Source organism: Nitrosomonas nitrosa (assembly GCF_003051105.1).
GTDB lineage: Bacteria > Pseudomonadota > Gammaproteobacteria > Burkholderiales > Nitrosomonadaceae > Nitrosomonas > Nitrosomonas nitrosa.
The window spans coordinates 115,343-173,013 of record NZ_QAOO01000004.1 but is presented as its reverse complement, the minus strand read 5'-3'; the positions used below and the strand labels follow the sequence as shown (position 1 = coordinate 173,013).

At 45.9% G+C, this 57,671-nt stretch carries 58 protein-coding genes and 2 tRNA genes (2 of these 60 running past the window's edge); 39 read left to right on the top strand and 21 right to left on the bottom strand.

Annotated features, from left to right (window positions below):
• The 19 genes from rpsQ to rplQ form a co-directional block, all read left to right on the top strand.
• A protein-coding gene (gene rpsQ / locus C8R30_RS03360) for a 30S ribosomal protein S17 (RefSeq protein ID WP_090669196.1) crosses the window boundary here: on the top strand, positions 1–236 show its 3' portion. Its footprint begins 19 nt before the window's first position; 236 of the gene's 255 nt are visible here — the last part of the coding sequence; its start codon lies off the left edge, out of view; its stop codon occupies positions 234–236.
• 43 nt (positions 237–279) lie between these two features.
• A complete protein-coding gene (rplN, locus tag C8R30_RS03355; RefSeq protein WP_090669199.1) occupies positions 280–648 on the top strand; it encodes a 50S ribosomal protein L14 in 369 nt (122 codons plus the stop codon).
• Positions 649–665: 17 nt separating this feature from the next.
• Positions 666–980, top strand: a complete 315-nt coding sequence (rplX, locus tag C8R30_RS03350) for a 50S ribosomal protein L24 (RefSeq protein ID WP_090669202.1) — start codon at positions 666–668, stop codon at positions 978–980.
• A gap of 22 nt (positions 981–1,002) precedes the next feature.
• Positions 1,003–1,542: a 50S ribosomal protein L5 gene (rplE, locus tag C8R30_RS03345; protein ID WP_090669205.1), complete on the top strand. Its 540-nt coding sequence runs from the start codon at positions 1,003–1,005 to the stop codon at positions 1,540–1,542.
• Between the two features lie 7 nt (positions 1,543–1,549).
• Positions 1,550–1,855 (top strand): 30S ribosomal protein S14, encoded by a 306-nt coding sequence (gene rpsN / locus C8R30_RS03340; RefSeq protein ID WP_090669208.1) that lies wholly within the window; start codon positions 1,550–1,552, stop codon positions 1,853–1,855.
• Positions 1,856–1,941: 86 nt separating this feature from the next.
• Positions 1,942–2,337 carry a 30S ribosomal protein S8 gene (rpsH, locus tag C8R30_RS03335; protein ID WP_090669211.1) on the top strand — a complete coding sequence of 132 codons (396 nt, stop codon included), beginning with the start codon at positions 1,942–1,944 and terminating at the stop codon, positions 2,335–2,337.
• A 10-nt stretch (positions 2,338–2,347) separates the two neighbouring features.
• Positions 2,348–2,884, top strand: a complete 537-nt coding sequence (rplF, locus tag C8R30_RS03330) for a 50S ribosomal protein L6 (RefSeq protein WP_090669214.1) — start codon at positions 2,348–2,350, stop codon at positions 2,882–2,884.
• Positions 2,885–2,903: 19 nt separating this feature from the next.
• Positions 2,904–3,260, top strand: a complete 357-nt coding sequence (gene rplR, locus C8R30_RS03325) for a 50S ribosomal protein L18 (protein ID WP_090669217.1) — start codon at positions 2,904–2,906, stop codon at positions 3,258–3,260.
• Between the two features lie 14 nt (positions 3,261–3,274).
• Positions 3,275–3,814, top strand: a complete 540-nt coding sequence (gene rpsE / locus C8R30_RS03320) for a 30S ribosomal protein S5 (RefSeq protein WP_090669220.1) — start codon at positions 3,275–3,277, stop codon at positions 3,812–3,814.
• Complete coding sequence (rpmD, locus tag C8R30_RS03315) at positions 3,811–3,996, top strand: 50S ribosomal protein L30 (RefSeq protein WP_090669224.1); 186 nt, start codon at positions 3,811–3,813, stop codon at positions 3,994–3,996. Before rpsE ends, rpmD begins: the two co-directional genes overlap by 4 nt.
• 3 nt (positions 3,997–3,999) lie before the next feature.
• On the top strand, positions 4,000–4,431 hold the full coding sequence (gene rplO / locus C8R30_RS03310) for a 50S ribosomal protein L15 (RefSeq protein ID WP_090669227.1): 432 nt from the start codon (positions 4,000–4,002) through the stop codon (positions 4,429–4,431).
• Between the two features lie 14 nt (positions 4,432–4,445).
• Positions 4,446–5,768 (top strand): preprotein translocase subunit SecY, encoded by a 1,323-nt coding sequence (gene secY, locus C8R30_RS03305; RefSeq protein ID WP_090669229.1) that lies wholly within the window; start codon positions 4,446–4,448, stop codon positions 5,766–5,768.
• A 15-nt stretch (positions 5,769–5,783) separates the two neighbouring features.
• Complete coding sequence (infA, locus tag C8R30_RS03300) at positions 5,784–6,002, top strand: translation initiation factor IF-1 (RefSeq protein ID WP_046851086.1); 219 nt, start codon at positions 5,784–5,786, stop codon at positions 6,000–6,002.
• 40 nt (positions 6,003–6,042) lie between these two features.
• Positions 6,043–6,156: a 50S ribosomal protein L36 gene (gene rpmJ / locus C8R30_RS03295; RefSeq protein WP_090669232.1), complete on the top strand. Its 114-nt coding sequence runs from the start codon at positions 6,043–6,045 to the stop codon at positions 6,154–6,156.
• 42 nt (positions 6,157–6,198) lie between these two features.
• Positions 6,199–6,558, top strand: coding sequence for a 30S ribosomal protein S13 (rpsM, locus tag C8R30_RS03290; protein WP_090669235.1), 360 nt, complete (start codon positions 6,199–6,201; stop codon positions 6,556–6,558).
• 31 nt (positions 6,559–6,589) lie between these two features.
• On the top strand, positions 6,590–6,979 hold the full coding sequence (rpsK, locus tag C8R30_RS03285; protein ID WP_090669238.1) for a 30S ribosomal protein S11: 390 nt from the start codon (positions 6,590–6,592) through the stop codon (positions 6,977–6,979).
• Positions 6,980–6,990: 11 nt separating this feature from the next.
• A complete protein-coding gene (gene rpsD, locus C8R30_RS03280) occupies positions 6,991–7,617 on the top strand; it encodes a 30S ribosomal protein S4 (protein ID WP_090669365.1) in 627 nt (208 codons plus the stop codon).
• Positions 7,618–7,649: 32 nt separating this feature from the next.
• Positions 7,650–8,651, top strand: coding sequence for a DNA-directed RNA polymerase subunit alpha (locus tag C8R30_RS03275; protein ID WP_090669241.1), 1,002 nt, complete (start codon positions 7,650–7,652; stop codon positions 8,649–8,651).
• Positions 8,641–9,042 (top strand): 50S ribosomal protein L17, encoded by a 402-nt coding sequence (rplQ, locus tag C8R30_RS03270; protein ID WP_107789539.1) that lies wholly within the window; start codon positions 8,641–8,643, stop codon positions 9,040–9,042. The genes C8R30_RS03275 and rplQ overlap by 11 nt, the downstream gene beginning before the upstream one ends.
• Positions 9,043–9,319: 277 nt before the next feature.
• Here rplQ and rlmB read toward each other — a convergent pair whose 3' ends face one another.
• Together rlmB and rnr are read right to left on the bottom strand one after the other, a co-directional pair.
• Positions 9,320–10,063 carry a 23S rRNA (guanosine(2251)-2'-O)-methyltransferase RlmB gene (gene rlmB, locus C8R30_RS03265; protein WP_107789538.1) on the bottom strand — a complete coding sequence of 248 codons (744 nt, stop codon included), beginning with the start codon at positions 10,061–10,063 and terminating at the stop codon, positions 9,320–9,322.
• A gap of 175 nt (positions 10,064–10,238) precedes the next feature.
• Positions 10,239–12,413 carry a ribonuclease R gene (rnr, locus tag C8R30_RS03260; RefSeq protein WP_107789537.1) on the bottom strand — a complete coding sequence of 725 codons (2,175 nt, stop codon included), beginning with the start codon at positions 12,411–12,413 and terminating at the stop codon, positions 10,239–10,241.
• Between the two features lie 67 nt (positions 12,414–12,480).
• Here rnr and C8R30_RS03255 point away from each other — a divergent pair.
• A tRNA-Leu gene (locus tag C8R30_RS03255) sits at positions 12,481–12,565 on the top strand.
• A gap of 270 nt (positions 12,566–12,835) precedes the next feature.
• On the opposite strand, the gene C8R30_RS03250 is transcribed toward C8R30_RS03255, so the two are convergent.
• Positions 12,836–12,912: transfer RNA gene (locus C8R30_RS03250), tRNA-Val, on the bottom strand.
• 180 nt (positions 12,913–13,092) lie between these two features.
• On the opposite strand from C8R30_RS03250, the gene C8R30_RS03245 reads away from it, so the two are divergent.
• Complete coding sequence (locus C8R30_RS03245; protein ID WP_107784339.1) at positions 13,093–14,061, top strand: hydrolase; 969 nt, start codon at positions 13,093–13,095, stop codon at positions 14,059–14,061.
• A gap of 36 nt (positions 14,062–14,097) precedes the next feature.
• Here the strand turns inward: C8R30_RS03245 and trhP are convergent, their stop codons facing one another.
• A complete protein-coding gene (gene trhP / locus C8R30_RS03240; RefSeq protein ID WP_420812387.1) occupies positions 14,098–15,405 on the bottom strand; it encodes a prephenate-dependent tRNA uridine(34) hydroxylase TrhP in 1,308 nt (435 codons plus the stop codon).
• 179 nt (positions 15,406–15,584) lie between these two features.
• Between trhP and dnaE the strand changes: the two genes are divergently transcribed.
• Both dnaE and C8R30_RS03230 read left to right on the top strand, forming a co-directional pair.
• Positions 15,585–19,106, top strand: coding sequence for a DNA polymerase III subunit alpha (dnaE, locus tag C8R30_RS03235; RefSeq protein ID WP_107789535.1), 3,522 nt, complete (start codon positions 15,585–15,587; stop codon positions 19,104–19,106).
• A 265-nt stretch (positions 19,107–19,371) separates the two neighbouring features.
• Positions 19,372–20,808: an MFS transporter gene (locus C8R30_RS03230; protein ID WP_219908814.1), complete on the top strand. Its 1,437-nt coding sequence runs from the start codon at positions 19,372–19,374 to the stop codon at positions 20,806–20,808.
• A gap of 83 nt (positions 20,809–20,891) precedes the next feature.
• Here C8R30_RS03230 and odhB read toward each other — a convergent pair whose 3' ends face one another.
• The 8 genes from odhB to C8R30_RS03190 all read right to left on the bottom strand — a co-directional run bounded on the left by odhB (position 20,892) and on the right by C8R30_RS03190 (position 32,157).
• A complete protein-coding gene (gene odhB, locus C8R30_RS03225) occupies positions 20,892–22,151 on the bottom strand; it encodes a 2-oxoglutarate dehydrogenase complex dihydrolipoyllysine-residue succinyltransferase (protein ID WP_090669266.1) in 1,260 nt (419 codons plus the stop codon).
• A gap of 13 nt (positions 22,152–22,164) precedes the next feature.
• Positions 22,165–25,020 (bottom strand): 2-oxoglutarate dehydrogenase E1 component, encoded by a 2,856-nt coding sequence (locus C8R30_RS03220; protein ID WP_090669271.1) that lies wholly within the window; start codon positions 25,018–25,020, stop codon positions 22,165–22,167.
• Between the two features lie 183 nt (positions 25,021–25,203).
• The gene (gltA, locus tag C8R30_RS03215) at positions 25,204–26,505 is read right to left on the bottom strand and encodes a citrate synthase (RefSeq protein ID WP_090669368.1); all 1,302 of its coding nucleotides are present in this window, start codon (positions 26,503–26,505) and stop codon (positions 25,204–25,206) included.
• A 59-nt stretch (positions 26,506–26,564) separates the two neighbouring features.
• Complete coding sequence (locus C8R30_RS03210; RefSeq protein ID WP_090669287.1) at positions 26,565–26,798, bottom strand: FAD assembly factor SdhE; 234 nt, start codon at positions 26,796–26,798, stop codon at positions 26,565–26,567.
• A complete protein-coding gene (locus C8R30_RS03205; protein ID WP_107789533.1) occupies positions 26,795–27,490 on the bottom strand; it encodes a succinate dehydrogenase iron-sulfur subunit in 696 nt (231 codons plus the stop codon). Before C8R30_RS03205 ends, C8R30_RS03210 begins: the two co-directional genes overlap by 4 nt.
• 271 nt (positions 27,491–27,761) lie before the next feature.
• On the bottom strand, positions 27,762–29,177 hold the full coding sequence (gene thrC / locus C8R30_RS03200) for a threonine synthase (RefSeq protein ID WP_090669289.1): 1,416 nt from the start codon (positions 29,175–29,177) through the stop codon (positions 27,762–27,764).
• Between the two features lie 327 nt (positions 29,178–29,504).
• On the bottom strand, positions 29,505–30,818 hold the full coding sequence (locus C8R30_RS03195; RefSeq protein ID WP_107789532.1) for a homoserine dehydrogenase: 1,314 nt from the start codon (positions 30,816–30,818) through the stop codon (positions 29,505–29,507).
• A gap of 106 nt (positions 30,819–30,924) precedes the next feature.
• Entirely contained in the window at positions 30,925–32,157 is a 1,233-nt protein-coding gene (locus C8R30_RS03190) for a pyridoxal phosphate-dependent aminotransferase (protein ID WP_090669294.1), read from the bottom strand.
• Between the two features lie 485 nt (positions 32,158–32,642).
• Between C8R30_RS03190 and C8R30_RS03185 the strand changes: the two genes are divergently transcribed.
• Complete coding sequence (locus tag C8R30_RS03185) at positions 32,643–33,011, top strand: Mth938-like domain-containing protein (protein WP_090669296.1); 369 nt, start codon at positions 32,643–32,645, stop codon at positions 33,009–33,011.
• 42 nt (positions 33,012–33,053) lie between these two features.
• Here the strand turns inward: C8R30_RS03185 and C8R30_RS03180 are convergent, their stop codons facing one another.
• Positions 33,054–34,688: an ABC transporter transmembrane domain-containing protein gene (locus C8R30_RS03180; RefSeq protein ID WP_107789531.1), complete on the bottom strand. Its 1,635-nt coding sequence runs from the start codon at positions 34,686–34,688 to the stop codon at positions 33,054–33,056.
• A gap of 174 nt (positions 34,689–34,862) precedes the next feature.
• Between C8R30_RS03180 and rfbA the strand changes: the two genes are divergently transcribed.
• The 4 genes from rfbA to C8R30_RS03155 all read left to right on the top strand — a co-directional run bounded on the left by rfbA (position 34,863) and on the right by C8R30_RS03155 (position 38,664).
• Positions 34,863–35,801, top strand: a complete 939-nt coding sequence (rfbA, locus tag C8R30_RS03170; RefSeq protein WP_090669371.1) for a glucose-1-phosphate thymidylyltransferase RfbA — start codon at positions 34,863–34,865, stop codon at positions 35,799–35,801.
• 18 nt (positions 35,802–35,819) lie between these two features.
• Positions 35,820–36,365 carry a dTDP-4-dehydrorhamnose 3,5-epimerase gene (rfbC, locus tag C8R30_RS03165; protein WP_090669300.1) on the top strand — a complete coding sequence of 182 codons (546 nt, stop codon included), beginning with the start codon at positions 35,820–35,822 and terminating at the stop codon, positions 36,363–36,365.
• Positions 36,366–36,411: 46 nt separating this feature from the next.
• Positions 36,412–37,785 (top strand): DNA repair protein RadA, encoded by a 1,374-nt coding sequence (gene radA, locus C8R30_RS03160; RefSeq protein WP_107789530.1) that lies wholly within the window; start codon positions 36,412–36,414, stop codon positions 37,783–37,785.
• An 81-nt stretch (positions 37,786–37,866) separates the two neighbouring features.
• On the top strand, positions 37,867–38,664 hold the full coding sequence (locus tag C8R30_RS03155) for a ceramidase domain-containing protein (protein WP_107789546.1): 798 nt from the start codon (positions 37,867–37,869) through the stop codon (positions 38,662–38,664).
• Positions 38,665–38,754: 90 nt separating this feature from the next.
• Here the strand turns inward: C8R30_RS03155 and C8R30_RS03150 are convergent, their stop codons facing one another.
• Positions 38,755–40,134 (bottom strand): DEAD/DEAH box helicase, encoded by a 1,380-nt coding sequence (locus C8R30_RS03150; protein ID WP_090669379.1) that lies wholly within the window; start codon positions 40,132–40,134, stop codon positions 38,755–38,757.
• A gap of 249 nt (positions 40,135–40,383) precedes the next feature.
• Positions 40,384–41,601, bottom strand: coding sequence for a tyrosine--tRNA ligase (tyrS, locus tag C8R30_RS03145; protein ID WP_107789529.1), 1,218 nt, complete (start codon positions 41,599–41,601; stop codon positions 40,384–40,386).
• 196 nt (positions 41,602–41,797) lie between these two features.
• Between tyrS and C8R30_RS03140 the strand changes: the two genes are divergently transcribed.
• On the top strand, positions 41,798–43,078 hold the full coding sequence (locus C8R30_RS03140; RefSeq protein WP_244888052.1) for a peptidoglycan DD-metalloendopeptidase family protein: 1,281 nt from the start codon (positions 41,798–41,800) through the stop codon (positions 43,076–43,078).
• Positions 43,079–43,116: 38 nt separating this feature from the next.
• Positions 43,117–44,229: an anhydro-N-acetylmuramic acid kinase gene (locus C8R30_RS03135; RefSeq protein WP_258191922.1), complete on the top strand. Its 1,113-nt coding sequence runs from the start codon at positions 43,117–43,119 to the stop codon at positions 44,227–44,229.
• A gap of 25 nt (positions 44,230–44,254) precedes the next feature.
• On the opposite strand, the gene erpA is transcribed toward C8R30_RS03135, so the two are convergent.
• The 4 genes from erpA to rplM form a co-directional block, all read right to left on the bottom strand.
• On the bottom strand, positions 44,255–44,620 hold the full coding sequence (erpA, locus tag C8R30_RS03130) for an iron-sulfur cluster insertion protein ErpA (protein ID WP_090669308.1): 366 nt from the start codon (positions 44,618–44,620) through the stop codon (positions 44,255–44,257).
• A 184-nt stretch (positions 44,621–44,804) separates the two neighbouring features.
• On the bottom strand, positions 44,805–45,833 hold the full coding sequence (gene argC, locus C8R30_RS03125) for an N-acetyl-gamma-glutamyl-phosphate reductase (RefSeq protein WP_090669311.1): 1,029 nt from the start codon (positions 45,831–45,833) through the stop codon (positions 44,805–44,807).
• A gap of 90 nt (positions 45,834–45,923) precedes the next feature.
• Positions 45,924–46,316, bottom strand: a complete 393-nt coding sequence (rpsI, locus tag C8R30_RS03120) for a 30S ribosomal protein S9 (protein WP_090669313.1) — start codon at positions 46,314–46,316, stop codon at positions 45,924–45,926.
• A 5-nt stretch (positions 46,317–46,321) separates the two neighbouring features.
• Positions 46,322–46,756: a 50S ribosomal protein L13 gene (gene rplM / locus C8R30_RS03115; protein WP_090669315.1), complete on the bottom strand. Its 435-nt coding sequence runs from the start codon at positions 46,754–46,756 to the stop codon at positions 46,322–46,324.
• Between the two features lie 251 nt (positions 46,757–47,007).
• On the opposite strand from rplM, the gene C8R30_RS03110 reads away from it, so the two are divergent.
• From C8R30_RS03110 to C8R30_RS03075, 8 genes are all read left to right on the top strand, one after another.
• Entirely contained in the window at positions 47,008–47,856 is an 849-nt protein-coding gene (locus tag C8R30_RS03110) for a GNAT family N-acetyltransferase (protein WP_107784505.1), read from the top strand.
• Positions 47,857–47,858: 2 nt separating this feature from the next.
• The gene (locus C8R30_RS03105) at positions 47,859–48,788 is read left to right on the top strand and encodes a UDP-2,3-diacylglucosamine diphosphatase (protein WP_107789528.1); all 930 of its coding nucleotides are present in this window, start codon (positions 47,859–47,861) and stop codon (positions 48,786–48,788) included.
• Positions 48,785–49,810, top strand: coding sequence for a glycosyltransferase family 4 protein (locus tag C8R30_RS03100; protein WP_090669325.1), 1,026 nt, complete (start codon positions 48,785–48,787; stop codon positions 49,808–49,810). The genes C8R30_RS03105 and C8R30_RS03100 overlap by 4 nt, the downstream gene beginning before the upstream one ends.
• A gap of 396 nt (positions 49,811–50,206) precedes the next feature.
• Complete coding sequence (locus C8R30_RS03095; protein WP_244888053.1) at positions 50,207–51,853, top strand: sensor domain-containing diguanylate cyclase; 1,647 nt, start codon at positions 50,207–50,209, stop codon at positions 51,851–51,853.
• A 277-nt stretch (positions 51,854–52,130) separates the two neighbouring features.
• A complete protein-coding gene (locus C8R30_RS03090) occupies positions 52,131–52,538 on the top strand; it encodes a RipA family octameric membrane protein (RefSeq protein WP_090669328.1) in 408 nt (135 codons plus the stop codon).
• Between the two features lie 6 nt (positions 52,539–52,544).
• Positions 52,545–53,201 carry a 3'-5' exonuclease gene (locus C8R30_RS03085; RefSeq protein WP_090669331.1) on the top strand — a complete coding sequence of 219 codons (657 nt, stop codon included), beginning with the start codon at positions 52,545–52,547 and terminating at the stop codon, positions 53,199–53,201.
• Positions 53,202–53,306: 105 nt separating this feature from the next.
• A complete protein-coding gene (locus C8R30_RS03080) occupies positions 53,307–54,275 on the top strand; it encodes an arsenic resistance protein (RefSeq protein ID WP_090669334.1) in 969 nt (322 codons plus the stop codon).
• Positions 54,276–54,308: 33 nt separating this feature from the next.
• The gene (locus C8R30_RS03075; RefSeq protein ID WP_090669338.1) at positions 54,309–54,833 is read left to right on the top strand and encodes a DUF4231 domain-containing protein; all 525 of its coding nucleotides are present in this window, start codon (positions 54,309–54,311) and stop codon (positions 54,831–54,833) included.
• On the opposite strand, the gene C8R30_RS03070 is transcribed toward C8R30_RS03075, so the two are convergent.
• Both C8R30_RS03070 and C8R30_RS03065 read right to left on the bottom strand, forming a co-directional pair.
• The gene (locus C8R30_RS03070; protein WP_090669341.1) at positions 54,834–55,757 is read right to left on the bottom strand and encodes a histone deacetylase family protein; all 924 of its coding nucleotides are present in this window, start codon (positions 55,755–55,757) and stop codon (positions 54,834–54,836) included. It lies immediately after the preceding gene.
• Between the two features lie 40 nt (positions 55,758–55,797).
• Entirely contained in the window at positions 55,798–57,369 is a 1,572-nt protein-coding gene (locus tag C8R30_RS03065) for an amino acid permease (RefSeq protein ID WP_090669344.1), read from the bottom strand.
• Between the two features lie 212 nt (positions 57,370–57,581).
• Between C8R30_RS03065 and C8R30_RS03060 the strand changes: the two genes are divergently transcribed.
• On the top strand, positions 57,582–57,671 hold the start of the coding sequence (locus C8R30_RS03060; protein ID WP_107789527.1) for a bifunctional acetate--CoA ligase family protein/GNAT family N-acetyltransferase. Its footprint extends 2,589 nt past the window's final position; the window shows 90 of its 2,679 coding nt (coding positions 1–90); the start codon lies at positions 57,582–57,584; its stop codon lies beyond the right edge, outside the window.

Below are 57,671 nucleotides of genomic sequence, written 5' to 3'. Positions count from 1 at the left end.
CAAATACTCTCATAGGTAGAGTCGTAAGTGATAAGATGGCCAAAACTATTACGGTCTTAGTAGAGCGAAAAATTAAACATCCTTTGTATGGTAAAACCATTACACGCTCTAAAAAAATACATGCTCATGATGAGAACAATGAATTTCATACTGGTGATTTGGTAGAGATCTCTGAAACGCGCCCCATATCTAGAACAAAGTCATGGCGAGTTGTGAAGTTGATCCGTAATGGATAATGAATAGACATAGAATCTAAAATTTACAAATAGGCTAAAACAAATGATTCAACCTCAGACAATTCTTAGCGTTGCAGATAATACAGGTGCGCGTTCCGTGATGTGTATTAAAGTGCTTGGCGGATCAAAGCGCCAATATGCCGGAATTGGGGACATCATTAAGGTTGCTGTTAAGGATGCCGCGCCGCGTGGAAGAGTTAAAAAAGGTGAAGTTTATAATGCAGTGGTAGTGAGAACGGCAAAAGGAGTGCGCCGTTCTGATGGGTCATTGATAAAGTTTGATGGTAATGCGGCGGTGATTCTTAATGCAAAGCTTGAACCTATAGGCACACGTATTTTTGGCCCTGTAACAAGGGAGTTACGCACGAGTAAGTTTATGAAAATTGTGTCGTTGGCTCCAGAAGTTATGTGAGGACAATTGAGGAAAATATGAAGAAAATAAGAAAAGGCGATGACGTCGTTGTCATTTGCGGGAAAGATAAGGGTAAGAGAGGTGTCGTTCAGCGGATCGAATCATTAAATTACGTTGTAATTCAGGGGCTGAATAAAGTTAAAAAGCACGTGAAACCTAATCCTGCTAAGGGAACGGTGGGTGGTATCACAGAGATTGAAAAACCCGTTCATATATCAAACATTGCTATTTACAACGCTGCAACTAAGAAGGCTGATAGAGTAGGATTTAAGTTAGATGATGGCAATAAGGTACGCTATTATAAATCTAGTAGTGAACCCATTAATTCTTGATAGGGATATACGGAATATTTAAATGGCCAGGTTACAAGAATATTATAATCAATCGGTTAAACAGCAACTGATGCACCAGTTCAAATACAAATCGATTATGGAAGTACCACGTATAGCCAAAATTACTTTGAATATAGGAGTGGGCGACGCCACCTCTGACAAAAAGAAAATTGAGAATGCGATTGGTGATTTAGAAAAAATTAGTGGGCAAAAGCCAATAACAACACGTGCGCGCAAATCGATAGCGGCTTTTAAGGTAAGGGAAGGCTATCCGATTGGTTGTAAGGTAACGTTACGTGGAAAGAGAATGTTTGAATTTCTTGATAGATTAATCAATGTTGCTATTCCTAGGATTCGCGATTTTAGAGGAATATCTGGAAAAGGATTTGACGGCAGAGGAAATTATAACTTGGGCATAAAAGAACAAATAATATTTCCAGAAATAGAATATGAGAAGATTGATGCTCTGCGAGGAATGAACATAACCCTCACAACCACGGCGAAAAACGATATAGAAGCGAAAGCGCTCTTATCAGCATTCAAGTTTCCATTTAAGAATTGAGATCAGAATGGCAAAGAAAGCTATTATCAATAGAAATTTAAAAAGACAAAAAATTGTTATGAAATATCATGTCACAAGGAGTGCTTTGTTATCACTACTGAATGATATTTCAAAGAGTTATGAAGAGAAGCTTGAAGCTAGAAATAAACTGCAGAAGTTACCACGAAACTCTAGTAGTACACGGGTACGTAATCGATGTGAATTGACTGGTAGAGCAAGAGGCTATTACCGGAAATTTGGTTTGGGCCGAAATAAATTACGAGAACTAGCAATGAGCGGTAGAATTCCAGGGATTACGAAAGCAAGTTGGTAGGCATATTGGTTGTTGTTATGCTAGTCATTTAAAAAATCGATATATTCAAATAATCCCTGACCTTTTAAAATAGGCTTTAAATAATTATGAGTTTAACAGATCCCGTTGCTGATATGCTTACGCGCATAAGAAACGCACAATTGTCAGAAAAAGCTGTGGTGAAAATGAATTCATCGCGATTAAAAATTGCTATCGCGCAAGTATTAAAAGATGAAGGATATATCGAAGATATTGAAGTCATTCAAAACGGTGGAAAGCCGATTCTGGAGATAAAACTTAAATATTACAATGGTTTTCCAGTAATTGAAAAAATAAAGAGAGTAAGTCGCCCTGGATTACGAGTTTACTCATCACGAGATAAATTGCCTCAGGTTATGAATGGGTTGGGTATAGCAATTGTATCAACGTCTAAAGGAGTTATGACTGAGCAAAATGCAAGGCAGAGCGGTATCGGTGGTGAAGTTTTATGCATAGTTGCTTAAGGAATTTATAATGTCTCGCATCAGTAAAAAACCAATTTCTATTACAAGTAATATTGAGCTTTCAGTTAATTCTGATGAAATCACGGTTAAAGGTCCGCTAGGTACTCTGCGTCAACAAATACCCGGAAATTTAATTAAAGTCGAAAAAGATGGTAATTTTTTACAAGTTAATACGATAGATTCTTCAAAGCATGCGCATTCTATGTCTGGGACTATTCGATCACTAATTAGCAATATGGTGATTGGGGTCACCTCTGGATTCGAAAGAAAGTTAAATGTGGTGGGAGTTGGATATCGTGTGCAAGCCTCAGGTGACACATTAAATATGAGTCTTGGGTTTTCGCATCCCATAGCATACAAAATGCCTGTTGGTGTACGTGTTGAAACACCGAGTCAGACTGAAATCGTGATCAAGGGAGTTGATAAGCAGCAAGTCGGGCAAGTGGCCGCTGAACTTAGATCATTTCGTCCACCTGAGCCTTACAAAGGTAAAGGTGTGCGCTACTCGGATGAAGTTATAATTCTTAAAGAAACGAAGAAAAAATAATCGATCAGATTAAATATATATGAAAAACATTAGCTTGTCTCGTTTAAGACGTGCCCGCAAAACTAGAGCAAAAATAGCATCGCTTAGAGTATATCGTTTAACTGTCCATCGTAGTAATAAGCATATCTATGCTCAAATTATCGATGATAGCGCGAGCAAGGTGTTGGTGAGCGCTTCATCTGTTGAAAAAGAGGTTCGTGAGCTAATGACAAACGGTGGCACGGTAAAGGCTGCTGAGTATATTGGGCAACGGCTTGCTAACAAATCGAAAGAATTAGGAATAGAGAGAGTCGCATTTGATCGATCTGGATATAAATACCATGGGCGTGTTAAAGCGCTAGCTGATGCGGCGCGGAATGGTGGTATAAAATTTTAAGATAGGAAAGTCTTATGTCTAAAGCTTCAAAAATTCATGGTGGCGCAACGGGCGGTGATGATCGATCAGACGATCTGAAAGAAAAAATGGTTTCTATCAACCGAGTTACGAAAGTTGTGAAGGGAGGCCGGATCTTGGCGTTTGCGGCTTTAACAGTAGTCGGTGATGGAAATGGCCGTATAGGTATGGGTAAGGGAAAATCACGAGAAGTGCCTGTTGCAGTGCAAAAAGCAATGGATGAAGCCCGCCGCAAAATGGTTAAAGTTGATTTGAAAAACGGCACACTTCAACATGCAGTAGTAGGAAAGCATGGGGCGGCTAAAGTTTATATGCAACCTGCATCTGAGGGGACAGGGATTATAGCTGGTGGGCCGATGCGAGCGATATTTGAAGTAATGGGCATAAGTAATATATTAGCTAAATGTGTTGGTTCAACTAATCCTTACAACGTCGTACGCGCCACCATTCAGGGTCTCGAGTCGATACGTACGCCTGCGCTGATAGCGTCAAAAAGAAACAAAAGCTTGGAAGACATTGTGAGCCGTATAAAATGAACTCAGATAAAAGTACACTAAAAATTAGATTAGTTAAAAGTTTGATAGGGAAACGTGAAGAGCATCGTAGAATCTTAGCTGGCTTGGGATTAAGAAAAGTAAACAGTGTTGCTGTGTTGCAAAATAATCCATCAGTTAGCGGCATGATTAATAAAGTTGCCTATATGATTAAGGTTGAGTGATAAATGTACTTGAATAATTTAACACCACATTGCGATTCTAAAAAAGAACGTAAAAGGGTAGGGAGAGGTATTGGTTCTGGATTCGGTAAAACAGCTGGACGTGGACATAAGGGGCAGAAATCAAGAGCTGGCGGTTTTCATAAGGTTGGATTTGAGGGAGGTCAAATGCCTTTGCAGCGACGTCTCCCGAAAAGAGGATTTGTGTCTCTTAACAAGAAAAAAATACATGTTATTAAGTTGAGTAGAATCAGCGCTGCAACCAATAACATAAATGGTATAGAAGATATACGTAATATTTTTAAATTATCGAGGTCCGTTCAGAATATTAAAATCCTGTTTGATAAAGAGATTACTGAATCTATTTCTATCAAGGGCGTATTGATATCTCAGAATGCCAAAAATGCCATTACGAAAGTTGGTGGTACAACCGAATAACTAGAGGGATTGGATTGGCTGCTAGTAGAATAAATAAGGGTGCAAGCAAGTTCGCAGATTTAAAGCGAAGATTGTGGTTTTTATTATTTGCGCTGATTGTATATCGAATCGGGGCTCACGTTCCTGTGCCCGGAATTGATCCAGTTGTCTTAAAGGATCTTTTTGACTCGCAGGAAGGTGGTATCCTCGGAATGTTTAACATGTTTTCCGGTGGTGCACTTTCACGATTCTCAATTTTTGCTTTGGGCATAATGCCGTATATATCGGCGTCCATTATCATGCAGTTAGGAACTGTTGCTGTTCCTTACTTAGAAGCCTTAAAAAAGGAAGGAGAATCGGGTAGGAGAAAGATAACTCAATATACACGCTATGGAACGGTTGTTTTAGCTTTGATACAGAGCTATGGGATATCAATCGCACTACAATCGCAGGCTGGCCTGGTAATTGAACCTGGTAAAATATTTATGTTAACCACTGTCGTAACCCTTGTTACAGGTACGATATTCTTGATGTGGCTCGGGGAACAAATAACAGAACGCGGAATTGGTAATGGCATATCTCTTATCATATTTGCGGGCATTGCGGCAGGATTGCCTTCAGCAATTGGTGGAACACTTGAATTAGTCCGAACGGGCGCAATGCATTTCTTGATTGCCTTGGGTATTTTTATTGCGGTTATATGTGTGACTGCATTTGTTGTCTTCGTAGAACGTGGGCAAAGAAAAATACTCGTCAATTATGCTAAGCGCCAGGTTGGTAAGCAAGTCATTGGAGGCCAAAGCTCCCATTTGCCTTTAAAACTCAATATGGCGGGTGTGATTCCTCCTATATTTGCTTCCAGTATTATATTATTTCCTGCTACAATGGCGGGTTGGCTATCTTCCGACGAATCGATGATATGGCTTAAAGACATAAGTGCAGCGCTCTCACCTGGGCAGCCTATGTACGTCATGTTATATGCAGCGATGATTATATTCTTTTGCTTCTTTTATACAGCATTGGTATTTAACCCCAAGGAAACAGCTGATAATTTGAAGAAAAGCGGTGCCTTCATACCTGGTATTAGGCCAGGGGAGCAAACTACCCGATATATCGAAAGAATTATGCTCAGACTAACGTTGATAGGCGCCTTGTATGTTACTTTGGTTTGCTTGCTACCAGAGTTTCTTATTTTGAAGTGGAATGTCCCATTTTATTTTGGTGGTACTTCTTTATTGATCATTGTCGTTGTAACGATGGATTTCATGGCTCAGGTACAATCTCACGTGATGTCGACACAGTATGACAGTCTACTTAAAAAATCGAATTTCAAAAGCAACCTCAATATTACAAGGTAGAGTCAAGTAAGTTAGATGGCTAAAGAAGAAACAATTCAGATGCAGGGAGAAATCCTTGAAACACTGCCGAATGCTACATTCAAAGTAAAATTAGAGAACGGCCATATCGTTTTGGGCCACATATCGGGAAAAATGCGAATGAATTACATTCGTATACTTCCTGGGGATAAGGTAACTGTGGATCTAACTCCTTATGATTTAACAAAGGCACGAATAACGTTCAGAACAAAATAGTTTAGCGATTGAGCTAGGAATTACATTAAGGAAAGAGTAAATGAAAGTACAGGCTTCTGTTAAAAAAGTATGTAGACACTGCAAAATAATCAGGCGTCATAGGGTTTTGAGAGTTGTCTGTGTTGACCCAAGACATAAACAACGTCAGGGCTAGGAATAGAAAAGAACAATGTTGTTAACTTAACAAGGTGAGAGAATGGCGCGCATAGCGGGTGTTAATATACCTAACCATCAGCATGTTAGAATAGCTTTGACGGCTATTTATGGAATTGGGAATTCAACATCAGAGAAGATATGTAGCAATCTTGGTATAGATGGCTCTATCAAATTAAAAGATATCAGTGAATCTCAGTTGGAGCAAATTCGCGAGCAAATTACCAAATATACAGTGGAAGGTGATTTGCGACGTGAAATTTCAATGAATATCAAGCGATTGATGGATTTGGGTTGTTATAGAGGTTTGCGGCATAGGAGAGGTTTGCCGGTGAGAGGTCAGCGAACGAGAACTAATGCGCGGACGAGAAAAGGCCCGAGAAGATCGGCGAACATACGTTAATCTGTTGAATTGTGAATTAAGGTAATATTTAATGGCAAAAACACCAAGTAGGGTCAGAAAAAAGATAAAGAAAAATATATCTGAAGGTATAGCGCATATCCATGCATCATTTAACAACACTATTGTGACTATATCTGATAGGCAGGGAAATGCGTTATCTTGGGCGACATCTGGTGGTGCAGGATTTAAGGGTTCGCGAAAGAGTACACCATTTGCAGCCCAGATTGCGGCAGAGCAGGCAAGCAAGATCGCACATGAATATGGAATTAAGAATTTGGAGGTACGCGTCAAAGGACCTGGTCCGGGACGTGATTCGGCTGTAAGATCGCTCAATGCTGCAGGTTTTAAAATTACCAGCATTTCAGATGTAACACCTATACCACACAATGGCTGCCGGCCGCCTAAGAAACGGCGAATTTGAGGGGAATATTTGTGGCTAGAAATCTTGAACCAAAATGTCGGCAATGTCGTAGAGAAGGAGAGAAATTATTCCTTAAAGGCGATAAATGCATGTCTAGTAAGTGCGCCATAGAAAGACGAAATTATGCTCCGGGTCAGCATGGGCAAAAGAAAAGTCGCACATCTGATTATGGGTTGCAATTGAGAGAAAAACAGAAAGTGCGCCGAATTTATGGCCTGTTAGAGCGACAATTTAGACTCGTTTACAGTATGGCTGATCGGAAGCGTGGTGTGACGGGTGAAAATTTGTTGCAAATGCTTGAGAGTCGGCTTGACAACGTCGTCTATCAAATGGGATTTGGCGCGTCACGCTCAGAGGCAAGGCAAGTGGTGAGGCATAATTGTATCTTGGTAAATGGACAGAGGGTAAATATACCTTCATTTCAGGTGACGCCTGGCGACCTCATTGAGGTGGCTGATAAGGCAAAAGGTCATACACGCATTAAATCTTCGCTCGAAACGGCAGAGCAACGTGGTTTTCCTGCCTGGATTGATGTGGATGTCAAAGCGATGAAGGGCACATATAAAATCAGACCGGAAAGATCTGAATTATCTTCAACTATTAATGAATCATTAATAATTGAGCTGTACTCTAAATAAGAGCTGGAATCTTTCTTGTTAAGGATAATTTAATGTTAAGCAGTACATATCTTATACCTAGAATCATTGACGTCCAGAATATAACGCCTGTTCAGGCTAAGGTCGTTATGGAACCATTTGAGCGTGGGTATGGTTATACATTAGGTAATGCTTTGCGGCGCGTTTTACTGTCTTCAATGCCGGGCTTTGCTGCTACTGAGGTTAGAATTGCTGGTGTAGTCCACGAATATTCTTCATTGGAAGGTGTTCAAGAGGATGTTATAGATATTTTGCTGAACCTAAAAAATATCGTATTTAAGCTCCATAATGCTTCTAAAACAGTTTTAACATTAAAAAAAGCAGAAGATGGCGTGGTATTAGCTGGCGATATAGAAAGTACGCATGATGTCGAGATCATCAATCCCGATCAAGTCATTGCTCATATCGTTAAAGGTGGTTGTTTAGATATGCAAATTACTGTTGAGAAGGGGCGAGGTTATGTCCCGGCAACTGTACGCAGATTGACTGAGAAGGATAGTCAAGTCGGAAGTATTTTATTGGATGCATCTTTCAGCCCAATCAAAAAAGTAAGCTATTCGGTTGAGAATGCGCGTGTTGAACAGCGGACAGATCTCGATAAATTAATTATCGATATCGAGACAAATGGCTCTGTAGACCCTGAAGAAGCGATACGCTATGCTGCAAGGGTGTTGGTCGATCAGTTGTCTGTATTTGCAGAACTTGAAACGACGCCTGTTCCAAAGGAGCAGCCCAAGACACCTCAAATTGATCCAATTCTGTTACGACCAGTGGATGATCTGGAATTAACAGTTCGCTCTGCAAATTGTTTGAAAGTTGAGAATATTTATTATATTGGCGATCTTATTCAGAGAACTGAAGCTGAGCTATTACGAACACCCAATTTAGGTCGAAAATCGTTAAATGAGATAAAAGAAGTTTTAGCTGCGCGTGATTTATCTTTAGGGATGAAATTAGATAATTGGCCACCGGCCAATCTTGACAACCAAGGAAAGGAACCTGGCCATGCGTCATAGAAATGGTCTTAGAAAATTAAATAGAACAAGTAGCCACCGAACTGCCATGTTTCGTAACATGGCCAATGCGCTATTTCGTCATGAAATTATTAGTACTACGTTACCTAAGGCAAAAGAACTTAGAAGAGTTGTTGAACCACTGATCACAATTGGAAAGAATCCAACTGTGACCAATAAGCGAACAGCATTTAACCGTTTGCGCGATCGGGAAATGGTCGTAAAACTCTTTTCTAAATTCGGCTTGCGATATAAACAACGAAATGGTGGTTATATTCGTATACTGAAAAATGGATTTAGGAAGGGTGATAACGCGCCTATAGCGATTGTTGAGTTAGTTGACCGTCCGGAGGTGGGGGCTGAAGAATCTACGGTTAATAAAGCTGAAGAGTAGCAAGCTGAATTTATTTCGAACTAACTTAGTTCAATAGCATCATATCAAGCCACCGACTTTGTACGGTGGCTTTTATTTTACGGGTTTGAGCGCCTGCGTATTCCATAGGTTGTTATATCTTACGTACTATTCGTGTATCGTATCTGATCGAATCCTATTATGATTTGGCTTATTGTAATTACATGATAACCGAGCACTCACGTTAGTTGCAAAATACCATTTACCGTTCACGTAATGTATTGAAAAACATTTCAAATGTTCCTCAGATTCATATTGGTTAGCGGATTACTCTTTGTTTTAATGTTTCATAAAGGCAAATTCCTGCTGCAACCGAAATATTTAGACTATTAATGTTGCTGTCCACCATGGGTATGCTCGCGAGAATATCACATTGCTCGCGTGTCAAACGACGTAGTCCTTTTTGCTCTGACCCAAAAACCAATGCAGATGGAACAGTTAAATCAACTGCACTTATATATTCAGTGGTTTCTGCTATCGTGCCAATAATTTGAATACCATGAATTTTCAGTTCACGCAGCGTTCTCGCCAAATTGGTTACGGTAACAAATGGTACAAAATCTACTGCCCCACTAGCAACTTTATGCACCGTTGGCGTGATTCCGACGGAGCGATCCTTTGGTACAATGATGCCGTGAGCGCCTAGGGCACCTGCAACACGGAAGCAAGCGCCAAGGTTATGTGGATCTTTGACGCCATCAAGAACAATAAATAAGGCTGTTTCATGCAAACTGACCAAAATATCCTCAAGGTTTACTTCAGGCGTGTTGCTCGTGATGCTTGCCGCTACGCCTTGGTGTTGGAGAGTACCTGCAATTCTTGCTAATCTTGTGCTGTCGCATCGAATAATTCGTATATCTCTCGATTCGGCATGATTCAACAATTCACGGGAACGCTGATCCTGTCTTTTTTCATCAAGGTAAATTTCTCTGATGCTTTCATAATTTTGTTTTAAACGACTAACAATGGCGTGAAAACCAAAGATATAGTTTAACTTAGACATGCCGCATCTTCCGGAGATAAGAGTGATTTGTGGTTAGATTTTCTGAACTTGGGGACTTGCCACGCATGAAGTTAGCCTTGGTATTTTTAGCTATCCATATTAAAGGTAGCTTAAACTGCAACACGTTAGCCAAATTTGGTGAAGCTTGATATTAGTCACTGGGAAACTGGCTACTTTACTTTGCTAAGACAAAATCAATTTTACGCGTTTCAAGATCGGCTCTTACGAGCTTGACTTCTACTCGATCACCTAGGCGGAATTTTTTTCCTGTCCGCTCGCCATATAATAGATGTTTTGTGGGTTCAAAATGGAAATAGTCACTCGGTAATTCCGAAATATGAATAAGCCCTTCCACATATATTTGGTCGAGCGCTACAAATAGCCCAAATGCAGTAACGCCACTGATCACACCTGTAAAATGCTCGCCTATTTTATCTTGTATGTAGAAACATTTGAGCCATGATTCGACATCTCGGGTAGCTTCATCTGCACGCCGCTCGGTTAATGAGCAATGTTTGCCAAGTTCATGCCAATTATTAATTGAAGGGGTATAAATGTTACCGTTCAAAACAGCTTTGATGGCGCGATGAACTAGCAAATCCGGATAACGCCGTATTGGAGAAGTAAAATGAGTATAAGATTCATAGGCTAATCCGAAGTGGCCGGTATTATCTGGGCTATAGGACGCTTGTTGCAATGATCTCAACATCACAGTTTGCAATAATTGCGCATCGGGTCGGCTGGTAATCTTGGATAAAGTCTTTGCGTAATCTTTGGCATGTGGCTTATTACCGCCGCTTAGCTGTAAACCAAATTCTTTTAGAAATTCACGTAGCGCCAAAAGCTTTTCAAGGGAAGGTCCTTCATGTATGCGGTATAAGACCGGTTGCTTGTGTTTTTGTAAGAACTCCGAAGCACATACATTAGCGGCCAGCATACATTCTTCTATCAGACTATGTGCCTCATTACGTTGAATAGGTAATATTTGTTCAATTTTGCCTTGATCATTAAAGATCATCTGCGTTTCTACGGTTTCAAAATCGATTGCGCCGCGTTTTTTGCGCGCCTTTTTTAGAACTTTGTAAGCTTTATAGAGTAATTGAAGATGTGGTAGAAGTTCCGTATATTGCTTATTCCCCTTGGGTTTCTTAAGTAATGATGCCACCTCATTGTATGTGAGTCGCGCATGAGAGCGCATGACCGCAGGATAAAATTGATAATCCTGGTATTCACCGCTGGAAACTAAATGTATCTCACATACCATGCAAAGCCTATCGACTAGCGGATTGAGCGAACATAATCCATTCGAAAGCACGTTGGGTAACATCGGGATTACTCGCCGTGGAAAGTAAACCGAATTGCCTCGATTAAAAGCTTCTCTGTCTAATGCATCGTTATCGTGCACGTAATGACTCACATCAGCAATAGCAACATAGAGCCGAAAATCTTCCCCCTCTCGCTCACAGAAAACAGCGTCGTCAAAATCCCGTGCAGTTTCACCATCGATGGTTACGAGTGGTAAGTGGCGGATGTCTTTGCGCTTAGAGGAATCTTTTTTGAGTACTCGTTTTGGAAATTTTGCCGAAATTTGTTCAACTTCGGGGGGGAATTCATAGGGTAGCGCGTATTTCCGCAAGGCAATTTCAATTTCCATACCGGGCGAAGAATAATCACCCAGAATTTCGATAACATGACCAATAGGTTGAATATGGATATCAGGTTGCTGGATAATTTTTACTGTGACAACTTGCCCGGGTTTTGCGCCTAATGTGGCTTCACGTGGAATAAGTATCTCTTGGCTGATGCGTTTATTCTCAGCGACGACAAAAAAGATACCATGCTCAGCTTGGAATCTTCCAACGAGTTTGGAATTGACGTGCTCTAGGACTTCGACAATTTTGCATTCCCGGCGACCCCGTCGATCAATGCCGATCTCACGTACAATGACACGATCGCCGTGAAATACCTTATGCATTTCTTTGGGACCCAGATATAAATCAGGGCTGCCGTCATCGGTTGTCAGGAATCCATAGCCATCGCTATGCCCTTGAACTGTTCCTTTGATGAGCGCAAGTTTGTCTGTGACGCAAATATCGCCTTTACGATTGCGTATAATCTGGCCAGCACGCGTCATCGCAGTCAAGCGGCGATTAAAGAATTCAATCTCATCTTGAGCAATACCAAGCAGCTTACGTAGTTTAGCTTCGCTGATTGGTATGCCTTGTTCTTCAAGCACTTTTAGTATGAATTCTCGGCTTGGCAATGCAGCGCCATAACGCTCCGCTTCACGAGCGAGAAAGGGGTCAAGTGTTCTTAGTGGTTTTTCCTTGCTTTTCTTCTTGATTGACAAAACATTGGTTTCCTATAGAATCACGAATTCTTCACTTATCCTAATCTGACACAAGGTTGTGAGCGTTGCCCAGATGGCGGAATTGGTAGACGCGCATGGTTCAGGTCCATGTGCCTTCGGGTGTGGAGGTTCGAGTCCTCTTCTGGGCACCAAATATCACAATATTAAGGCATATAGAAATATTTTATCTTTAGATTGATATGTCTAAAGCCAATAACCACGATACCAAAAACATCAAGTAGTGATTCGCGCACGGACAGTACTGCTTAGTTCATTGTCTTGTATTTTTATATACAAGCTTATACCACATTCCTTTATACCCAGCAGAGCAAAAGATAAAAGAATTGAATAACAATCTAGAGCATTAAGAAAAGGATATCGGTAGATAAATAGAAAGTATGGCCAATTTTGCTGTCATCGGTTGGTAGGCGCGATTGGACTCGAACCAACGACCCCCACCATGTCAAGGTGATGCTCTAACCAGCTGAGCTACGCGCCTAAGAACGAAGGATTCTATCTTAAATATCAAGTGTATTCAAATTTATGTTGGAAACAGTGCTGGATTATTTGATTGACGAGCAATAAGGTTGATTAATTAATCACGTTGAGTTAATAAGCAGTTAAGGGATGATTTGAATTGCTATTTGTTTTTACCAAGACAAGCTTGCATGAACGTTAAATGAGCTCACGATATATTGCGCCGAAATGGTTGCCTGGTGGTAACGCACAAACTATTTTTCCTTATCTGATCAACCCTTCTCCCTCTTTGATTTTTCGCCGTGAGCGTTGGGAATTGTTGGACGGTGATTTCATTGATATCGATTGGCTCGATGGGTCCTTGGATAAGCCGCTGGTAATTATGTTTCATGGGTTAGAGGGGAGTTCACGCAGTCACTATGCCCTCAGCATCATGAATCAATTACGTTCAATGAACTGGCGTGGAGGAGTGATTCATTTCCGGGGATGCTCAGGACAGCCGAATCGTTTGCCGCGCGCCTATCATGCAGGAGATTCGGTGGAAATCGATTGGATGCTGCGGCGAGTGGCGGGTGAGTGTGAATCACGGGGTATGGCCACACCTCTTTATGTGATCGGTGTTTCATTAGGAGGTAATGCCCTGTTAAAGTGGCTGGGGGAGCAAGGCACGCAAGTAAGTAAGCTGATTACAGCTGCTGTCGCCGTTTCGGCACCACTTGATTTGGCTGCTGCTGGAAGGACGCTTGATTCGGGTTTTAATCGGTTCTATGCACGTCATTTTCTAAGCTCTTTGAAACGTAAGGCGTTGGAAAAAAATAAACGTTTTCCTGGTTTGCTCAACGCTCAGGCTATAGCTGCTTCCGACACGCTCTATGCATTCGATAACCATGTAACAGCGCCACTTCACGGTTTCCGAAGTACAGACGAATATTGGAGAAAATCGAGTAGCAAACCTTGGCTCCGGCATATCGAGATACCTACCTTAGTCATCAACGCGCGTAATGATCCCTTCATGCCAGCCCAGGTATTGCCAACTCAGAAAATGGTATCTTCAATGGTGATGCTCGAATTTCCCGAACATGGCGGGCATGTTGGATTCATGCAGGGCAATTTCCCCGGTAGATTGAGTTGGCTTCCTCAACGGATCATCCGATTTTTTCAATCAGTGTGAAGCGGGTGGTGACTGCCGGCCGGTAGGGCTGGCCTATTAAGACAAGAATTTCGCCACAAAAGCTTTTTCGAAATTTCCGGTTAGCGGTATTCTGACTCGGTGTCCACTGCCAGGTGCAACTTGAATGGTTGTGCCTTCGAGGCTTTGCATTTGTTCAAGCTGGATGATTTGGTTGCCGGAAGGATGGATAATTTCGAGGCGGTCGCCGATTTCAAAGCGATTTTTTACCAGAATCTCAGCCATGCCACTGCGCGTGTCCACAGTCGTAATATCTCCAACATATTGACTACGATTGGATTCTGAATGCCCGCGTAGGTAATTTTGTGTCTCATTGCTGTGGTGGCGTTGATAAAAACCATCCGTATAGCCGCGGTTGGCAAGACCCTCCAATTGGCCAAGTAGTGCTGGATCGAACGGGCGGTTTGCTACCGCATCATCGATAGCTTTGCGATAAACTTGCGCGGTACGGGCGACATAATATGTCGATTTTGTTCGCCCTTCAATTTTGAGAGAATTTATTCCCATTTTGACGAGACGCTCGATATGCTCCACGGCGCGTAAATCTTTGGAATTCATAATATACGTGCCATGCTCGTCTTCCATGATGGGCATCAGTTGACCTGGCCGTTCGCTTTCTTCAATGAGATAAACATGATCAGCAGCTGGATGTCGCTTGATCTCTTCATTGGGAGAAGAGGGTTGTTTTAACGCCTGACTGAAATCAAAGTCAATTTGGTGTAAGGGCTGAATATCGCCACTTGCGCTTTCCTCGGCTGGCTTGACCTTATAGTCCCAACGGCAGGAATTCGTACATGTGCCTTGATTGGGATCGCGATGGTTGAAATAACCCGATAAGAGGCAGCGCCCTGAATAAGCAATGCAGAGCGCGCCATGAACGAAAACCTCGAGCTCCATGTCGGGACACAGCTGACGAATCTCGGCAACTTCATCCAGCGATAATTCGCGGGATAAAATGACACGCGTTAACCCAATTTTTTGCCAAAATTTTACTGCAGCGTAATTGACTGTATTTGCCTGAACAGAGAGGTGAATCGGAATTTCCGGCCATTTCTCTCTAACGAACATGATCAGTCCAGGATCGGCCATAATCAATGCATCGGGTTTGAGTGCAATGACCGGTGCCATATCCGCCATGTAGGTCTTAACTTTTGCATTATGTGGCATCAGGTTGCTGGTTACGAAGAATTTCTTGCCTAAGCGATGCGCTTCTGCGATACCAGCCTGAAGCTGTTCCAGAGAAAATTCATTGTTTCGGGCGCGCAGGGAATAGCGCGGTTGACCGGCATAAACTGCATCAGCACCGTAAGCGTATGCGATACGCATTTTTTCTAATGAGCCAGCAGGCAGTAAGAGTTCTGGGGTAATGTGCATAGTGTAAAATAAGCGATAATATTGTGTTGATGTGCAGTAACCTGTTTACACAAGCAATGCTGATTAATTCTTGAGTCCTCTCCCGCAGCAATTCTGGGAACAATCAAATAGCGAGCCTCGATTTTAGCACTATGCTGACCAATCCTGCTTTTATTCATTTACGCTTGCATAGCGAGTACTCCATCACCGATGGAATCGTTCGTCTCGATGAGGCGATTTCGAAAGCGGTGACCGATAACATGCCAGCGTTGGCATTGACCGATCTCGCCAATTTGTTCGGGTTGGTCAAATTTTATCAAAGCGCTTGTAAAAAAGGTATCAAACCGATTATCGGCTGCGATATCTGGGTCACTAACGAATCCGATCGGAATAGGCCTGCGCGCATGTTATTGCTCTGCCAATCCTATTCTGGGTATCTTCTGTTATGCCGTTTATTGTCACGAGCCTATCGCGAGAATCTGTATCGTGGTCGAGCAGAATTCAAAAAATCTTGGTTTAAAGCGCAGGCAGAAGGAACAGAGGGATTGATTCTATTATCGGGTGCTCTCCAGAGTGAAATTGGAAGGTATCTCCTGCAAAATAATTTGACTGCGGCGGAAGTATTAGCTCAAGAATGGGCTGAAATGTTTCCAGGACGGTTCTATATCGAGTTGCAGCGTAGCGGGCACGCAAACGATGAAATTTGTGTGCAGCAATCGCTACAGCTTGCTTCCAAATTACGTTTGCCTGTGGTGGCAACGCATCCGGTGCAATTTATCGAGCCTGAAGATTACAAAGCGCATGAGGCAAGAGTGTGTATTGCTGAAGGCTACGTTCTTGGGGACCGGCGCCGTCCGCACCATTACACCGAGCAGCAATATTTTAAAACTCAGGCTGAAATGCAGACCTTGTTTGCCGATATTCCGTCTGCTCTTGCCAATAGTGTCGAAATTGCTAAGCGCTGTACGTTATCGTTAGAACTCGGCGTTAACCGCTTGCCACGTTTTCCCACACCTGATGGCGTAAGCATTGAGCAATATTTACGGGATCAGGCCGAGATCGGGCTGGAAAAGCGTCTGCGTGTGCTGTTTCCGGAGGAGAGCGATCGGGCAGTGCAGATACCCAAATACCAGGCGAGATTAGATTTTGAGGTGAACACGATTATCCAGATGGGTTTTTCAGGTTATTTCCTGATCGTCGCTGATTTTATTAACTGGGCCAAGCAGAACGACGTTCCGGTGGGGCCCGGCCGAGGATCAGGAGCAGGCTCTTTGGTTGCTTATTCACTTGGGATCACCGATCTCGATCCAATGCGCTACGATTTACTCTTTGAGCGTTTCTTGAATCCTGAGCGTGTATCCATGCCTGATTTTGATATCGATTTTTGTCAAGATAGACGTGAACGTGTCATCGAATACGTTAAACATCGCTATGGTGCCGAGAGTGTTTCACAAATTGTGACATTTGGTTCTATGGCAGCGAAAGCCGTCGTGCGTGATGTCGGTCGTGTATTGGATCTGCCTTATAACTTCGTCGACCAGTTGGCAAAACTGGTTCCTTTCGAAATTGGCATGACGCTTAAAAAAGCACGAGCGGTCGAACCACAGCTGGATCAGCGCGCCGAGGAGGAAGAAGACGTGCGCAATCTGCTAGAACTTGCTGAGCGCCTGGAAGGATTGACGCGTAATGTGGGGATGCATGCAGGCGGGGTATTGATTGCTCCGGGTAAAATTACCGATTTTTGCCCAATCTATTGCGCAGATTCAGGCGAATCGGTCGTTAGCCAGTTCGACAAGGATGATGTTGAAAAAATAGGGCTGGTCAAGTTTGATTTTTTGGGTTTGCGCACCCTTACTATTCTCGATAGAGCGGTGGAGGATATCCGCAGATGGCATGCCCGCGCAGTCACGAATGAAGCCGGTCTGCAAGCCGAGAAAGCAACTTTGTTTTCTCTCCATCAGATCCCTTTGGATGATGATGCCACCTATGCGCTGATGAGAAAAGGTAACGCAGTGGGCATTTTTCAATTTGAATCTCGTGGTATGAAGGATTTGCTGCAAAAAGCGAAGCCCGACCGATTCGAAGATTTAATCGCGTTGGTCGCACTCTATCGGCCAGGACCGATGGATCTGATTCCGGAATTTATAGAGCGCAAGCATGGTAAACGCGTGGATTACCTCGATCCTCGTCTTGAGCCGATCCTTGGGCCGACTTATGGTGTCATGATTTATCAGGAACAAGTCATGCAAATCGCCCAGGTCATTGGCGGATATAGTTTGGGTGGCGCTGATTTGCTCCGGCGTGCGATGGGCAAAAAGAAGGTGGAAGAGATGGCGCAGCAGCGCGATATTTTCGTGGCAGGCGCGATTAAAAATGGAATGGCAGAGCAAGATGCCATCACGCTCTTTAATTTGATGGAAAAATTTGCGGGCTATGGCTTCAACAAATCGCACGCAGCCGCTTATGCTTTGATAGCTTTCCAAACAGCCTACCTCAAAACACATTATCCTGCTGAATTCATGGCGGCATGTTTGACGGCGGAGATGAACGATACCGATAAAATCAATGTTTTCTACGACGATTGCCAGCTCAATCGCTTGAAAATATTGCCCCCGGATATCAATCAGTCCGAATATCAATTCATGCCGGTCGATCACCAAACTATCCGTTATGGATTAGGGGCCGTAAAGGGGACTGGGGAAGGCGCTATCTCTGCGATTATTGAGGCGCGAAAGCAGGGAGGAACCTTCACAGATTTATTTGATTTTAGCTGCCGCATCGATCGTCGAGTGGTCAATCGACGTGTAATCGAGTCGCTCATTCGCGTTGGTGCGTTTGACCAAATCAATCCGAATCGGGCCATGTTACTGGCGTCGGTAGGAATTGCAATTGAATTTGCAGAACAGCGCAGCTTATCCACTCAACAAGCTAGCCTGTTCGGTGATGCCGAGAATAGCTTGTATTGCCCTGAGTTGCCCAGAGTTGCTGCCTGGTCGGATAAAGAAAAGTTGCAGAATGAAAAACTGGGGTTAGGGTTTTATTTCAGTGGTCATCCTTATTTTAGCTTTGCAAAAGAACTCGGTCAGTTTATTCGCACCCGGCTTGACCGTTTAAGCCCACAGCGTGATCCACAGTTAATTGCAGGTGTTATACATTCTGTGCGAACTCAAATGACGCGACGAGGGAAAATGGCCGTTATCGTATTGGATGACGGTCGTGCGCGTGTGGAAGTTATAGCGTTCAATGAATTGTATCGAACCTACAGCAGTTGGTTAAAGGAGGACCAGCTGCTGATCGCAGAAGTTACCATTAGTCACGGTATGGGGGGGAACGGGGAGCTTCGTATCACTGCCGACCAGTTTTTTGATCTCGCCAGTGCGCGCTCGTACTATGCAAAAAGTGTGAAACTTCGACTGAATGGTGCCACATCCCAGTCTTCAATCATCACACAACTTAAGGAATTGCTTGCGCCTTACCGGCAAGAAAGTTTATCCAAAAGTAAAGGGGCGGATGCACACACTTTTTTTTATCGTCCCGTAACCATTGTTTATCAGAATCACCAGGCAGTTTGTGAAATTGAGCTAGGAAGTAGCTGGAGTGTTCATTTGGACGATGTTTTGATTGAAACGCTTTGTACGTATTTCCAAACAGGGAATGTCGAAATTAGCTATTGACCTATTTTGTTTGAGCAATTCCCCCAACCAATGTGCGCGCTACGATCGCTATTTTCGGGCAGTCTTCTAGCGTGACACAAATAATGGATTTGTAATTAAAAATAGCGGGTTACGCTTCTTGTTGAGGTTGGTGCTGACGCTATCGCAGCTGTTTGCGCTTTTTAATATTCCTAAGTAAATGGATAATGGGAGTGAGAGTTTTACAATTATTCAATATTAAAAACATTACAACATGCTTCTTCACTTGCTTCCCATTAGCTCTCTTATGATCGGCACCGCTTTCCTCTTGCTGGGAAGTGGCTTGCTGAGTACGTTGATCGCACTGCGTGGAAACCTTGAAGGTTTCTCCGATCAGATTTTAGGTTTAATGGGGTCAGCCTATTTTGTTGGGTTCTTTATCGGCACCTATACCGTCCCCAGGCTGATTCGTAGAATGGGACATATCCGTTCTTCTAATTTCTTTTCGGCTGCGATTGCAGCATTCATTTTATTGCATTCGATTGTGGTCGATATATGGGTGTGGATTATACTCAGGATTTTTACGGGCATTGCACTGGTGGGTTTTTATACTGTAATAGAAAGCTGGTTGAACAGTCAGGCTGCATCTGAGAAGCGTGGGCAGGTATTTGCTTTCTACATGATCGTAAATATGGTTTCGATTGCAGCCGCCCAGCAATTTCTGCATATTGCGTCACCGAGTACCTTTGTGCTGTTTTCAATTGCCGCCGTGATGGTCTGCTTTTCAGTGATGCCGATCGCCTCGACGCGGCTTCCCCAGCCGATTGTTGAGAACGCACCACGCATGACTTTGCGCGAACTCTGGAACGCTGCGCCAGCAGCGGTTATCGGCGCATTGGTTTCTGGGCTATCCATGGGCACCTTCTGGAGTATGGGGCCTCTTTATGCCACACGTCTTGGCTTGGATGAAGAGGGTGTTGCTACGCTCGTTTCGATAGTCATCATCGGCGGGGCGATGCTGCAATTACCGCTTGGGAGAATTTCTGACCGCCTCGATCGCCGCTATGCACTCGGGCTTGCCGCAACGGGTGCCACAATCGCAGCACTTTTGATGGCGCTGCAAGGTGGGGGCGAACTGATGCTCTACATTGCGGCTTTTCTTTATGGTGGTACTGCCTTTGCAATTTATCCAATCGTAGTGGCCCATCTGGTGGATCATCTGACCCAGGACAATATATTATCGGGTAATGCAGGTATTTTGCTGCTTTACGGCATTGGCGCAATGATCGGTCCAGCGCTTGCCGGATTATTAATGGGATGGGGTGGCGCTGCGGCAATGCCGGCCTTTTTTGCCGTGGTTATGGCCCCACTGGCAATATACGTAGTGCTACAGGCATTCAATACCAAGGATGAAATCATCGATGAGCCGGCGCATTTCGTACCGATGGTACGAACGGCAGAAACAGCCATGGAAATAGCCGCCGCTGTCGAGGATCACCATATCAGTACAGTAACCAACTCGGATTCAATCACCGAACCTTCATCTCCTGATGCAATGCAGATTGGCGCTGAATCTATTGATGAAGCTAACCCGCCCGATGAGGGCACTCAGATATCTATCAGAGCAGAAATAACCGGATTAGAAAAAGATCCCACGCTGAATGATGAACAATCACCAGAAGTCGGGGTAGATGGGGATATTCACGTGTCAAGGAAAGACGACCGGGATGAGCGGCAGATTTAATTTCTGATCAGGGTAGACATGTTGCCAAATTCAATCTTAAAAAGATGCAAACATATTTATATTTGTGATCATGAGGCTACTCCTTAATCGAACAACGGGCTAGCTGGATACTCCAGCGCTTCCTTGATTGCAACGAGCGAAAGTACGGCTTCACGGCCATCGATGATACGATGATCGTAAGAGAGTGCGAGATAGTTGATGGGACGTATAACGATTTGGCCATTCTCGACGACTGGTCGCTGTTTCGTCGCATGAATCCCAAGAATTGCACTTTGGGGCGGATTGATGATGGGCGTGGAAAGCATCGATCCAAACACACCACCATTGGTAATGGTAAAGGTGCCGCCCGAGAGCTCCTCGATAGTTAACTTGCCCGATTGCGCGCGGTGCGCATAATCGACAACTTGCTTTTCTATCTCAGCTTGAGATAGCTGGTCAGCATCCCGGATGATCGGAACCACGAGTCCGCGTGGGCTTGCAACGGCGATACCGATATCGTAATAGCCATGATAGATGATGTCATTTCCATCAACTGACGCATTAATAATTGGGTATTTTTTAAGTGCCGCTACTGCAGCTTTAACGAAAAATGAGGTCAATCCTAGTTTAACGCCATGCGTTTTTTCAAAAGCATCTTTATAGCGAGCGCGCAGATCCATGATCGCTTGCATGTTGACTTCGTTGAATGTTGTCAGGATAGCCGCTGTCGATTGGGATTGCACCAGCCGTTCAGCGATGCGCATGCGCAGCCGCGTCATGGGGACACGTTTCTCGGGTCGACCTTCATTAGTTTCCGCTACCGATGCGGTGCTTTCTTCTGAGATTTCAGCTTTTGTTTCGGACGGAGCAGTCTTGCTCTTGAGATAGGCAAGCACATCTTCCTTGGTGATGCGGCCATCGCGCCCTGTACCTTCTATCGCATTAATAGCTTCTGTACTGAGATTATTTTCTTCGGCTACTCTTTTTGCGGCGGGCATTAGCTTAGGTATGACGCGTTCCTCTTCCACTTCCGATGCCAACTCGCCTTCATCAGCTGCAGCAGTGCGGGCATCTGATTCATCTGTCGCAGCCGCTTCCGTTTTAGAGCGATCTTCGGTTTCTCGGGATTCGGTTTCGATTTTAGCAATGACTTCTCCGCTTGTTACCGTTGCCCCGTCGTTCTTAATGATTTCAGCTAACACACCTCCTTTCGGCGCGGGGAGCTCGAGTACCACTTTGTCGGTTTCGATATCGACCAGATTTTCTCCACGATTGATACGGTCACCTTGTTGTTTGTGCCAGGAAATCAAAGTGGCTTCAGCGACTGATTCAGATAATTGAGGTACTTTGACTTCGATTAACATAATCTATTCCTTATTAAATGTTGTCCCGGAATGCAGCTTCGATCAGCTGATTTTGCTGGAATCGATCCAGTTCAAGGTAGCCGACAGCAGGGGATGCGGATGAAGGCCGTAATGCGTAGCCAAGAACCTGATCGGATCGCATATGCCTGAGGATATAATGCTGGATGCGATGCCAGGCACCTTGATTACCCGGCTCTTCCTGGCACCAGATGATTTCCTTGGCATTGGGGTAGCGATCAATTGCTGCCTGAAAATCATCATGCGGGAAAGGATAAAGTTGCTCCAACCGGATGATAGCCATATCTGAGATACTCTGCTTGCGGCGATATGCGACTAATTCGTAATAGATCTTTCCGCTGCAGGTAATGATACGTCTTGTTTTCTCTGAATTGATGTTTTCTGTTTCGGGAATGACCGGTTGGAATTGTCCTGACGCAAGATCTTCTAGTGAAGAAACCGATTCTTTATGCCTCAACATGCTTTTAGGCATCATGATAATCAGTGGTTTGCGAATCGGACGGATCATCTGACGCCGCAATACATGAAATATTTGTGCTGGCGTAGAAGGAACGCATACCTGGATATTGTATTCAGCACATAATTGCAGGTAACGCTCCAGCCGCGCCGATGAATGTTCTGGGCCTTGCCCTTCGTAGCCATGCGGGAGCATCATGACTAATCCACATAAGCGCCCCCATTTAGCTTCCCCCGAAGTGATGAATTGATCAATGACGACTTGCGCGCCATTCGCAAAATCACCGAATTGAGCTTCCCAAATGACCAATCCATTGGGCTTCGCTGTTGCGTAACCATACTCAAAACCCAATACCGCTTCTTCGGAAAGCATCGAATCGATGATGGTGAAGTCCGGTTGTTTGGCGAAGATATGGCGCAGAGGCACGTAGACGCCATCCTCCCATTGCTCGTGTTCCCTATTCTGGTCGTGGAGAACGGCGTGGCGATGAAAAAAAGTGCCGCGGCCACTATCCTGACCAGAAAAACGAATTGGATAACCTTCCTTTAATAACGAAGCGTAAGCCAGGTTTTCAGCCATCCCCCAATCGAGAGGCAGGTTGCCTTTTCCCATTTCGCGCCGATCAGTAATGATCTTCTCGACTCTTGAATGCAATTTAAAAGTCGAAGGGATGTCGGTAAGACGTTCAGCAAAATATTTGAGTTCATCGATCGAAACACTCGTTTTGACTGGCTGATTCCATTTAAGGGAATTCAGAAAAGGAGCCCAATTGGCTGAATGTGGCGATTTATAGTCGTAGAGGATGGCTTGATTAGGATTGTGACCAGCATCCATCGCATCGTAATATGCTTTGACCATGGCCTCTGCTTCAGTTTTTTTAATGATGCCGGTTGCTTCTAGCTTATCCGCATAAAGTTTGCGTGTTCCGGCATGTTTACTGATGATCCGATACATTGAGGGTTGGGTGACCATCGGTTCATCTTGCTCGTTATGGCCTTGTTTGCGAAAACAGACCAGATCGATTACCACATCTTTGTGAAACTGCATGCGGAAATCAAATGCGAGTTCCGTTACCATAACGACAGCCTCGGGATCGTCACCATTAACGTGAAAAATGGGTGCCTCGATCATTTTGGCGACATCGGTGCAGTACAAGGTGGAACGGCTGTCACGGGGATCGGAAGTTGTAAAACCGATCTGATTATTGATGATGACATGCACGGTACCCCCCGTTCCGTAACCGCGTGTTTGCGATAAATTCAGCGTTTCCATCACCACCCCCTGCCCAGCAAAAGCTGCGTCGCCATGGAGCAGCACCGGTAGGACTAATTCCCCGTTTTTATCATGTAAACGGTGTTGGCGAGCGAGCACTGATCCTTCTACAACAGGGTTGACTATTTCCAGATGGGATGGGTTGAACGCGAGCGCAACATGGACGATTCCTCCTGTTGTTGTGACCGAGGACGAAAAGCCTTGGTGGTATTTGACATCACCCGCAGTTAACGTCTGTACTTTTTTACCCTCGAACTCAAGAAACAGATCAGAGGGCATTTTACCCAGCGTGTTGACGAGCACATTCAACCTGCCTCGATGTGCCATGCCGACAACAATCTCTTGCACGCCTGATTCACCCGCATGCTGAATCAACTTATCCAATAGGGGGATCAGGCTTTCGTTCCCTTCGCCGGAGAAACGCTTTTGACCGACATAGCGGGTATGCAGGTATTTTTCCAAACTTTCGGCTGCCGTAAGGCGCTCAAGGATATGGCGTTTATAGTCGGGAGTGAGGTTAGGCTGTGCGCGGGATCCTTCTAGGCGATTTTGTATCCAGCGCTTCTGCTTCAAATCAGTAATGTACATGTACTCTGCGCCTATCGTACCGCAGTAGGTTTGTTGGAGTATTTGTAAAATTTCTTGCAGCGTGGCATGTTCCTGCCCCACCAGCGACCCGGTATTGAATACCGTATTCATATCGGCTTCGGTTAAATCATAAAAAGCCGGATCAAGCTCGGGAACATCAGCGATTTGCTGGCGATTGAGTGGATCGAGACGTGCGTGTCTTACCCCTAAAAAACGATACATGTTGATAAGCTGCAAAACAGCTATTTGCTTACGTTCCTTGGATTCATCCCGTGCAGAGGCGGCGTATTTTTCTGTGGGGTAAAGACGTTTTTCTGCGGAGGGTGATTGTGCCGCCCTCACAAATGATTCAATGATAGGCGTGTGCGGAATATCACGCACCGTGATTGTCAAAGTTTGCTGTAGCGATTCGAAATAACCGCGCCATTCGCTAGAAACTGAATCCGGGTTTTTGAGGTATTTTTCATAGAGATCTTCGACAAAAGGCGCATTCGCGCCGTAGAGCATCGAATTCTCAAGAAATTGTTTCATCATGGCCGGACTCATTTGGTTTCAAGAAATAAAAGTACGCTGGTATGCTGGAATGATGGCGTCTAACTTAGGTTATTGCCTATTCTACATTTTCCGGCAACCCAAACAATATTGTTATCAGTTTTGTCGGTGAATGTCGATCTGCTAGCCGATTTCTCGTGTTGAGTAAAAAAATTGCTGGGACGCTTATTTGCTCGTTTGCTTTTTAGGCACATCGCGTTGTTGTGCACCGACGTAGACTTGACGGGGACGGCCAATTTTTTGGTCTGGATCGGCAATCATTTCGTTCCATTGAGCGATCCAGCCTACGGTGCGTGCCATCGCAAAAATTGCGGTAAACATCGAAGTCGGTATACCCAAAGCGCGCTGGATGATCCCTGAGTAGAAATCGACATTTGGATAGAGTTTTTTGGTAATGAAATAATCGTCTTCCAGGGCTATGCGTTCCAGCTCCACGGCTAGCTTGAACAAGCGATTATTGTGTAGCCCCAGCTCATTCAATACTTCATGACATGTTTCGCGCATCAATTTTGCGCGTGGGTCAAAATTTTTGTATACCCGATGACCGAATCCCATCAGCCGGAAAGGATCATTCTTGTCTTTTGCGCGCTTGATATATTCATTGATGCGTGAAACATCCCCAATTTCTTCCAGCATAGTGAGACAGGCTTCATTTGCACCACCATGAGCGGGTCCCCATAAGCAGGCAATCCCGGCGGAAATGCAGGCAAAAGGATTAGCGCCGCTCGAACCCGCCAACCGTACGGTGGATGTCGAAGCGTTTTGCTCGTGGTCGGCATGGAGAATTAGAATACGATCCAATGCTTTGACGATTACCGGGCTGGGGGTATAACTTTCGGCTGGCGTCGCAAACATCATATGCAGAAAGTTTGCAGCATAGCTCAAGTCATTGCGTGGATAGATGAAGGGCTGTCCGATATTGTATTTATAGGCCATGGCCGCAATCGTGGGGAGTTTAGCGATCAAACGGAATGCAGATTGCTCTCGGTGGATGGCATCAGAAATATCCATTGCCTCATGATAAAAAGCCGATAACGCGCCAACAACGCCAACCATAACAGCCATCGGATGAGCGTCTCTCCGGAAACCGGAGAAGAATCTAACCAGTTGCTCATGCAGCATCGTATGGTTATTGATGGCATAAACAAATTGTGTTTTTTGCTCATCGGTGGGGAGTTCTCCATTCAGAAGCAAATAGCAGACTTCCATGAAATCGCATTGCATCGCCAGTTGCTCAATAGGGTAACCTCGGTACAGGAGCAAACCTTTGTCGCCATCGATAAACGTAATGGCGGATTTGGTGCTGGCAGTGGAGAGAAAGCCAGGGTCATAGGTGAACATGCCACTCTTGGCATAAAGTGTACGGATGTCGATTGTATCCGGCCCCATACTTCCCGATACGATCGGTAGTTCAATCGGTTCTTTATCCTTGCCAAGCAGTAGGGTTGCAGTACGTTGTTCAGACATATCAATCTCCATGGTGAGAGGATCTGCACGCTCTTGTATGTTTAGCAGCATGGGTTAGCTTAAATTTGCTGAAGAAGCTTTATCAATGGTTGAAGGTGCTCGTTCGTTGTCTCTTTTTTAGACGTGATTATATCCCACAGCTCATTATCGGGGAGTGACAACAATGTTTCAAACATTTTTAATTGAGCTTCATCCAGCTGCGCATCGTATTGTTCGAGAAAGCGTTGTAAGAGAAGGTCCAGCTCCAGCATGCCACGCCGGCACCGCCAGCGCAGGCGTTCTTGCTGTTTCATACAGTTCTTTTAACTAACATATTTTTGATTTTACCAATCGCGCCCATTGGATGCAGTCCTTTCGGGCATACATCGACGCAATTCATAATGGAATGACAACGAAACAGTCGATAGGGGTCTTCCAAATAATCTAATCGTTCCGCAGTGGCCTGATCACGGCTGTCAGCCAGAAATCGGTAGGCTTGCAATAGTCCGGCTGGACCCACGAATTTATCAGGGTTCCACCAGAATGACGGGCATGCCGTTGTACAGCAGGCACATAAGATGCATTCATAAGCTCCATCCAATTCAGCCCTTTCTTCAGGTGATTGTAACCGTTCGGTTTCGGGTGGAGGATCGTTGTTTATCAGATAAGGCTTGATCGCGTGGTATTGCTTGAAAAACTGTGTCATGTCGACGACCAAATCGCGAATGATCGGTAAACCAGGCAGGGGGCGTATTTCTATCGGTTCTTTCAGACTGGCGATAGGTGTAATGCAAGCTAGACCGTTTCGCCCATTGATATTCATTCCATCCGAACCGCATACGCCTTCTCGGCAGGAACGACGCAAGCTGAGACTGTCATCCATGGCTTTGATTCGAATCAAAGCATCCAACAGCATTTTATCCGTTGGTTCTAATTCAATATCGTAATCCTGCATGTAGGGCTTATCATCCTGGTCAGGATTGTAACGGCTGATTGAAAATCGCATGTTTCTAGCTCCTCTGTTGTATAGCAGTGGGTGTTCGGCAAAAATCTCCGCAGCCTGCTGCAGCAAACGCAGCTTTTAGAGGCTATTTAACCCGAATTTTTAATTAATTGCCACGCGCCCTCACTGATCCTTTGATTGATAGGAAAGATTTTGTTCAGTTGGGTGTATGAAACACGACACCACGCCTTATCAAAACTTCCCTATTTATCGGAATCCTGCGTGATCATTACACGAATTTATGACATATTCGGGTTAAAATAGCATTTAATGATTAATGATGCTTGATCTTTTGCACGAGAAACGTTTTGACTGCATTGGCATCTTTATCCATGATTTCGAAGCGCTGAGGCAATGATTCCAGATTTTCGAAGCCAGCAGGCCGGGAGGGCTCGATGCCAACCGCCTCTTGAATCGTTTCAGCGAATTTGGCAGGTAGCGCGGTCTCCATGCAGATGAGTGGAATCCCCGGTTCACGATGTTCAAGCCCGACTTTTACCCCATCCGCAGTATGGGTGTCGACGAGCACCTTGTATTCCTGGTAGAGATTGCGAATCGTTTCTATGCGTGATGCGTGATTGCTGGCGCCCGAAACAAAGCCAAAATCCTTTGCCTTGATCCATAGTGCCGTTCCAAACAGGTCAAAGGCATTGCCTTTATCGACGGATCGCCATAACTCTCTGACGCGTGTGGCGTCACGTTCTGTCAAGTCAAAAATGAATCTCTCAAAGTTGGATGCTTTGGAGATATCCATGGAGGGGCTGCTAGTATGGTGTGTTTCAGCTGTAGTGCGTGGCCGGTAAAGCCCGGTACGAAAAAATTCGTCCAAAACGTCATTTTCGTTGGTGGCCAAAATGAGATGCTTGATCGGGAGTCCCATCATACGGGCAACATGGCCCGCAAAGATATTGCCAAAATTCCCCGATGGCACAGAAAATGAGACCTGCTGATCATTGGATTGGGTTACAGCAAAATACCCTTTGAAATAATAAACAATTTGCGCAGCAATGCGTGCCCAGTTGATCGAGTTGACCGTGCCGATCTGATACTGCTGCTTGAAATCACGATCGTTACTGACGGCTTTGACGATATCCTGGCAATCGTCAAAGACACCGCGTATGGCGATGTTGAAGATATTGTCATCTAGCAGTGAAAACATTTGCGCGGTTTGGAAGCGACTCATCTTACCGAGTGGTGAAAGCATGAATACGCGAATGCCACGCTTGCCGCGCATAGCGTATTCAGCGCTTGATCCGGTATCGCCGGAAGTGGCCCCGAGAATATTCAGTTCATCGTTTGTTTTGGCCAATGTGTATTCAAATAAATTCCCCAGCAGCTGCATGGCAATATCTTTGAATGCCAGAGTCGGGCCATTCGATAGGCACAAAATATGTAAGCCAGGCTCAAGCGTTCTAACAGGTGTAATATCCGGGCTGCCAAATGCTTCCGTTGTATAAGTACGCGCGATGATCCTGTGCAAATCGTCAGCAGGGATATCTTCCATGAAACGTGAAAGTATTTGAAATGCAAGCGCCTGATAGTCAAGATGGCGCCATGCTTCCATGTCGGCTGGGCTTACGCGAGGATAGGATTCTGGGACAGCGAGTCCCCCATCAGGTGCGAGCCCGCTTAATAGTATTTCGGTAAACGTTTTAGGCGGCATGCCGCCGCGGGTGGAGATATAACGCATAGTGTCTTAATTGAATAAATGATCCAAGAAATGTAATTAGCTTCATTTCCTGGAAGTTCTGAAAAAAAACTACAAGAATGGAATGAATATTTGCTCTGCAAGGTTGCGCGTTGGAAGTTTCATTCAAAAAATGTAATAAACGTGTCGGACCTAAGGTTGGTATGCCATCGATGCGAAGCAATGATGTAATAAGGTTAAACGAAATTTCATTTGGGTGAATCGAGTCTCTGGCTTGATAAAAGAAACTTGCATATCGGCCCGCAATGCGGGGGGGATGCATAGTTGTTTTATTCACAGCTGCGGAAGCGATGCTGAGATGTATACCGCTTATTTACTCAATTCTTCCATGCGAATACGAACAATGCGGCCTGCCATGACAGGAAGGCTTTCGATACGGGCAATGGCGGTATTGATATTTTTTTCTATCGTCGTATGGGTCAGCATAATGATATTGACTTTATCCTCCTCCTCGGCATGCTCTTTCTGCACCATCGCGCTGATCGATATACCCGAATCTGCAAGAATACGGGTAATATCGGCAAGTGCGCCCGGTTTATCCATGACTTGTAATCGCAGATAATAGGCCGTTTCGACCTCTTCCATCGGGACAATCGGCGTGTCAGACAGTAGATCGGGTAAGAAGGCGAGATGAGGTACGCGATGTTCAGGGTCGGCAGTGAGTAGGCGGGCTACATCGATTAGATCAGCAATCACCGAACTGGCAGTGGGCTCGGCGCCTGCACCTGCGCCATAGTAAAGTGTGGGGCCAACGGCATTGCCTTTGACCACGATCGCGTTCATGACGCCTTCTACATTGGCAATCAGCCGTTTAACTGGGATGAGGGTGGGATGCACCCGTAATTCGATCCCTTTTGTTACACGTTTTGTAATACCTAATAGCTTGATCCGGTAACCCAGCTCTTCGGCATAGCGAATATCGTCATTACTGAGTTGGGTGATCCCCTCAATGTAGGCTTTGTCGAATTTGACAGGGATACCAAATGCGATCGCAGCCATGATGGTAATTTTATGGGCGGCATCGATACCTTCGATGTCATATGTCGGATCTGCTTCGGCATAGCCCAGTTTTTGCGCGTGCGCCAATACTGTTTCAAAAGCAAGCCCCTTCTCGCGCATTTCGGACAATATAAAATTGCTCGTGCCATTGATGATGCCGGCGATCCACTCGATCCGATTAGCCGCCAGCCCTTCCCGCAATGCTTTGATAATGGGAATACCGCCAGCAACAGCAGCTTCAAACGCAACAATGACACCTTTTTGCTGAGCAGCCGCAAAAATTTCACTGCCATGCGATGCTAGCAGGGCTTTATTGGCTGTAATCACATGTTTTCCATTGGCAATGGCTTGCAAGATCAATTCTTTTGCAACAGTCTGTCCGCCGATCAGCTCAACGATGATATCGATATCGGGGTGAGAAACGATTTCAAATGCATCGGCTGTGACCTTGGTATCATCGTCGACCAGACGGCGTGCTTTTTCGATATCACGGTCAGCTATGATGCGAATGACGATATTGCGACCGACGCGACGTGCGATTTCTTCTTGGTTACGTTTGAGAACGGTATAAGTACCGCCGCCAACGGTTCCGATGCCTACTAAACCTACATTAATGGGTTTCATGTTGTAATCAATAAATAAACAATTAAGGCTATAAAGTTACAAAATCAAATAAAGATTGCCCATGCTTCTGGCGTATGTATGATTACTTGTACGAAAAACACGGACACTACAAGCCAGTACTATGACGCTTACGAAAGCGATCCAGGAAGCGTGAGATTCGACCAATGGCTTCAGTCAGATCATCGCTATTGGGTAAAAATACCACTCGAAAATGATCGGGATTAGACCAATTAAAACCCGTGCCTTGTACAACCAATACTTTTTCTTCCAGTAACATATCGAGCACAAATTGCTCGTCGTCTTGAATTGGATACATCTTCGGATCCAATCTCGGAAACAAATAGAGTGCTGCGCGAGGATGATAGCATGTCACGCCTGGAATATCCGTTAACAGTTTCCAGGCGAGATCACGTTGTCGCTTCAGCCGGCCAGTGGGCATCGTCAAATCAAAAATACTCTGATAGCCACCTAAAGCAGTTTGGATTCCGAATTGCGAGGGCACGTTAGCGCACAGACGCATTGAAGCGAGCATGTTCAGGCCAGCAATATAATCCTGTGCATGCTGCTTGTTACCTGACACCACCGCCCAACCTGAACGAAACCCTGCTGCTCGATAATTCTTGGATAAACCATTGAATGTCACGAACAAAACGTCATCAGCCAAAGAAGCGGCCGAAACATGGGTTGCTTGATCGTAAAGTATCTTGTCGTAGATTTCGTCCGCATAAACAATCAGATGGTGCTGACGGGCGATTTCTATGATTTCAAGCAATAAATCAACTGGGTATAGTGCACCGGTTGGGTTATTGGGGTTGATGATAACGATAGCGCGTGTTCTGGGCGTAATTTTAGCACGAATATCATCTACATCCGGTAGCCAATCCGATTGCTCATCGCAAATGTAATGACGCGCAATACCACCCGCTAAGGATACGGCTGCGGTCCATAAGGGATAATCTGGCGCGGGTATCAGTACTTCGTCATCGTTTTCTAAGAGCGCTTGCATAGCGAGCATAATCAGCTCGGATACGCCGTTACCGATATAAATGTCATCCATTTGCACATTGGGAATGTGCTTTTCCTGAGTGTAATGCATGATCGCCTTGCGTGCGGCGAATAAGCCTTTCGAATCGCAATATCCGGAAGCGGCGGCTAGATTGCGAATCACATCTTGTAAAATTTCCTCGGGAGCTTCAAAGCCGAATGATGCAGGATTACCGATATTGAGTTTAATGATATGGTGGCCTTCCTCTTCCATTTGCCTGGCTCGATCCAGGACGGGGCCGCGAATATCGTAGCAGACGTTGGCAAGTTTGCTGGATTTTGTAATGGGTCGCATGATGAATAGGGTGAACTAGCGAATGATCAGCAGATGGTTAAACAATAAAGAGAATGCAATGTTACCCGACCCACGTTGTTTTGCAAAAAATAGTTGAAAATGGATCAAATGGGTTGTTCGTCGATCACCGATAGCTGTTGATTGCGATGCTGGTTCGCGCTTTCTGCACTTTATTTATGGCAGCTCAGTTGTACAGCAGTCATAATTTTACATAAACATTTCATTGGATAGCCCAATCGATATTTTAGTATGGTCTGCACAGGATCGGCACAGGGTGGCTGGTTTGTTGAGCCGTGCGCATGGCTGACGGGTGTTTTGCGATTGTTGTTCCAGTTTTGATCGATAAATGGCATCTCACCCTACCTTGTGCACCTCTATAATTCGATCTGACCGATTTCAAAGGCAAACGACTTGCCTTGCTTTAGAATATTATCCTTGAACGAACGATTAGGTTCTCTTATCGATCATTAGCAGGAGGGTTTGCGGTGAAACTGCATCTTTCACAATATGAAGGGTTAAATATATTTTCAGGGTATGGAGAAGGTTATGTCGCCATTAATCAAGTGCGCTACGAGCGTAATTTGATTGTGTTGCCAGATCATATTATCGAAAACTGGCAAGTCGAAAGTGTAGCACAACTGAAAACAGGCGATTTCGAGTGTTTGCGTTCGTTTGAACCCGAGATTGTGCTGCTGGGTACCGGCACAGTACTCCGCTTCCCGGATCCACAATTGATGAAAATGATGATGGCTTCTGGCATTGGCTTAGAAGTAATGGACACTCAGGCGACTTGCCGCACATACAATATCTTGTCAGCAGAAGGCCGGCGCGTGGCGGCAGCTTTGATTATTTAATGCGACTGCATTGATGGGGCAAGCATTTTTTAATGAAACATTTCAGGTGAGTGTGACGATACGATTCGCCTTTTTCAATAATGCGTTCTGTGGGGAGAAAATGAGGGTGGTGCGGTGGTGAATCAATGTATTGAGCGCGGCTTCCACGTGAGCGCACTCAGTGTCGAATGATGCTGACGTATCATCTACTATGACAATGGCCGGGTTTTTGAGGAGCGCACGCGCAATCAGGATGCGTTGACGTTGGCTTTCCGTCAGCGTAACCGATTTATTGTCGATCCTCGTTTGTAAACCATGGGGCATTTGACGTGTAAATTGCGTGACATGGCAGGCACGCGCAACTTTCATGATGCGTGCTTCCGTCTCACAACGGGTCGAACCGTAGGCGATGTTAGCTGCGATCGTATCATTCATCAATAGGGTGTGGGGTGTGATCCATGCGATGTTTGCACGTAATTCAGCCAGTTTCAGAGTGGAGATATCGATGCCGTCGAGTAATATTTTGCCATTGGTTGGATAAACGAAGCGAGCAATGAGATCGATCAAGAGGTTAACTTGGTTATGATGGGTGGTCGATAACGCTACGATTTCTCCCGGCTGGAGAATCAAGGTGAATTTATCGAGAGACGGGTTGCTTTGCGAGGAAGCGTGCGTGCTGACCGCGATCAATTGGAGCAGACCGCGTGCACGAGCGATTTCAATATTACCCAAATCAATTTCATTTCGTTGCGCAAGGAATGACTCGATCTCATCTATGGCTTGGAATTTATATTGCAGGGATATTTTTGCAAGTAACAATCGTTTCAAAGGATAGATGAGCAACAATATCGCTGCAATTAAAGCGCTCGCGTCGCCGATTGTTATTCGGCCAAGCGTCAGTTGCTGTATAAATAATAGAGAAAATGCAGCGAGGATGGCAATGATTATCAAGGAGACAACGATATTGCCTAGCGTTTTCAACAGTGCCCGTTTTAAGGCAAGCGTCCGTTCCCGTTCTATAGCATCGCAAAAATATTGACTTTCCTGCAATTGGCCATCATCGAGCTTGACCGACCTGATATGAGTGACCGAAGTGCGGGGGAGTAGCAGATCATCCATAAGATCGCGTGGTGATTGTGAGCTCGGTTCTCTTGCTTGTGTCGTGAGTTGCGTGATGGCGCCAATCACGAGGGCGCTTGAAAAAGCCATGAGCAAAAATTCCCAGTTTAAAAGAAACATGACGATCAGGAGGCTGGTTGCCGTGGGCAGTTCTTTCCACAAGAGCGTGAGTAACTCAGCAATGCCATCGATTATGCGATCGATTTTCGAAGTAAAGTGAGCAGGATGATGATCTGGATTCGATTTTATGGTGTGGTCAAGCGGTAATACTAAGTATTTTTCGAATAATCTCATCCGAAGATCCATGCCGATTTTTCCCCCTATCCAATTGACGGCATAATGACTGGCCAGCGTGGCGATACCACGCAGTGTGATTAAGCTGGCGATCGTCAGTAACAGAAACTGTAATTCGTTCAACGTCTGGCCGGCGTTCATGTTGTCGATCAGTTGCTTGATGATTACCGTTAATAAAGACGTGGTCAGCGCAATCGTGAGCAAGCTGATGATGGCAAATGTGAGCATGGCCCGATAGGGTACTAGCCATATCATGATGCGCTGGAGTAGGGGCATGCCGATCATGGTCTGTTTATATCGCTATACAATTAGGGCGTCCAATGACAAATTTCATGGGAAGGAAATGATAGATGTTTATAATCATACGGAATGTCATTGCCAAAGCTATGCAAGCCAATCAATTAAGGACGCTATTCTGATGAAGATATTCAAATCGATACAAGCAACAAAATGATAAAAATGACACCATCACAATCCATTAAGCAGCCACAGGCTGCTCTTTCCAGAAGAAAAGGCATTATTCTAGCGGGTGGATCCGGTACACGGCTATATCCGGTTACCCAAGTGATTTCCAAACAGTTATTACCTGTATTTGATAAGCCAATGATTTACTATCCGTTAAGTACACTGATGCTGGCGGGTATACGCGATATTTTGATCATTTCCACACCCGAGGACACGCCGCGCTTCTCACAATTATTACAAAGTGGCGAAGGTTGGGGGTTGAATTTATCCTATGCTGTACAGCCTTCACCCGATGGGTTGGCGCAAGCGTTTATCATAGGCGAATCATTTGTCGCGAACGATCCTTCCGCGCTTATTCTGGGGGACAATATTTTTTATGGACACGATTTCCACTATCTGCTCGACAACGCTATGATGCGTCATGAAGGTGCAAGCGTGTTCGCCTATCACGTTCACGATCCGGAACGCTATGGCGTGGTTGAATTTGACCGAAATGGTTGCGCAATAGGCTTGGAAGAAAAACCCAAACAACCGAAATCGAATTATGCGGTAACAGGGCTCTACTTCTATGATGCTCAAGTCGTCGATTTCGCGAAGTGTCTCAAACCTTCTGCACGGAACGAATTGGAAATCACCGATCTCAATCGAATCTATCTGGATCAGCGTAAGCTTAACGTGGAGATCATGGGGCGTGGTTATGCATGGCTTGATACAGGCACTTATGAATCGTTGCTTGATGCCAGTAGATTTGTTGCAACGATAGAGCATCGGCAAGGACTCAAAATTGCATGCCCCGAAGAAATTGCCTACCGGAAAGGGTGGATAGACGCCGCTCAGCTTGAGAAGTTGGCGAAACCCATGATTAAAAATGGCTATGGCCAGTATTTAATGCAAATACTGGTGCATCCTTATATCGATGATCGATGGAAGTAAGAGGGTATCATTCTGAATATGAAAGCGACGCCTTTGGCAATACCTGATGTTTACCTTATTGAGCCCCGTGTTTACAGCGACGAGCGGGGTTTTTTCTTTGAAAGTTATAACCAGCGACAATTTGAAGCCATGATTGGTAAAACTGTGGCGTTCGTGCAAAGTAATCATTCTCGCTCAATGCGTAATGTGTTGCGCGGATTGCATTATCAAATCAAACAGCCACAAGGCAAGCTCGTACGTGTTATTGCTGGCGAGGTATTCGATGTGGCGGTGGACCTTCGTCGGTCTTCCAATACTTTTGGTCAATGGGTAGGTGAAATACTCACTGCCGAAAACAAAAAACAACTCTGGATTCCGGAAGGCTTTGCTCATGGTTTCGTGGTGCTTTCGGCGGCTGCGGAATTTCTCTATCAAACGACTGATTACTGGGCGCCCGAATATGAGCGTTGTTTGCGTTGGAACGATGCTAGTTTAGCCATTCAATGGCCTATAGACGGTGAACCTGTACTATCGGCAAAAGATGCGCAAGGAAAATCGTTGGGAGAAGCAGAAGTTTATGATTGATTTGTCGAGGATGCGGATCAAGTCATGATATTTATCCGTGTTGTTCATGACTAAATCGAGATCAGTTTATTTCTGCAATGCTTGTGGGGGGCAAACACTGAAGTGGCAGGGCCAGTGCCCTCATTGCCGTGAATGGAATACGCTGGTTGAGGCAGTGGCCGACAATATCGGTCATCCTGGTTTCCATAAAACTGGCGCACACTTCATTCCTCCAGCGTTGTCTGGCCAGCTGCATAACCTGGATGAAGTCGAAACGGAGGATTCTCCGCGTTATTCAACCGGAATGGCTGAATTTGACCGTGTACTAGGCGGAGGATTGGTGCGCGGTGGAGTCGTTCTGTTGGGCGGCGATCCGGGTATCGGGAAATCAACCTTGCTATTGCAGGCGCTATCGGCGATGTCGAGCCGGCAGCGGGTGTTGTACGTCAGCGGTGAAGAATCGGCTCAGCAGGTTGCGTTGCGCGCCAAACGTCTGGCGCTCGATGTCACTGCCGTCAAGCTGCTGACTGAAATTCAGCTAGAGAACATTCAAGCAACGCTCGCCGAGCATCAGCCCGAAGTGGCTGTGATCGATTCGATTCAGACCATTTATTCGGAAGCTTTGCAGTCGGCGCCCGGTGCAGTGGCGCAAGTTCGCGAGTGTGCTGCACGCCTGACTCGTTTGGCTAAGGGGCAAGGTATTTGTATTATTTTGATCGGTCATGTTACCAAGGAAGGTGCACTTGCCGGGCCGCGCGTGCTCGAGCATATGGTCGACACCGTGTTGTATTTTGAGGGGGATGCCCATTCCAGCTTTCGTTTGGTGCGAGCATTCAAAAATCGCTTCGGTGCTGTCAACGAATTAGGGGTGTTCGCAATGACCGAAAAGGGATTGCGCGAAGTGAGCAATCCTTCCGCTTTATTTCTGGCCCATCATGATGCCCAAGTGCCTGGGGCGTGCGTCATGGTTACACAAGAAGGGACACGCCCGCTGCTGGTGGAGATTCAGGCGCTGGTGGATGAGGCGCATGCGACAAATCCCAGGCGATTAAGCGTTGGGCTCGAGCAAAATCGTCTGGCAATGTTGTTAGCTGTGTTACATCGCCATGCAGGGATTGCTTGCTTTGACCAGGATGTATTTATCAATGCAGTTGGGGGTGTCAAAATAACTGAGCCGGGGGTTGATTTGGCAGTGGTGCTCGCAATCGTTTCTTCGCTGAAAAATAAACCTTTGCCTGAAAAGCTCGTTGTATTTGGAGAAATCGGCTTGGTGGGCGAGGTACGTCCCGTCCAGCGAGGACAGGAGAGATTGAAGGAGGCTGCTAAATTGGGTTTTGTTAGAGCGTTAATTCCCAGAGCGAATCAACCCAAGCAGGCAATTCCCGGTCTTGAAATTACCGCGGTACAACGGATCGAAGAAGCGGTGAGAATATTACGCTGAGATCGTCTAGCGCTGATGACACTCTTACTAAGGCGAATCCGAATCCGAATAAATCTTATGCAAGCAAGGTTTTATTTTGTTATGGCTCTTTTCGGCATTACCTTAGTGCTGGCCGCTATCTTGCCGCCCATTCCGCAGCCTCACGCGTACCATCAGTTTGTCGATCAGCGGGCTTTTTGGTCCATACCTAATTTTTTCAACGTAATTTCCAATCTGATTTTTTTATGGGTCGGAATCGTGGGTTTGGTATTCTTGAAAAGGCTGAGGATGAATACTGTGCAAAAAACGTTTGCGGTGATTGAGGAGCGCAGACCTTATCTGATCGTTTTTATGAGTGTGCTCATGGTAAGCATGGGGTCGGCCTATTATCACTGGATGCCCGAGAACAGTACCTTGTTTTGGGATCGGTTGCCGATCGCGATTGGAATGATGGCCCTGTTAGCGGCAACCATAGTGGAACGTATCGGTATCAAGCAGGGTTTGCGGGCACTTCCGCTGTTGATCATGATCGGGATCGCGAGTGTGATTCACTGGTATTGGAGCGAGCAACAAGGTGAGGGAAACCTCAACTTTTATATTGTCGTTCAATTCAGCTCGATCGTGTTGATCGTACTGCTGGCGGCTTTATTTCCTTCACGCTATAGCCGTGGCGCAGATATCTGTGGCGTGATTGCGTTATATGGTCTGGCAAAATTTGCGGAAGTATTGGATGAACCGATATATCAGCTCGGTCAAATCATCAGTGGCCATACGCTCAAGCACCTACTCGCCGGGCTGGCTGTCTACGGGTTACTGCGGATGCTAAGGAAACGTGTTTTGCTGGAGAAAGTTGAAGATCCGATCGATCATGCAGGCGTGAACACATCGCAATCTAAATAAGCCTCATGAAGTTGATGATACCCTGCCAAGTCAGGAAGCTGGCTTTAGCAGGGTAAAATGATGTTATGGGCGTAGTACCGCTAGCCTGCTTTAATTGCCGGGCTCGGCATAAACCCTGGTGTTGTTGAATTGACTAGAGCGCCCGAGCGAACGTTTTCGATTGTCAGTATTATCATTTGGGGTTGAACGGCCGAATCGAGCGGGTTGGCTCTTTTTCGTATCGGTATGATTAAACGGACTTCTTTCATTCGGTGACCAGGCACGATTACGTTTGTGTGCCACTTGAGGAGGTCTTCGCGACTTTTCATCATTTTGTCCGAAGCGGGGTTTGTATTTTGGCTCCATTCCGGGAATGATCGATGGCGTAATTCGCTGACCCGTGAAGCGTTCGATTCTTTTCAAGCTGATGCTATCTTTTCCTGAAGCAAATGAGACGGCAATACCGGAAGCTCCTGCACGGCCTGTTCGACCGATACGGTGCACGTAGTCTTCCGCAAATTTAGGTAGATCGAAATTAATGACATGCGTGATATCGGCAACATCGATTCCTCTCGCTGCAACGTCGGTTGCCACCAAGATGCGGAGCCGACCGTTACGCAGTTTGGTTAACGTACGGGTGCGCTCACGTTGGCTCATGTCCCCATGAAGTGCGCCAACTACATGACCTTGAGCCGCAAGATCGTCGGCTAAATCGTCCGCATCCCGTTTGGTTGCGGTGAAAACGATTGCTTGTTTGAGTGTTTGATCGCGTAGCAAATGTTCAAGTAGTCTATTTTTGTGTGAAAGATCGTCTACATAATGCAGACGCTGTTCGATATTTTCTAATTTGGCGCGCTGCGTGGCGACTTGTATGCGTTTAGGGGATCTCAATAAGCGTGCTGCAATTTTGTCTATCGTCGAATCCAGCGTAGCGGAGAACAACAGTGTTTGGCGGTGTGCTGGCGTAAACGAGGCGATACTCTCAACATCCTGCACAAATCCCATATCAAGCATCCGATCTGCTTCATCCAGTACCAGCATTTCCAGACGGGAAAAGTCAATCCGTCCGCGTTGTATATGATCGATAAGACGGCCAGGTGTTGCAACCAGAATGTCGACGTGCTGGGAGAGCAGTTTGTTTTGCAGTAGATAGGACATACCGCCGAGTATGCTGACAACTTTGACGCGGGAGAGGTATTTGCCGTATTTAGTCGTAGCGTCGGAAACTTGCAGTGCAAGCTCGCGGGTTGGTGTCAATACCAGTATTCGTGGCCCACGTCCGGGTATTTTTGCGGGAGTCGCGAGACGGTTAAGTGCTGGCAGCATAAATGCGGCTGTTTTGCCTGTGCCTGTCTGAGCGGATGCCATGAGATCATGGCCTGCAATTAACTCTGGAATAGCTTGCTGCTGGATGGGAGTGGGCTGAGTGTAGCCGAGTTCGTTGATGGCTTTGATGATAGCGGGGTGTAAGTTCAAATTTTCAAATGACACGTTGTTTTCCTGATGTGCATAAATAAAAAATACGCGAGCAGGGATTGAGACCAGAAATGTATGGGCTGCCAATGCCGCTAGCGCAAAATAAAACATCGCAGCTAACCAGAGGCATTACGCAATTTCCAAACTAAAAGCGGGAAAATTGAAGAAAGGTCAGAAACGATGGAATCTATAAAGATAGATGGCTACTCTTTCGTTGAGTAGACCGCGCAGTATACAGGATTTAAGGATTATGTCGAGCGCTTTTTAAGCTGTGGGTTTGGAGATGATTGTCACTTTGGAGAATTTTCTTTTGCCTACCTGCACGATGACTGATTCGCCCGCTGCGATTTGCATCGTTTTATCCGAGACTTTGTTTCCATTGAGTTTAACGCCGCCTTGTTCAATCATGCGCATAGCTTCGCTGGTGCTGACCGTTAAGTTTGTTTGCTTGAGCAATTGGGCTATAGGGATGGCGCATTCATTGATGTGCAGCGTTTTCTCGGGCATCTCGTCCGGGAGCGCGCCTTTTTTAAAACGGGCTTCAAAATCGTTCAAGGCATATTCGGCATCTGCCCGAGTATGAAAGCGGCTGACGATTTCTTGAGCAAAAAGTACTTTAATTTCTCGTGGATTTCGTCCTTGTTTCACATCCTGCTTCCAGTGATCGATCGTTTCGAGTGATTCAAAAGACAGCAACTCGATATAGCGCCACATCAGCGTGTCAGAAATTGACATAAGTTTGCCGAAGATATCTGTGGGACTTTCCGTGATGCCGACATAGTTATTGAGCGACTTGGACATTTTATTGACGCCATCCAGACCTTCGAGCAGCGGCATGGTGAGGATACATTGCGGAGTTTGCCCGAAATGTTTCTGTAATTCACGCCCCATCAACAGGTTGAATTTTTGGTCGGTGCCGCCTAATTCGATATCGGCTTTGAGTGCAACTGAGTCGTAGCCTTGTATCAAAGGATAGAGGAATTCGTGGATCGCAATGGGTTGATTATTACGGTAGCGCTTGTTGAAATCATCCCTTTCCAACATGCGTGCCACGGTATGGGTGGCAGCAAGTTTGATCAGATCGGACGCATTGAGCTGATCCATCCAGCTAGAATTAAACACGACTTCAGTTTGATCCGATCTGAGAATTTTGAAAACTTGGTTTGTATAAGATCTCGCATTCCGGATGACATCCTCGCGCGAGAGGGGCGGGCGAGTCGTGTTCTTGCCACTAGGATCTCCGATCATGCCAGTGAAATCACCGATCAGAAACAAGATATGGTGCCCCATTTCCTGAAATTGGCGGAGTTTGTTGAGTAATACAGTATGACCGAGATGCAAATCGGGCGCAGTGGGATCGAAGCCAGCTTTGATTTTTAGTGGCTGACCTGTTTTAAGTTTTTCGACTAATTCTTCTTCTACCAGCAATTCATGGCAGCCGCGCTTGATTGTTTTCAGTTGTTCGGGAATTGAGGTTTGCACAATAAATACAATGAATTATTTTTTGAAGATCTGGAATCGGGTTTATTTTAAGTATGTTTGTCAGCGTACGCCAAGCTAGAGATGACGGATTTTTATGCTAGACTAGGGGCCGGCTTACAATAGATAGGAGTTGTCACATACGATGCTATATATATCACCACGCGATAAGATGAGGATTTTAGCGCAAAAGCCATCGATGTTTACACAAAAAAGATTACGTTGGTTAACAATCTTATCCAGTTTGCCCTTGTTTGGCATGGTAACAGCATTTGGGATCTCACCTCAAAGCACTTCTTTTCAAACGCTGCCCCCTGAACGCAAAATTATCCAAACGCTTTCACTTCCTGAAGTAACCATTTCTGCCGATTCAAATAGCACTTATTGGCATCAAGAAAATATCCGCCGCGGCGATACCATTGCGGCCATTCTCACACGGTTGGAGATCAATCAACAGGATAAAGCCGATTTTATCCATGCTGCTAAAGACAGCAAAGCGATGCGGCAGCTCAAGCCTGGTGAAGTTATACATGCAGAAACGACGGGAGATGGCGAGCTGTTAACGTTGCGCTACTTCTATGGTAATGGCGAGCAGTTTCTGATGGAAAAGATTGATGATGCTTTCGAGATCAGTGAGCAATCTGCCGAAGCAGCTTCACGCATCCGTGTCGGTTCGGGCGTGATAGAGAGTTCATTATTCGCAGCGACAGATGCTGCTGGGTTATCAAATAATATTGCTATTCAGATCGCAAATATTTTTGCATCAGACATTGATTTTTATCGTGATCTGCATAAAGGCGACCGTTTTACAGTGGTTTATGAGACATTCCATGATGATGAACGGAATACTCATCGAAGCCGTGTGCTGGCCGTTGAATTTATCAACAAAGGTAAATCTTATCGTGCGGTATATTTTCAGGCGCCTGGTGAAGAAGGCGACTACTATACGCCGACAGGAGAAAGTTTGCGTAAACCCTTTTTGCGAGCACCTCTCGAGTTTTCGCGTATAAGTTCAGGATTCTCGAACGCCCGCTTTCACCCCATATTGAAGCAATGGCGCGCGCATAGAGGAATCGATTATGCAGCCCCCAAAGGGACGCCGGTAATGGCAACTGCCGATGGAGTCGTTGAATACAGTGGTTGGCAAAATGGTTATGGCAACCTGGTCATATTGAAGCATCATGGTGAGTACAGTACCGCCTATGGTCACTTGTCCGGTTTTAAGAAAGGCCTTAGAAAGGCTGGTCGTGTTAGGCAAGGTGATGTCATCGGTTATGTTGGGGCGACCGGAATGGCGACAGGTCCGCATCTCCACTATGAATTACGCATAAATGGTGTACAACGCGATCCATCAAAGATCATTATGCCGGCCGCAGCACCTATCAGTAAAAAAAACAGAACCGCTTTTCATAGGGAAACAAAAGAGCTCGTAGCTCGCCTGGATCTTATGCGTAATACTAATTTTGCTTCCGCGCAGTGATTCGGATTGCCAGCCATTGATGAAAAGCTACTCACTGAGTGGGTGATACCTTGGGAGAATCGCGCTATATCGGCATCATGTCTGGAACGAGTTTAGATGGTGTAGATGCGGTTTTGGTCAGTTTTGATTCATCTGGGCCGAGTCTGATTCAGACTCATTTTTTACCTTATGACGATATTTTACGAACGCAGTTGTTGGCGCTAAACGATGCTGGGCACGATGAATTGCATCGTGCTGCTCTATTGAGTAATCGTTTGTCTAGATTGTATGCCGATGCAGTTGCGGCGTTGCTTGCTAAAAGTGAAGTCGATTCGCGGGAAATTGTAGCAATTGGATGTCATGGACAGACAGTAAGACATTGTCCGCAAATGGAAAATGCTTATAGCGTTCAACTGGGCAATGCCGCGCTGTTAGCCGAATTGACCGGAATTACGGTGGTTGCCGATTTCAGGAGCCGAGATATTGCGGCAGGCGGACAGGGTGCGCCCCTGGTGCCTGCATTTCACCGTATGATGTTTCGTGATCAAAGGGTTTGCCGTGCCATCGTCAATATTGGTGGGATTGCGAATATAACTTATCTCCCACCTGAAGGTGAGGTTGTTGGTTTTGATTGTGGGCCGGGTAACATGTTGATGGATGCTTGGTGCATGCGCCATAAAGGTAGCACCTATGATCATGATGGCGCCTGGGCTGGCTCGGGGCACGTTATTCCTGGGCTTCTTGAAGCATTGCTTGCGTTTCCTTTTTTTGCTTTGCCTCCTCCAAAAAGTACTGGCAGAGAAATGTTCAGTATAGACTGGCTGGGTCTCTACCTGAATGGCGATGAAGCACCTGAAGATGTCCAGGCAACGTTACTCAGGCTTACCGTTGAAACGATTGCTAGCTCATTATTGCAACATTCTCCTGGAGTGGAAGAGGTTTATCTGTGTGGTGGCGGGGCGCATAATGGGCAACTGGTGGCTGAGTTAAATGCGATACTGCCAGGGAAAAAAATCAAGCCCACTGATGCGCTGGGTGTTAATGCGGATTGGATGGAAGCTTTTGCGTTTGCTTGGTTAGCCAAGCAAACAATCGAGAAAGCACCTGGCAATCTTCCGGCCGTGACAGGTGCAACCGGGAGCCGTGTTCTCGGCGCAATTTATCTAGCGTAGATTTTCTTTAGCTAAGAGTTAGGCGCTAGACAGAAAAGGATGAGCCACAGCCGCAAGTGGAGGATGCAGAAGGGTTTTTGATGACAAATTGAGCGCCTTGTGGATTTTCTTGATAATCGATTTCCGCGCCAATCAAATATTGGAAACTCATTGAATCAACCAGGAGCTGCACGCCTTGTCTTTCCATGATGAAATCATCATCGTTGATGGTTTCGTCGAAAGTGAAACCATATTGAAAGCCTGAGCATCCACCGCCACTTATAAAAACTCTCAGCTTTAAGTTAAGATTTCCCTCTTCCTCAATCAGATTCTTAACTTTGCATGCGGCATTCTCAGTGAAAACAAGGGGTGGCCGATTTTCTGCATCCAAGTTGGTTGTGGTTACGTTCATATTCATATTCCTCTTTATCGCTCAGTGGAATGTTCAATAAGCCAATCGGTATTTTGATACCGATATCATCTTATTTTTGAGTTGACGGTTACGGCATCGTACTCATCAACATGCTTCCGTTGGAGCGAGGTTTTAATAAACCAGTTCCCTGGATCCTTGGAAAAACTGAGCATTACAATCATGTTTAAGGTAACAAAGGGACATGTTCTATTCCTAATGTTTCCGGTAAACCAAACATAATGTTCATATTCTGCACCGCTTGTCCGGCGGCACCTTTGACCAGATTATCCGTTACCGAGAGGATTACCGCTATATTGCCACCTTGTGGACGATGTACTGCGATCCGGCAGAAATTGGATCCACGCACAGAGCGTGTTTCTGGGTGACTGCCTGCAGGCAGTACGTCGACAAAGGGCTCGTTGGCATAGCGATCAGCGTATAACGTTTGTAAATCGATTTGCTTTGTAAGTGTTGCGTATAAGGTAGCATGGATGCCACGTATCATGGGTGTCAGATGAGGCACGAATGTAAGGCCAATCTGTTTTCTGGCGATATTGGAGAGTCCTTGTTTGATTTCTGGCAGGTGGCGATGCCCTGGCACGGCATAGGATTTAAAATTATCTGCCGCCTCTGGGAATAATGTATGTACTTCTGCTTTGCGGCCAGCACCAGATACACCAGATTTCGTGTCGGCGATGAGTTGATTCATATCGACTATTTTTGCCTCGATGAGTGGCAGAAAGCCAAGTTGTACCGCGGTAGGGTAGCAGCCTGGATTGGCAATAAGTTTTGCATTTTTTATCGATGCTCGATTGACTTCAGGTAAGCCATAGATGGCTTCTGCTACCAGCTCAGGGCAGGCATGTGACATGCCATACCATTTTTCCCATTCCGCAACATCTTTGATGCGGAAATCAGCCGATAAATCAATGATCTTAACACCCGCGTCAAATAGGGATCTTGCCTGCTGCATGGCGACCCCATTCGGGGTCGCAAAGAAAACGAGATCGCATTTGTTGAGGTCGGCCTTGCTAGGATCGGAGAATTTAAGCGTAATTTTCTTACGTAAGCTGGGGAAAAGCTCGTCAACAGCCATGCCAGCTTCTTGCCGGGAGGTAATGACTTTTAATTTTACTTTGGGGTGTTGGGCAAGAATGCGAAGCAGTTCAACGCCTGTATAGCCTGTCCCACCAACGATACCGACTTTAATCATAGCTATTTATGCGGAATAGTTTATCTCGATTGAAATAATAAAACAAAAAAGCCGCCAGTATTGAGGCGGCTTTTTTGAAAGAAAAACAAATTATCGTTTAGAGAATTGTTTGCGCCGACGAGCTTTGCGTAAACCAACTTTCTTTCGCTCGACCTCACGTGCATCACGTGTCACGAAACCCGCTTTGCTGAGAACGGGTTTTAGCGTCTCATCATAGTCGATCAAAGCGCGTGTTATTCCATGGCGGACTGCACCGGCCTGTCCTGATTCACCTCCACCGCAAATATTGACCATGATATCCAAATTCTCTGTATTGCCTGTCAACTCGAGCGGCTGCCGGACAATCATGCGGCCTGTTTCGCGGGAGAAATATTCGTCTACCGGTTTATTATTGACGATAAACGAGCCGTTTCCCGGTTTGATGAACACTCTGGCAACAGCACTTTTTCTGCGGCCCGTTCCATAATTATAATTTATTGCCATAAATTTTAAGCTCTAACTTCTAATAGTTTGGGTTGCTGGGCGGTATGAGGATGGGAACCACCCGCATATACCTTAAGTTTTTTAAGCATAGCATAGCCAAGAGGGCCCTTGGGCAGCATTCCTTTCACGGCTTTTTCTAAAGGCCTTCCGGGATGGCGGGTGTGCATTTTTTTGAAATTTGTTTCATAAATACCCCCCGGGTAACCGCTGTGCCGATAATATTTCTTGTCTTCTGCCTTATTACCCGTCACGCGAATTTTGTCGGCATTGACGACAACAATGTAATCGCCCGTATCAACGTGAGGCGTATAAATGGGCTTATGCTTTCCTCGTAAACGATGCGCTATCGCTGCGGCTAATCTTCCTAAAACTTTATCAGTCGCGTCTATAACAAACCAATCATGCTCGACTTCATGCGGTTTAGCTGAAAAGGTTTTCACTGAACTTATCTCACTCCACTCTTATTAGGCGTATTTTTTAGTCTCAAATCGACCGGCAATACTATGCTAAATAGAGGGCGCTGTCAATTTTTTGCTGTTGCAAATGGGTTTCTTGAGCGAAGCTTGAGATGGGGGTTTTGTGTCATAAGAATTTCATAAAACTGACATAGAGAAATCATGCAATTCCCCAAAAATGGTAGGTGACTGATGGGTCGTATGATTCATCAATTCAACCATTAAAGGAGTGAACCATGAGCGATTCGTTTATTTTATCTGCGGATGTATTGCATCATGCATTTTCTTGCGAAAGTGTGCAAGTGCCTCAGGCTGCGCCGTATTTCCCGCCGGATTGGGTGAGCAAATCCGGCATCGTGACGACCTGGGCAAAGCATCAAAGCGAAGTGCGCGAAGCTCAAAAATTAAGGTATGAGGTTTTTGCTGGTGAAATGGGCGCAAAGCTACCCGAAATTGTGCCAGGTTATGATATCGATATTTTCGACGATTACTGCGAGCATTTGTTGGTAAGAGATCGTGATAGCTGGCAAGTGATTGGGACTTACCGTGTACTGACACCTGCGCAAGCCAGGCTTGCAGGAAGACTGTACAGTGATAGTGAATTTGATTTAACGCCGTTGCAACCCTTGCGTGACCATATGGCTGAATTGGGGCGGAGTTGTGTCCATAAACATTACCGGCATGGGGGGGTGATCATGGCGCTGTGGAAAGAGCTTGTCCATTTTATGATGAGAAGCCAATTAAAAGACATCGTGGGCTGTGTCAGTATCCCTATGAATTTAGGATCGGAAGATGGTAAATGTGTTGGGATGGGACATGCGGCAGCAAGTATTTGGCGTGAAATGCGTGATAAGCATTTGGCAAGCAGCGAGTATCAAGTGAAGCCGCGTTGTCCCTTACCGCTTGATGTGCTGGATCAAACATTAGAAATAGATCCACCTGCTTTGATGAAAGGGTATCTGAGGGTAGGCGCGAAGGTGCTCGGTGCGCCAGCGTGGGACTCAAATTTTAATACTGCCGATTTGCCGATGCTGATGCGAATAGATGATTTGCCTAGCCGTTATCGTAAACATTTTTTGGGGTAAATATGAAGCCATCCAATCCATTACCTACCGATGTGCACGACTTTCTGCAACCTGCTCCAGAAACAGTGAATGCTTCAGAGGAAACACGTAAACCTAAGGTTCGGACTATTTTTATTTCGGATATTCATCTTGGGACGCCGGGTTGTCAAGCACAGGCTTTGCTAGCGTTCTTGAGGGTTTATTCCAGTGAACAGCTTTACCTTGTTGGCGATATCATCGATGGTTGGCAGTTGCGCCGACGGTGGCATTGGCCGCAAGCGCATAACGATGTTATCCAGAAATTACTGCGCCGTGTCCGGAAAGGATGCAAAGTTGTTTATATCCCAGGTAATCACGATGAATTCGCACGACAATTCCTTGGGCATTCCTTTGGTGGAATAGAAGTTGTGGACGAAGTTGTTTATGAAGCCGCCGATGGTCGAAAATTCTGGGTAGTTCATGGCGACTATTTCGATGGCGTAATCCAGTGTGCAAAATGGCTCGCTTATGTGGGTGACAACCTTTATGAGCTGACTTTAAAGCTGAACAGGTATTTAAGTTCATTGCGTGCTCGTTTGGGATTGCCCTATTGGTCGCTTTCTAGATACCTCAAGCACAAAGTCAAGACAGCAGTGAACTATGTCACTTCGTTTGAGCGGGCTGTTGCGATGGAGGCGCGTCGTCGCGGGCTTGGCGGGGTGATCTGCGGGCATATTCATTATGCAGAAATACGCGATATCGATGGCATATTGTATTGCAATGACGGTGATTGGGTAGAGAGTCTGACGGCGCTTGTAGAACACTTTGATGGCACGATGGAATTGATTCATTGGCCCCAAACAGAACGGGAGTTGGAAAAAATAGCCATGAGGACGGTACCAGAAGGGAGGGTGATGCCCGAAACGGTGCCAGCTACGGCAAAAATCAAAGAAAAAGATGAGGCGTTGGCATGAGGCTCGCGCTGATAAGCGACGCATGGCAGCCGCAAGTCAATGGCGTTGTGACTACACTCGTTGAGCTCATCGTCGAGCTGGAAAAATTGGGCTATCGTGTTGAGGTCATCCACCCCGGCCTTTTTAGAACTCGTCCCTGTCCTGGTTATCCTGGCATTGATCTGGCGATACGCCCCAAAACACAATTACACCATATTTTGACGAAGCTTCAGCCGGATGCCATTCATATCGCTACGGAAGGTCCTCTAGGCTGGGCAGCCCGTTCTTTATGTTTGAAATTTGGTTGGTCTTTTACCTCGGCTTTTCATACCAAATTTCCGGAGATTTTCAATGCATCGGTCAAAGTTCCCGTTTCATGGGGATATGCGTTACTCAAACGGTTCCATCAACCTTCGTCGGGGGTGATGATTCCAACGCAATCTGTACTGCTGGGCCTGCAAAAAAGAGGTTTCCAAAACCTCAAAGCCTGGTCGCATGGCGTCGACATCGATTTCTTCAAATATCATGATTATCCCATTTCTTTCTCAGCGTTAGGTGCTTTGCCCAGGCCAATCGCATTGTACGTGGGGCGCATTTCGTACGAAAAGAATATCGATGCTTTTTTAGAAATGGATTTTCCGGGAAGTAAAATAGTTTGCGGGGTCGGCCCACTGGAGAAGCAATTCAAGCAGCGTTACCCCAAGGTATATTGGTTAGGCATATTGCCCCGGGAAGAATTGGTAGCCTTATATGCAAGTGCAGATGTTTTTGTATTTCCAAGTACAGCGGATACGTTCGGATTGGTATTATTGGAATCGATGGCCACCGGAACGCCGGTTGCTTGTTATCCGGTCGACGGCCCCTTGGAAGTTATCGGCGGAAGTGATGCGGGCGTGATGTCCCATGATCTCAGAGAAGCCACAATGAAGGCGTTGCAAATTACGCGCAGGAAAGCGCGGGCCAGAGCAGAAACGTTCAGTTGGTCTGCAGCGGCTAGATGTTTTGCTGATTACTTGATACCTATACAACGAACCAAAATCTAAGGAGGATGGATTTTGTTGGGGTTTGTAGCCTGGCAGGCAGAAGTAAGCGGAGAATTAATCAAAAAATAAGATAGAATACGTACACTCGATAAAAATAAGACCGATAAATTTTTTGACGCTTGCAAGTAACGAAATGCGCTGATTTTAAACTTGATCTTTCAAGGCTGGCTTGCGGGCGTTCTGGAAAAAGCATTCAAAGTAAACGATGCAAAGTGAGAATACGGTTCTGTACCACTTTTGGGTGGCTGCAGCGGCACTGCAAATCGTTTTTAACATTTTTTCGGCTGAGGAAAGAAAGTAGTCGGTAATTAATCAACGATCAATATATGTTTTTTATGCGATCAGATATAAGTTTTCTGTAGGTATAAAAATGATCTGTATCAGGAAATCTTGAGATTGAAAAGTATAAAAAACAAAATTATCACCTTTTCAGTAATTGCTACGCTTATTCCGTCGTTAGCGCTTGGCTTACTGTCTTTCCGGCAAAATGAAGAATTGGTCAGTCATAATGTGACACGCGAATTGCGCGCTCTGGCACGGAACGTCAGTCGCGAATTGGATTTGTGGGTCAACGAGAATGACCAGGCGATCCGTGCGATATCCGTATCGAGTCTGATTATTAATAGTCTGTCTGCGATGCAGCACTATACTGCTGCCAATGACGCTGAGAAGACAGAGCAAGTTCTCGCCCATTTCTTACGATCGGTCCAAGCAAAACTAGGCTCAATTCTGGAGCTGACAGTGGCCGATGCGACAGGCCGCGTCATTGCCAGCAGTGTATCGGATCCCGATATTGGCGATTTGTCAAAAGATTGGCTGCAGCGGTTGCAGCAGGACAATTGGCTGATGGAAGGCGTCTGGGCTTCTTCCCTCCATTGGAATGCGCAATATCAAACAGCCATCTTCAATATTATTGTTCCGATTTTATCCTATGACGATGCGTTCATAGGAACCATTATTGCCACGCTTAATCTTGGTGCGTTTAGAGATAGCATGGATGACACGCTTAATCCTACCCCAGGAGAAGTTGTTTTACTCAGTCAGACGGGCCATGTATTGCTTTCAAGTACAACGGATATTCCCCCTTCAATGGCGATAGATGAGGCAGTGCTGCAGAAATTAAAAGCAAAGCCTGGTGAATTGATGAGTTTTACTGGACTGACGCAACCCAAAGTGATTGGTCTGTTCGATGTACCTAAGATGCTTCCTGTAACTGTGTTGGTGGAACGGGACTACAATGAAATTTATGCGGCTTGGATAAGATTACGCAATTTTTTTCTCGGGTTCGTGAGCGTCTTAATCATTATTGTTGCCGCAGTAGCCTTGTATATTGGTCGTTCTATCGTCATACCGTTGGAGAGTTTGATAGGGGCTACACGGCACATTGTCGATGGGGATCTTAATGTGCGTGTCGATGTGAAGCAAAGCGATGAGGTCGGCCAGCTCGCCAATATGTTCAACCTGATGACCGATAAGTTGCAGCAGAATCATGAGGAAATAATGGCGGCTAATGCCGCGATGCGGCAACAAAACCAAATGCTGGAGGCACTTTCAGTGACGGATAGCATGACAGGGCTGCTGAATAGAAGCAAGCTCGATGCGGTACTCACTGATGAGCTTGCAAGGTTTGGACGTAATAAACGGCCTTTTTCGGTACTGATGATCGATGTCGATCATTTTAAAACACTCAACGACAATCTTGGACATATCGTCGGAGATGAAATTTTAATCGCTGTCGCTAAAGTGCTGGCTAACTCGATTCGAAGTGTCGATTTTGCTGCACGGTATGGCGGAGACGAATTTGTCGTGATCTTAACTGAAACTACGGCTGATGCCGCCATCAAGACTGCTGAAAGGATTCGTATGCAAGTTGCCGAGGTTGGCAATAAGTTAAAAGAGCATAAAATTGCCATAACCCTCAGTATTGGCATTAGTCATAGTTTGCTCGAAGATAAATCACCAACTTTATTGCTGGCGCGTGTGGATAATGCGCTTTATGAAGCCAAAAAAGCAGGGCGCAACCGGATACATGTGATTTTTTAGTGGTTCAGCTGCGAAACTAACTTAACGGTTTATTGTGTTCACTTTCTTAGGAACTGCTTGGTTGCTCTGAACCCATAAATATTCATCGATGAGTTCGCCAGATTTTGCATAGCGATAGGGTACACAATAATTTGGACAGTTCCAGGAGAGGCTGTAACCCTTTGCAGTTTCGGCTTTTAAAATCCAGACCAACCCTCTATCGATTTTTCTGTTATATACATCGTGCATAAAAGTGTTTTTCAGTAAGAATAACAATAAACTTTCCCCGGGAGAGGGGATGAACGACAAGGCGTTTTTTTACGATATCGTTAAATTTGAAGTGCAGACAATTGCGCAACGCAATAACATTCTGCTGGTTTTCCAGTCGATGTTATTCGCCGCAACCGCACTTGTGGCCACTGCCGATAATCCCGTTTTCATTCCTGTTTGGGTTTTGATGAGCGTGGGTTTGATTTTATCGCTCATCTGGATTTACTTGAATTGGCTCACGCATGTGATCGAGGCAAGCGCCATGAAAAAACTCGAAGAAATCGATGAGCGTGTTCGATATCTTCTCGAAGCACGTAAAACGAATTGGTTGCTGGCCAAAGGAAGCGTATCGGCCTTGGTCGCCTTTGCCATTCCTTCGGTCATGATCATCTGCTGGCTGGTTCTCATTGGACATTATGTTGCCAAGTATTCCTGAAGCCTGATGCATCATTTCAAGATAAATTCAGTCTCCACGCGGCGTCCGACCCAGGATGAAATCGCTCAACTTGAGCCCTTTTCGGGATTGCCGCTAGATCGTATTGATCTGCTTACAACGACTGCAGCGTTTGAGGATGCGCGTCAACAGTTGATCCGCGAACGGTTTGTCGGCTTCGATACTGAGAGCAAACCGACCTTTGCTAAGGGAGAGCGCTCAACCGGGCCACATGTTGTGCAGTTTGCTATGCGGGAGCGTGCGTTCATCGTCCAGACCAATAATGCAGCTGCGCATGAATTCTTCAAAGCTATCCTTGAATCAGCAGCAATCGTGAAGGTTGGGTTTGGTCTCAGGACTGATCGAGCCGCCTTGCTGCTCAAGTACGGTGCACAAGCGCGATCAACATTGGATCTGGCAACTGCGCTTCGACAGGCCGGTTTTCGTCAAGCGGTGGGCGCGAAAGCGGCGGTGGCCATTGTGCTCCAGCGCCGATTGCGGAAATCAAAGGCTGTATCAACTTCAAATTGGGCGCGACAGCATTTACTACCCAACCAACTTCTTTACGCGGCAAATGACGCTTACGCTGCTTTGGCTGTATTCTATGCGCTGGGCTTGCATGAAGAATCCGGTGAAGGGCTGATTTTGAACCAAGAAAACCGGTAATAACTTGAAAGCAAGCTGGTTATTTTGGGAAATATCAGAAATAACGTAAAAGTCGCATCACCTTTATGATGAAAGCTTTCACACGGTATCTTCATTGTTGCGCTTATGCTCATCACACGTCAATCCCTTGAGCAATTCCAAGTCATCATCTACCTGGCAGCGTTGGTTTGCGGTATGGTGATAGGCGCTTTATTTTCCCATGGGGTGCCACTTCTGGATGCCCTGCTTTGGCCCGTTCTAGGGGTGTTACTGTATGCAACGTTTGCCCAGATCCCGCTTACGCATTCTCGTGAGGCATTTATCAACACGCATTTTTTAGCGGCGGCTGTCGTAGGTAATTTCATATTATTGCCTTTTGTCGTAGGGGGACTGATGTTGCTGGCGCCCGCTGAACCCGCCATCCGCTTAGGCATGCTGCTGGTTTTGCTTGTTCCCTGTACCGACTGGTTTATCACATTCACACATCTAAGTGGTGGCGATACCCGGCAGGCAATTGCGTTTACCCCCATCAGCTTGCTATTGCAGATCGTGCTGTTACCCGTTTATCTATGGGTGTTTTTGGGTGCAGAGCTTGTCGTTACCTTAGCGCAAGATGCTATGCTTATAGCATTTATCGGCCTGATCCTGCTGCCATTGCTGGCTGCCTATCTGACGGAGAAATGGGTGGGAGGTAGTCAAGAGCGGCGTGGTTTGTTGCATGGGCTAGCCTGGTTGCCAGTGCCACTGCTTGCCATTGTTATTTTTTTGGTTGCGGCTACCCAGGTAAGTGTCATTGTTGGGGCAACATCTTTTCTCGGTTGGCTGCTACCGCTATTCGTTGCCTTTTTGTTCGTCGCGGGTGTGATAGCGCGTGTTCTAACGCATTGGTTTGCGCTTACACAGATGCAGGGTAGAACCCTGGCGTTCAGCTTGGGTACCCGGAATTCGTTCGTCGTATTGCCGCTTGCGCTTGCTTTGCCACATCCTTTCGATTGGGTGGCAGTGGTGATTGTTTTTCAATCGCTGGTCGAATTGTTGGGTATGGTCGTTTTTCTTTGGTGGGTGCCTAAGCGTCTTTTCCCGCTATCACCTTAATACTTGAAGAGGTATCAGGAGTTTAATCTAACGATGACAAATTCATTACCCAAAGTAGAAGCCTTTCTTTCCGCGTTACAAGAACAGCGTTTTTTTAAGGATGCTGCCACATCGGGTAGTGTGCTTTGGTACATTGATTTTTACCAGAAGCGCGCGCCGAGCCGTCGGATGGCTTTCCGCGCTAGCGGCTTTATTTTGCTGTTCCTGAGCATTAGCTTGCCCTTTATTACACAGCTATCGCCTGCTGAGTGGCAAGCGAAAGTGGCTTCCATCCTTGCCTGGCTGATCGCGCTAGTCGCGGCTGCTAATGCATTTTTCAATTGGCAGAAAGCGTGGCAGCTCTATACACAGACACAACTGACTTTGCAGCTCGCCCTTTCGGAATGGGAGTTACGTACGGCCGAAGCGAGGGCGGCTGCAACTGATGAAGAAGGGGTGAAGCTGTTACAGGACGCGTTGCAAAAGCTTGCAAAAACGGTGAGTGAGGCGGTATCCAATGAAACGGCGCAGTATTTCGAGGGTGTGAAAGTGCCCAATATTCATAATCACCAAAAATAACTACAATCCACACAAAACCTTGATATGCGCAGCCGCGCTCCTGCCAAGCGCGTGCAGTGCGTAACCCCCTTCCAATGCCGATACGATCCGCTTCTTAGCGTATCGTTTGGCAATTGTTTGGATCTGCTCGGTGACCCAGCTATAGTCCGATTCGGTTAGATTCAGGTAAGCCATGTCGTCTTCGCGGTGGGCATCAAATCCGGCGGAAATAAAGATCATTTCTGGCTGGAAGGCTGCCAATGCTGGTAGCCAGCGATCGGTGATCGCGGCACGAAATGCTTGACCATCAGCGTGCGCAACAAGGGGTACGTTGATAATATGCTCGCTGCTGCTGTCTGCTCCGCAGTAGGGATAAAAAGGGTGCTGAAAAGTTGAGCACAGCAAGACGTGTGAATCATGCTTGAAAATAGCTTCGGTGCCATTGCCGTGGTGAACATCGAAATCCACGATCGCGACCCGCTTTAAACCATGTTGTGCCATGGCATGGGCTGCTCCGACCGCGACATTGTTGAAAAAACAGAAACCCATGGCCTGATCACGTGTGGCATGATGCCCAGGCGGCCGGATATTGCAAAAAGCATTTTCCACTTTTTCGGTCATGACGAGATCGGTGGCGAGCACCAGCGCGCCAGCCGCCCGGTATGCCGCCTCCAGCGTGAAGGGATTCATGAAAGTATCGGCATCGAGGCTGATCAAGCCACGTTGGGGTGCGACGGCTTCAAGCGTGCGAAGATAATCTTCTGTATGTACACGCGTGAGTTGTTCATGGGTTGCGCGTGGCGCTTCATGCTGCTGCAAGAGCGGCAAGATGCCTGAAGCGATCAATTGATCTTCGATCGCACGCAGCCGCTCGGGTGATTCTGGGTGTTCATATCCCATATTGTGTTCAAGGCAGGCGGGATGGGTGATATAGGCGGTGTACATGACTTTCTCCCTTCAGCAGAATACATTACTCACCAATCCATTATTGATCGACCTCAATCTTTTTATGCTTAGTATCTTTATGGTAATCTGCGAGTGGCCGGATCGGCTCGATGAGGTTTTCGCCTCCCGAGGGGGTATCGATACCCAATGCGACATGGCTTTTCCGGTAACCATACAGAAAATAGACTATCAAACCGATCCCGGTCCAAATCGGAAAGACCAGCTTGGCATCCGTAGGCAGAAACAGAAAGAGCGTGATGCAACCACCTACAGCCAGTGGTCCAACTAACCAAATGGCAGGTGTGCGAAAGGGACGTTGGCGGTTTTTATCCCTGACGCGAAGTATCATGACGGCGAGTGCCACGACCATAAAGGCAAACAAAGTGCCGGAGTTGGAGATATCTGCTAACTTCCCGACCGGCAGGAAAGCTGCAGCAAAAGTTACACCGACACCGGTCACCATCGTGACGATATGCGGTGTTTTGAAACGGGCGTGGATGCGGCTCAGCACTTCTGGCAACAACCCGTCGCGAGACATGACGAAAAAGATACGCGTCTGACCAAATAGCATCATCAGAATGACGGAAGGTAATGCCAGAAAAGCGGCAAGACCGAGTAGGTTACCCACTTTTTCCCAACCAATTTCCCGTAGAACATGTGCCAACGCTTCCCGTGAGCAGACGATGGGTTGTTGTCCGACAGCAGCGAGTGATTGGCATTGCTCAGCGAGTGCTAGCGAGCCGGGCTGCAGTCCTTTTCCTGCAGCATCCATCAACGGTTGTGCGCCAACTGCTCCCACCGCACCCGCCGAGACGACGAGATAGAATAACGTGCATATTCCCAATGAGCCGATGAGCGCGAGGGGGATATTGCGTTGTGGATCTTTGGTTTCTTCCGCAGCGGTCGAAACAGCGTCAAAGCCGACATACGCGAAAAAGATCGATGCGGCAGCGGCCACTACACCCGATGTGCCCAGTGGTAAAAATGGCTGAAAATTCTCCATGTTGGCGACAGGAAATGCCAGTGCGATAAAAAGGGTTAGAGCGGCGATCTTGACTACTACCAGCACGGCATTGAATGCCGCACTTTCCCGTGTGCCGATGACTAGAAGACCGACAATCAATACGCAGATAGCAACGGCAGGTAAATTGATGATACCGCCAGAGAATGGCCCATTCGCAAGTGCAAAAGGGATTTCTATGCCAAGGGAATTGCTCAGTAAACCCACGAAATAGCCGGACCATCCTACAGCGACAGCCCCAGCTGCAACGGAGTATTCAAGAATCAATGCCCAGCCGACCATCCAAGCGATAAATTCACCGAGTACGGCATAGGAGTAGGTATAAGCCGAACCGGATACCGGCACCATCGAAGAAAGTTCGGAATAGCACAGCGCTGCTACCGCGCAAACAAAGCCGGCAATGATAAAAGCAATCATCATGCCTGGTCCTGCTTTTTGTGCCGCTTCAGCAGTCAATACGAAAATACCGGTTCCGATGATGGCGCCTACGCCCAGGAGTGTGAGCTGCCATACACCGAGAGAACGATCAAGACTTTTCTTTTCGGCTGTGGCGAGAATAGCGTCTAGCGATTTCACGCGCCAGAAGATCATGGATTTCCCCCTTCAACTTAATGTTAATCTGTAATGGCTTTGAATTCAGTGGGAGATAGTGTACTAGAAATAGTGCTACCATAAGGATGAAATAGGCAGGGAGATAGTATGAAATAAGCGCTAATACATGAAATAAGACGCGCACAGCGCGATTTTTCTGGAAACCTTTCTATGCTCTCGTCATTGCAATATAAACAAAAATAGAAAGATCGATGAACAGACATTACCTAAGTCCCCTTTTTTCTCCCAAGTCCGTGGCAGTCATCGGCGCAAGCAGCCGGATAGATTCGGTCGGAGAAATC

Excerpts from the sequence above, each read along its gene's own strand:
- rplN (WP_090669199.1), top strand. The coding sequence starts at position 280 with ATGATTCAACCTCAGACAATTCTTAGCGTTGCAGATAATACAGGTGCG.
- rplX (WP_090669202.1), top strand. The coding sequence starts at position 666 with ATGAAGAAAATAAGAAAAGGCGATGACGTCGTTGTCATTTGCGGGAAA.
- rplE (WP_090669205.1), top strand. The coding sequence starts at position 1,003 with ATGGCCAGGTTACAAGAATATTATAATCAATCGGTTAAACAGCAACTG.
- rpsN (WP_090669208.1), top strand. The coding sequence starts at position 1,550 with ATGGCAAAGAAAGCTATTATCAATAGAAATTTAAAAAGACAAAAAATT.
- rpsH (WP_090669211.1), top strand. The coding sequence starts at position 1,942 with ATGAGTTTAACAGATCCCGTTGCTGATATGCTTACGCGCATAAGAAAC.
- rplF (WP_090669214.1), top strand. The coding sequence starts at position 2,348 with ATGTCTCGCATCAGTAAAAAACCAATTTCTATTACAAGTAATATTGAG.
- rplR (WP_090669217.1), top strand. The coding sequence starts at position 2,904 with ATGAAAAACATTAGCTTGTCTCGTTTAAGACGTGCCCGCAAAACTAGA.
- rpsE (WP_090669220.1), top strand. The coding sequence starts at position 3,275 with ATGTCTAAAGCTTCAAAAATTCATGGTGGCGCAACGGGCGGTGATGAT.
- rpmD (WP_090669224.1), top strand. The coding sequence starts at position 3,811 with ATGAACTCAGATAAAAGTACACTAAAAATTAGATTAGTTAAAAGTTTG.
- rplO (WP_090669227.1), top strand. The coding sequence starts at position 4,000 with ATGTACTTGAATAATTTAACACCACATTGCGATTCTAAAAAAGAACGT.
- infA (WP_046851086.1), top strand. The coding sequence starts at position 5,784 with ATGGCTAAAGAAGAAACAATTCAGATGCAGGGAGAAATCCTTGAAACA.
- rpmJ (WP_090669232.1), top strand. The coding sequence starts at position 6,043 with ATGAAAGTACAGGCTTCTGTTAAAAAAGTATGTAGACACTGCAAAATA.
- rpsM (WP_090669235.1), top strand. The coding sequence starts at position 6,199 with ATGGCGCGCATAGCGGGTGTTAATATACCTAACCATCAGCATGTTAGA.
- rpsK (WP_090669238.1), top strand. The coding sequence starts at position 6,590 with ATGGCAAAAACACCAAGTAGGGTCAGAAAAAAGATAAAGAAAAATATA.
- C8R30_RS03275 (WP_090669241.1), top strand. The coding sequence starts at position 7,650 with ATGTTAAGCAGTACATATCTTATACCTAGAATCATTGACGTCCAGAAT.
- rplQ (WP_107789539.1), top strand. The coding sequence starts at position 8,641 with ATGCGTCATAGAAATGGTCTTAGAAAATTAAATAGAACAAGTAGCCAC.
- rlmB (WP_107789538.1), bottom strand. The coding sequence starts at position 10,063 with ATGTCTAAGTTAAACTATATCTTTGGTTTTCACGCCATTGTTAGTCGT.
- C8R30_RS03245 (WP_107784339.1), top strand. The coding sequence starts at position 13,093 with ATGAGCTCACGATATATTGCGCCGAAATGGTTGCCTGGTGGTAACGCA.
- trhP (WP_420812387.1), bottom strand. The coding sequence starts at position 15,405 with ATGCGTATCGCATACGCTTACGGTGCTGATGCAGTTTATGCCGGTCAA.
- dnaE (WP_107789535.1), top strand. The coding sequence starts at position 15,585 with ATGCTGACCAATCCTGCTTTTATTCATTTACGCTTGCATAGCGAGTAC.
- C8R30_RS03230 (WP_219908814.1), top strand. The coding sequence starts at position 19,372 with ATGATCGGCACCGCTTTCCTCTTGCTGGGAAGTGGCTTGCTGAGTACG.
- odhB (WP_090669266.1), bottom strand. The coding sequence starts at position 22,151 with ATGTTAATCGAAGTCAAAGTACCTCAATTATCTGAATCAGTCGCTGAA.
- C8R30_RS03220 (WP_090669271.1), bottom strand. The coding sequence starts at position 25,020 with ATGATGAAACAATTTCTTGAGAATTCGATGCTCTACGGCGCGAATGCG.
- gltA (WP_090669368.1), bottom strand. The coding sequence starts at position 26,505 with ATGTCTGAACAACGTACTGCAACCCTACTGCTTGGCAAGGATAAAGAA.
- C8R30_RS03210 (WP_090669287.1), bottom strand. The coding sequence starts at position 26,798 with ATGAAACAGCAAGAACGCCTGCGCTGGCGGTGCCGGCGTGGCATGCTG.
- C8R30_RS03205 (WP_107789533.1), bottom strand. The coding sequence starts at position 27,490 with ATGCGATTTTCAATCAGCCGTTACAATCCTGACCAGGATGATAAGCCC.
- thrC (WP_090669289.1), bottom strand. The coding sequence starts at position 29,177 with ATGCGTTATATCTCCACCCGCGGCGGCATGCCGCCTAAAACGTTTACC.
- C8R30_RS03195 (WP_107789532.1), bottom strand. The coding sequence starts at position 30,818 with ATGAAACCCATTAATGTAGGTTTAGTAGGCATCGGAACCGTTGGCGGC.
- C8R30_RS03190 (WP_090669294.1), bottom strand. The coding sequence starts at position 32,157 with ATGCGACCCATTACAAAATCCAGCAAACTTGCCAACGTCTGCTACGAT.
- C8R30_RS03180 (WP_107789531.1), bottom strand. The coding sequence starts at position 34,688 with ATGATCGGCATGCCCCTACTCCAGCGCATCATGATATGGCTAGTACCC.
- rfbA (WP_090669371.1), top strand. The coding sequence starts at position 34,863 with ATGACACCATCACAATCCATTAAGCAGCCACAGGCTGCTCTTTCCAGA.
- rfbC (WP_090669300.1), top strand. The coding sequence starts at position 35,820 with ATGAAAGCGACGCCTTTGGCAATACCTGATGTTTACCTTATTGAGCCC.
- radA (WP_107789530.1), top strand. The coding sequence starts at position 36,412 with ATGACTAAATCGAGATCAGTTTATTTCTGCAATGCTTGTGGGGGGCAA.
- C8R30_RS03155 (WP_107789546.1), top strand. The coding sequence starts at position 37,867 with ATGGCTCTTTTCGGCATTACCTTAGTGCTGGCCGCTATCTTGCCGCCC.
- C8R30_RS03140 (WP_244888052.1), top strand. The coding sequence starts at position 41,798 with ATGTTTACACAAAAAAGATTACGTTGGTTAACAATCTTATCCAGTTTG.
- erpA (WP_090669308.1), bottom strand. The coding sequence starts at position 44,620 with ATGAACGTAACCACAACCAACTTGGATGCAGAAAATCGGCCACCCCTT.
- argC (WP_090669311.1), bottom strand. The coding sequence starts at position 45,833 with ATGATTAAAGTCGGTATCGTTGGTGGGACAGGCTATACAGGCGTTGAA.
- rpsI (WP_090669313.1), bottom strand. The coding sequence starts at position 46,316 with ATGGCAATAAATTATAATTATGGAACGGGCCGCAGAAAAAGTGCTGTT.
- C8R30_RS03110 (WP_107784505.1), top strand. The coding sequence starts at position 47,008 with ATGAGCGATTCGTTTATTTTATCTGCGGATGTATTGCATCATGCATTT.
- C8R30_RS03105 (WP_107789528.1), top strand. The coding sequence starts at position 47,859 with ATGAAGCCATCCAATCCATTACCTACCGATGTGCACGACTTTCTGCAA.
- C8R30_RS03100 (WP_090669325.1), top strand. The coding sequence starts at position 48,785 with ATGAGGCTCGCGCTGATAAGCGACGCATGGCAGCCGCAAGTCAATGGC.
- C8R30_RS03090 (WP_090669328.1), top strand. The coding sequence starts at position 52,131 with ATGAACGACAAGGCGTTTTTTTACGATATCGTTAAATTTGAAGTGCAG.
- C8R30_RS03085 (WP_090669331.1), top strand. The coding sequence starts at position 52,545 with ATGCATCATTTCAAGATAAATTCAGTCTCCACGCGGCGTCCGACCCAG.
- C8R30_RS03080 (WP_090669334.1), top strand. The coding sequence starts at position 53,307 with ATGCTCATCACACGTCAATCCCTTGAGCAATTCCAAGTCATCATCTAC.
- C8R30_RS03075 (WP_090669338.1), top strand. The coding sequence starts at position 54,309 with ATGACAAATTCATTACCCAAAGTAGAAGCCTTTCTTTCCGCGTTACAA.
- C8R30_RS03070 (WP_090669341.1), bottom strand. The coding sequence starts at position 55,757 with ATGTACACCGCCTATATCACCCATCCCGCCTGCCTTGAACACAATATG.
- C8R30_RS03065 (WP_090669344.1), bottom strand. The coding sequence starts at position 57,369 with ATGATCTTCTGGCGCGTGAAATCGCTAGACGCTATTCTCGCCACAGCC.